Source organism: Paenibacillus sp. FSL E2-0178 (assembly GCF_038593005.1).
GTDB lineage: Bacteria > Bacillota > Bacilli > Paenibacillales > Paenibacillaceae > Paenibacillus_AQ > Paenibacillus_AQ phytohabitans.
Genome location: NZ_CP151953.1, coordinates 1384116 through 1441396, shown reverse-complemented (window position 1 = coordinate 1441396; position 57281 = coordinate 1384116). Strand labels below are relative to the sequence as shown.

Below are 57281 nucleotides of genomic sequence, written 5' to 3'. Positions count from 1 at the left end.
ATCGCTTACCGTAAATCCCGTATCCAGCTCGGATCTGATTGCTTCTCCGGTCAGCTGGTCGCCGGGGAATCCGGCTGGCGGGAATACGGTGAGCTTCTCAGTCGCTATTAAGAATCAGGGAACGGCAGCCTCGGCAAGTGGTGCACATAACATCACACTGACCTTGACTGATGCGACCACCGGTGCGGTAATCAAAACGCTGACCGGTGCTTATAACGGTGTCATTGCCAGCGGCAGCACTACAGCTCCGGTTACTCTTGGAACCTGGACCGCAGTGAACGGGAAATATAATGTAAAAACAGAAATTGCCGCAGACGCTAATGAACTGGCAGTGAAACGGGCCAACAACATCCAGAATCAGTCGCTGTACATTGGACGCGGGGCCAATATGCCTTACGATATGTATGAAGCGGAGGACGGGGTTGTCGGGGGTGGAGCAGTCAAGCTGAATCCGAACCGCAATATTGGCGATCTTGCCGGTGAAGCCTCGGGCAGAAGAGCAGTCACGTTGAATACTACAGGCAGCTATGTTGAGTTCACCACCAAAGCCAGCACCAACACGCTCGTTACCCGGTTCTCGATTCCGGACTCGGCAAGCGGTGACGGAACAACCGCTACACTTAATATCTATGTGAACGGCGTATTCAACAAAGCCATAACGCTGAACTCCAAATACGCCTGGCTGTATGGCTCAGAGATCAGCCCGGGCAATTCGCCAAGCGCCGGTTCGCCGCGCCACATCTATGATGAAGCGAATATTATGTTCGACAGCACCATTCCGGCGGGCAGCACAATCAGACTTCAGAAGGACGCAGCCAACACTTCACAGTATGCGATTGACTTCGTCAGCCTGGAGCAGGTAGCGCCGATCGCTAATCCGGACCCGGCCAAATATACGGTTCCGCTCGGCTTCACGCACCAGGACGTGCAGAATGCGATTGATAAGGTCCGTATGGATACAACCGGCAACCTTACCGGTGTATATCTTCCAGCCGGATCGTATGAAACCTCGAACAAGTTCCAGGTCTACGGCAAAGCGATTAAAATTGTCGGAGCCGGACCCTGGTATACGCGGTTCTATGCGCCGGTTAACCAGTCCAATACGGATGTTGGCTTCAGGGCTACCGATTCAGCGAATGGATCAACCTTCTCAGGGTTTGCCTATTTCGGCAACTATACCTCACGGATAGACGGTCCCGGCAAAGTGTTCGACTTCTCCAATGTAGCGAACATTACGATCGACAACATCTGGACCGAACATCAGGTATGTATGTACTGGGGGGCGAATACCGACTACATGGTGATCCGAAACTCCCGTATCCGCAACACCTTCGCCGACGGCATCAATATGACCAACGGCAGCACGAACAACCTCGTGTCCAACAATGAAGCCCGGGCGACCGGAGATGACAGCTTCGCGCTGTTCTCGGCAATCGATTCCGGCGGCTCGGACATGAAGGACAATGTATATGAGAACCTGACCTCAATCCTGACCTGGCGTGCAGCCGGTGTAGCCGTTTACGGCGGTTATGCCAACACCTTCCGCAACATCTATATTGCGGATACACTCTGCTATTCGGGGATTACGATCAGCTCACTGGACTTCGGGTATGCCATGAACGGCTTCGGCGCATCGCCGACGACGAATTTCCAGAATATTTCGGTCGTCCGGGCGGGCGGACATTTCTGGGGCTCACAGACCTTCCCGGCCATCTGGGTATTCTCCGCCTCCAAGGTGTTCCAGGGCATCCGCGTCAGCGATGTGGATATCATTGATCCGACCTATCACGGGATTATGTTCCAGACCAACTATGTCGGCAATTCGCCGCAATTCCCTGTAGCGGACACGATTTTTACAAATGTTACGATTTCCGGCGCGCAGAAGAGCGGCGATGCCTTCGACGCCAAATCCGGAGTCGGCATCTGGGCCAACGAATCGGCAGAAGCCGGCCAAGGCCCGGCGGTAGGCAACGTTGTCTTCAACAACTTGAAGATCCTGAACACTGTAACGCCTATTAAAAATACCACGTCAACGTTTACGATTACGGTGAATCCGTAGGGCTGAAATTGTATAGCTGATTATTGTATGGCTGAATATTGCTCAGCTGCATTATGCTAAGTTGCATGATATTCAGCGTGCTGCAAAAAACCGCCTCCCGTGTGTCCGGGGGGCGGTTTTTCCCGTTGAAACGGATAACTGTCCTCCTATGGACAGCATAATCTGTTCATCTTGGAACCGGGTCTAGGACTGTTTGTACAAACAGTCACCTAACTGCGGAAATCCTGCATATTTTACAACATTTCAGGCTCTATATCACCTAAAATAAGGAAATATTGTATGTTATACAACAATTAAGGAGTTATATTGCTTATCCGAGGAAAAATATTGTATTTTGTACAACAATCCGTAATTTGGCTCGCTCATCTGCTGAAAATCCTGCATAAAGTACAACAATTCCGGTTGTGTCTCACATTACCGGTGTTATCCCTGCTAGTTAGTCCTGTGTCCGCGGTTGCAGCCCCCGCCGCCACGCACCCCCGCCGCCACACATTCCGCAATCCACCCCCGCCGCCACGCACCCCCGCCGCCACACATTCCGCAATCCACACACCCCGCAAACCACGCTACGCCGCCACACCCTCCACAATCCACACCCCCCGCAGTCACACCTCTCGCATCCCCTGCGCCACGTACCACACATTCCCCCGCAGATCGCCGTTCAGCACTAAGTACACTCATACAAGCCCTCTGGCTCGACTATTCAAGCGGGCATAGGCGGTTCAGCATTCTGTCCGTGGATATTAACAGGGTTTCTGGTTTAAGAGTAGCCCCTCTGAAGCCGCCAAATCGACAAGTGCCACCCGGTAGCGATACAATGGATGTTACATCGGGCATGAAGATTAAGACAGGAATAGGGGAGGTATATATATGACTAAGCTGGTAGTCAATAATATTACAGAGCTGATCGGAGGTACGCCGGTTGTACGCTTGAACCGCATTACCGGGCCGGAGGATGCGGAGCTGTACGTGAAGCTGGAAATGTTCAATCCCAGCGGCAGCGTTAAGGACCGGGCCGCATATAATCTGATCCTGCAGGCGGAGCTGGACGGGCGGCTGCAGCCCGGCGGGACGATCATCGAGCCGACGAGCGGCAATACCGGCATCGGCCTGGCGATGAATGCGGCGGCGAAAGGGTATAAGGCAATCCTGATCATGCCGGATAATATGACGAAGGAACGGATCAATATCCTGAAGGCCTACGGAGCGGAGGTTGTGCTGACACCTGCGGCAGAGCGGATGCCGGGCGCAATTGCCAAGGCAGTAGAGCTGGGCAAAGAGATTGCCGGGAGCTTCATTCCGCAGCAGTTCGAGAATCAGGCGAATCCGGACATTCACCGCATTACCACCGCTCCGGAAATTCTGGAGCAGATGGAAGGCAGGCTGGACGTATTCGTAGCTACGTCCGGAACTGGCGGCACGATTACCGGCACAGGAGAAGCGCTGCGTGAGCAGCTGCCGGAGCTCCGCGTGGTTGTCGTGGAGCCGCAAGGGTCACCGGTGCTCTCCGGCGGCAAGCCCGGACCGCATAAGCTGGTGGGCACCAGCCCGGGATTCGTGCCGGCGATTCTGAATACCGGCATTTATAATGAGATTGTGCAGGTATCCGATGAAGATGCACTGGATATGGTAAGGAGGTTGGCCAGTACCGAAGGGATCCTGATTGGTCCTTCCGGCGGAGCCGCAGTATGGACAGCCTTGCAGGAAGCCCGGCGTCTGGGGCATGGCAAGCGCGTGTTGTGCATTGCTCCCGATACTGGTGAACGCTACCTTAGTATGGGTATATTCGAATAACTCCACTGGAGGGGACCCTATGAATCGCGTGAAGAGAAGTTCCCGGCACCGGTTGAAAGCAGCCGGATTGATTATTCTTACGGCAGCAGTAGTCTTCGCCTTGTCCGGGTGTTCAAGGACAGACGGTAATGACAATGCAGGCGGTGCAGAATCTCCGGCCATGCCATCACCTGTGGCGCAGAGTCCGTCGCCTGTCCCGCAGCAGACCGCTGTCCCGCAAACGGCGGACCCTACTGCAGCCGCCGAAGGTGACGAGTCGCCTACCCTGGCGGCATTCCTTGATCCCGCCAAGCTGCAGCCTGTCTTCGGCTTCGCCGACGAGACCGGGAGTCATATTCTTGTGACCTCGCAGGAAGACGGGAGCGGGGAGCAGATGGAATCCCTGAATACCGCTATCGGCAACGGAGGCCAGGTACTGGCTGTGAAGTTCGGGAAGCGGCAAGCGGGGAGTGAGAACAGCAATGGACGGGAGCTGGCGAATAATTTCGCTAATCTGGCCGGATTTGTCTATACGGTAGAGGGTGGCGCTGCGAAACCGGATGAAACCTATTATCTGGCTGATTCCGCCCTCTTCCCGCCGGCTGCCTTGCTGGAGCTTCAACCGGCTGACCCGGCTGCTCTGCAGCTTGCCGCCGGAGATCCCGTGCGCAAGAGCATAGCTGCCGTTAAGCACCGGGAGATTCAGTCTGCCTGGAAGCTGGCTGATCTGGCCCTGAATAGGGAGCTGTATCTGGTCCAGTTCACAAGACAGGATAAGGATATGCTGTTCAGTATTGTCCTGAATGAAGACGGTAAGCTCAGCTTCATGGATTATCCTGCGGTTATTGATAACGATGAATATTCGGTCTGGCGTGTCGATGACGGCGGGGAGATGCGGCCGGAGATGTTCTCGTTATTGTTTGCTGCACAGTCGGCAGACGGATTATTGCTTGGCCTGAACTGGTGGGGAGCGGAGGGTGTGAACTCCTTTTTCCTGCTGCAGCAAGGCAATGCCTTCAAAGAACTGGAGATCCAGTACGGCCGGTACACTTCTCCGATATAAGGCGGGATATAAATCCTTAACGATGACAAAGGCTCCCCGTCACCTTTTGGTGACAGAGGAGCCTTTGCCGGTTATAACAGGAGGATTAGACTTCGTATCATAGATGATCCTTCTATTATCCGCTGGTGCGGGGTCGTCCTTATTGGCGGCACCGCTTTTTCCGCTTGGCTTAAATGCCTTGATCACTGGCCGGAACAGGATATACCCCAGCAGCCCGCCGAAGGTATTCAGAATGAGATCGTCCACATCAAAGGTTCCGATGTAGAATACCGCCTGCGAACATTCAAGCACTGCACTTAACGCCAAAGAACGCAGCAGGACACCAGTGAAAGAGCCGCCGCCTTTCCCGTTCGGGGACAGTAGCACAAGGAATATGCCATAAGGGATAAACAAGGCGATATTTCCCGCGAAATTAACCAGGGTAGTAGCTGTCAGATGATGATACGTATTGGTCAGGGTAGCGAGTGGAACAAAGTTTCCTGTATGCAGGCTGCCGGCAATGTTATCCGGGCTCTTCTGCAGCTGCTGCCAGAGAAAGCTGAAGTTAATCGAACCAAACTTGAATAAGATGATTTTGAATAGTACATAGATGTATACGGCGAAAAGTGCCTGCAACCCGTATATTCTCAGTTTGTGTGCCGGATTCATTCCGCATCACCGCCTTCTCTAGGTTATATTGTTATATGGCTTGGCTCTTATGGATATACCGTCATAATAACGCCGTCGATATTATTGCCCGAGAACTCCACATGTCGGCCTTCAGGGGTAGGAACCGGAGTATTTCCAGAGACCGCTATATAGGAAATCTGATATTCTGTATTGTTAACGGTAGCGGTAATCGTCTCCTGCTGCTTCAGATAATCCAGGTATTCTTCCAGAGTGAAATGCTTATCCCGCATAATGACGCTGTGCGGCAGGCCGACATAACGGAAATGCCAAGGCTCATACTGGATGCCGGTAATATCCCTCTTATCTTCAGGATAGCGCAGGATAAATCCGTAATCCCAGGCGTTGTCACGAAGCCATTGCCCTTCCGGAGCCTGGCTCATCGCCATCTGCGAGGAGCCGATATCAAGTGACAAGCCCAGATTATGCTCGCTATGGCCGGGTGGAAGGGAATATTCGGCTCCCTTCTCCTCATAGAGCTGCTTCTGCTCCGGGTTGTTCCGGTATCCGCTGCTGATCAGGAAATTCTGGACACCCTGCCCGGCTGCAGCTCCTATCATAATCGAGAATTGCTCCGCTACCTGTTCGGAGAGCATCGTCTTGTTGTCCAGCAGGCCATAGCCCTCGGTCAGCTCCTGATGCTCAGACAGATTCACAATATCTTTACTGACTCCCGCTTTATGTACAGGGTATTCTTTGTTGACGAGCAGCAGATTGCCCTGATGAACCCTGCTTTTAGGGATAACCGTCAGATTCTTGGAGCCGTGGTCCGTAAGGACTTGAACGATTGGGATGTCCTGTCCGGGGACAACAGCTTCTCTGCCTTGGTACAGCCCTTCATACCCAAGCAGACCGGCAAGAACAACCCAAAAAACCCACTTCTTCATTTCATCTTCCTCCTTGGACTCTATGTCCATAAGAATAGGGGAGTGAATTTAAAAAGAAGTGGGGTAAAGATAAAGTTTTTCTTAAATCTCTACTTGAGCAGACCCGGCAGCCGCACCTCAAAGAGAGTGCGGATCGTGTCACTCTGGACAGAGATCGTGCCGTGGTGCTGCTCGACGATATTTTTGGCAATGAACAGGCCCAGTCCGGTACTGCCTTCCTGATGGGTCCGCGCCCGGTCGCCGGTATAGAACATATCGAAGAGAAAGGGCAGCTCCTCCCCGGGGATGCTATCCCCATAGTTGATCACCTGGACGAGCGCGTTCTCCCCCTCCGGGTTGCAGCGGATATCGACATACTGGCCGTCTTTGCCATAACGCACGGCATTGGTCAGCAGGTTCTCAAACACCCGGGCCAGCAGCTCCCCGTCCCCGGATATTCTCATCTGCGGAGCCAGCGCAAGGCGGGCAGTCAGCCCGTTGTTCTCCAGCACAGGATACAGCTCTTCGTTCAGCTGGACGAGCAGCTCGCTTAGATCAAGCGGAAGCTTCTGGACAGTCAGCATGCCGTAATTCATCCGGGTAATCTCAAATAGCTCATCAATCAGCTTCTCAAGCCGCTGCGATTTGGTGTAGGCAATCGATGTATAATGCTTAACCTGATCGGCGCTTAACTGCCCGTCTTTCAGCACCAGATCCAGATATCCCAGCACGGAGGTCAGCGGTGTTCGCAGATCATGGGCCAGATTGAGCACTAGCTTGTCCTTGCTGTTCTCGGCGAAATCCCCGCGTTCTACCGCCTGCTGCAGCTTATCCTTGGCCAGATTCAAATCGGCGGCAATATCCTCGAATTCATCGCTGGAAGTAATGCTGATGCGGCTCTTGAAATCCCCGTTCGCCAGAAGGCGGATATGGTGGGAGATCTCTTTGAAATAACGGGCATACGGCTTGGTGAACAGGAAGAAGAACAGCAGAGCCAGCGGGATGAAGAAGATCAGGAAGAAATTGAGGTCGCCGAAATTGGCGATCATCCAGCGGAAGCGGGCCAGCGGGTCCTCCAGCTTAACCTGTGAGGTATAGTACATTTGCAGAACTTTATAGAGGGCAAAAGTAATGGCGCCGGAACAGATCATGCTCAGAACGAGCAGTGAGATCATTTTGAAGCGGAAGCTGCGGAACAGATTAGCCATTGAATGTGTACCCTACCCCCCAGATCGTTTTGATCCACGTGTTTTTGGTCTGTTCTTCGCCAAGCTTCTTCCGCAGGGTGCGGATATGAACCATGACTGTGTTCCCGCCTTCATAATAAGCTTCGCCCCAGACCTGCCGGAAGAGATGCTCTGCACTGAACACCTTCTTGGGATAGCTGGCCAGCAGATAGAGGATATCGAACTCCTTCGGCGTCAGCTCAACCGATTGTCCGTATAGCGTGACTGACCGGCGGTCCGGATCAATGATCAGACCTCCCGTTTCCAGCACTGCCTTGTGCTCCGTAACCGGCTGATTCAGCTGCGTGGACCGGCGAAGCTGCGCATTCACTCTGGCGACCAGCTCCATAGGGTTGAACGGCTTGGTCATATAATCGTCGGCGCCGATGACAAGTCCGGTGATTTTATCCAGATCCGAAGTCTTCGCGCTCAAAAAAATAATCGGCAGCCCGTGCTTCTCCCGGATCTGCCGGGTCACCTCATACCCGTCCATGCCGGGCATCATAATATCCAATACGGCCAGGTCAATATGCTGGGATTGGACCGCCTGCACAGCCGCTATGCCGCTTGTAACCTTGATGGGGTGATAGCCCTCTTTTTCCAGATGCAGTCCGATCAGCTCGGCAATTTCCGCATCATCATCGGCGATAAGAATCGTAATACGTTTCATTTCAATGTCTCTCCTGTATAGTCAGCATGAAAGAATACTTGATTGTGCTTTGTTCCTAGTGTACCCTATCGGATATGGTTTCGCGACCTGCTATTATTGTAAGTATGGAGTCCGGACGAGATAAGATTATTTTTAAAATACTTATATTTGTAACATTTATTGCCGGGCATAGCCCGAAAGAGTCATGCCGGGGAAGGCCCGGTAATGATAAAGTTATCTTCAGTATTAGGGAGGCGACAGCGACGTATACCCGAATTAAAGTGCTCATCCTGCTCATTCCAACACTTATGGTCGGCATCTGGGAGTTTGTGCGGCATCAGTTCCTGATGCAGTACATCTCCATGGACATGGGAAACTATTTAACGCCGGTGCTTGTCTTTCTGTTCAGTATTATTCTGCTCCTGCCGCTCTTCCGGATGCTTGAACGGAGCCAGCGGGAGCTGGAACGGGAGCGGGCGGCAACTACGGCGATGGAAGCGCGTGAGCTGCTGGCCAAGGAGCTGCATGACGGGATGGCACAGTCGCTGTTTCTGCTCTCCGTGCGGATTGACCGCCTGGAACAGAACCGCAAAGACGGTGAGATCAGTGCAGAGAGTGTAGACCAGATCAAGAAAACAGTTCACGAAGTCAACCGTTATGTGCGTCAGGCCATTGCCAATCTGAAGGTGCCGGTCAGCGGCAAAGAGAGCTTCTCCCTGGAGCGGTCCATTCAAGAGCAGCTTGCCGGAATAGCCGGGGAAGTGATGATTGAGGTGTCGCTGGACTGGCATCTGGACGAGCAGGCGCTAACGTCAGTCGAACAGGCTGAGCTGTTGTCCTGCATCCGCGAGGCCATTATTAACGTGCGCAAGCATACGCGCGCAGGTAAGGTGTCCGTCTCCGGACAAGGCGATAGGCTGAATTGGAACGTGGCTGTTACCGATAACGGTGCCGGATTTGTGCATGCGGATCCTTTTGCGGTGAGCGGGAGCTATGGTCTGCAGATTATGAGAGAACGGGCACGCAGCATGGGCTGGAAGCTTAACTTACAATCCGGTTCTGCCGGAACAGTGGTAGAGATTGCGAAAGGGGGGACGACGGATGGAACGCTGCCGGGTGCTGATCGTAGATGACCATGCGCATGCGCGTGAAGCCATGAGTGAAATTGTGGCGCTGGATGAACGGTTCGAAGTGATCGGTGCTGTTGCGAGCGGGGCGGAGGCGATCGTCTGGACGGGGCAATGGATGCCGGACCTGATTCTGATTGACATCGAGATGCCGGGAATGGACGGCCTGGAGACTACCCGGCGCATTAAGCTGGAATATCCGTATGTGAAGATTGTCATCGTCACCGTATCGGATGAAATCTCCTATCTGTTCGAAGCGCTCAAGCAGGGGGCTCAGGGGTATCTCCTGAAGAATCTGGCTCCGTCTACCTGGATTGAGTATTTGCTGGCAATCGTAAGTGAGGAGGTTCCGCTGAGCCGGGAGCTGGCTTTTCAGATTCTGAAAGAGTTCGCCGTGACCTCCGTCAAGGAGGAGCGGGAGGCATTAACGGCGCGGGAGAAGGAAATACTGGGCTGTGTATCTTCCGGGTCAACGAATAAGGAGATTGCGGCCACGCTCGGGATCTCTGAGCACACCGTCAAGAATCACCTCAAGAACATTCTCCAGAAGCTCCAGCTTCAGAACCGCACTCAACTCACCCGGTATGCCATGGAGCAGGGACTGGCTTCACGGGAGCGGGATTTTCCGGGGAAAAGATAGAGCTTACAGAATGATAATGGGATTACATATGAGAGAAGGGGAGATCGAATTGAACAGACTTTTTCGCAAAATAGCAGCCCTGGCCGTACCAGCGGCCGCAGCACTAATGGTATTCGCAGCCGTAGCCAGTGCGCATGTAACCGTCAGCCCTGCACAATCGAGTGCAGGTGCCTGGGAGACTTACACGCTCAAAGTACCATCTGAGAAAGATATAGCTACGGTGCAGGTAGATCTGCGCATTCCGGCAGGAGCTGCATTCAAGCAATATGAGGCTGCTCCCGGCTGGGACGTAACGGTGGATGGCGACAAGGTCAGCTGGATCGCGAACGGAGACGGCATTCAGGCCGGACAGTTCCAGCGCTTCTACTTCACCGTCCAGAACCCGGCCGCCGCAGGCGATATCGCCTGGAATGCCTATCAGCATTATGCCGATGGCAGTGTGGTGCAATGGTCCGGCGAAGAAGGCTCGGAATCCCCGCATTCCATCACGGCGATCGCCGAAGCCTCCGGCGGAGGCACTCACTCCCACGGCTCCATGGACATGGCGGATAACGGAACCATGACCATGGACGAGCATGAAGCGATTATGGAGGAAGAGGGTAACAGCTCCAGCGTGTCACCGATGCTGTACATTGCGCTCGGCATCTCGTTGTTGTCCTTCCTGCTGGCGGCGATTGCTTTGCTGCGGGGGAAGAAGGAGTAGGGCTGGGGCATAAGTGGCAACCGTCCTTTGTAGTAATATAATAACCCCGTGCAGGAAGGTGAGCTCCATCATCCAGCGCGGGGTTATTTGTACACTAAATCTGATCATACCCGGAATAATATAGGATTGGGCACAATCAACGGATAACAACTTTCATTAAGGGAGCAACCCCTTAGCTTGCAGTATAGAAAGTTTGGCTTCAGGAATCGCCCGTTGCAGTTCTCCGTTATACAGTTCAATACCTTCCCAGTGCACAAACACGAAAAAATCATCAGTAACCGGCACTTGACCGGTTAAATCCTGTTCATTGAAAGAATAAGCAATTTCCTGCCAGAAATCTTGTCGTTCCTTTTCGCAGTATAAACCCCCGCCTTTAAGATTCCAATATACATAAAGCGTCCGCAGCTTCTCAAGCAGCCCTTCATTCTCAATTCCGGTAAACCAAGTCGGCTGCATTTGAGTATCATTCCAGAGAGTATACTCACATTTCTTGTCTTCAAGCAGTTTCGCCCTTCTCTGCTCAAGTCCGGAATAATATTCCGGATCACTTCCTCCGCTGAATTCATCATTACTCAGATAAAGTCCAAAATAGCAGAGCCTATCATGACTGAATTTTTGGGCGGATTCTTTTAAAAGATTAATAGACTCCGTTACGGCTTCAGTAATCAATGCTGTTCTCAAAGTCAGTGCTTGAGATTCGTTCATATTGTTATACAGCATCTGATTCATTCCGTTGTAGATTTGATATAGCTCACCGGATTCATCGTACTTCAAATAAGTATTAGCGATATGCTGGTAATGATCTTTTCCTACGTATTTAGGATTGCGTATTTCAATAAGCCTTTCTTCTTCATAAATATATTCTTCGATGGTATACCTGTCTTTTGTACTCTCCAGATCAAGACCAGGCATCACATCGTATTCTACTGAATGTTCGGGCTTGCCAGCCTTACCGTAAAAAATCTTGATTGAATCTATCTTCTCTCTGACATACAGCCGTGTAATGATATGATCCGGGTGATAAGAAGTATATCCGACTCCATCAATTAAAAAATCGCAATACGTCACTCTAAGTCTGTTTTCATGATCAAATCCATAATATACTCCAGTGTCCTCTTCAGTAATCTCTCCCCGGCAGTCAGTATTGCGTTCAAACCAATAAGGTGCCAGATCATATCTTTTATCTGTAACAAACTCTGTCCGAACCACACTATCCTCTGCCTCTTTTTTGTAACGTTCATAATGTTCCTGTGCATCCACACAAATATTTAGATAATATTGCGCATCAATCATTTCTGTCAGCCCCTTCTTATCGTAAAATACATCTACTTCGGTAAAACAGTGTAGTCTACAGTTTATCTGCCAATGTATCCCAGGTAAGCTCAAGAATTCCGGTCATATGATCAGGCTCATCAGATACGTAGGTAACCACGGCATTCTTATCCGGAAGCACACCAACATATTGTCCATATGATCCGTCCAGGTGGTATGAATTAGGGTAAGAATTCATCCATAGCTGCTATCCATAGCCCTGCTGATAGTCTGCGGTTGCAAAGTCAGGAGTGAAATCGTCTGTCTTCATCTGGACGGAAGTCGCTTGTTCTACATAACTTGAAGGAAAGAGCTGTTGTCCGTTCCAAGCCCCTTTGTTCAGAAACAGCTGTTCGAATCTGGATAAATGCTCTGCAGTTCAGTGTAATCCTGAAAACTTGGGGGAATCCCAATGGGCATTTGTCCCACTTCAGAAATTCCGTTTCGTGAGTACAGGTATGTAAGTATTCCGGAAAAAATCTACCATAAGGTCATCAAGTTTACAATATCCCTTATAAACGGCAATCCCCACAGCCATGGAAGTAAAAGTTTTGCTTGCAGAATATAATAAGTGAGGCTGGTCCGCCTCAAAATCATGTCTGGCTATTAGCTCGTCGTTCTGCCTGATCACCACGTTCAAAATATGCCGGTTCTGTTCATTCGCAGATACTAATTCGTCTAATATAATATTACAGTGTTCATGGTTCCGCTTCCGTAAGCCACAAAGTTAAGATTATTTGGATTTTGCTTAGTCTTACTATAGCTGGATATGTATTATACTGTAAGTGACGTTGGTATGAAGTTTCTAATATCGAAATCAATTGGAGGAGTGTTTATCTCAATTTAGAAATAAATCTCGTAGACCGTGCTTAGGAGGTGGATATATGGCTGCGAACTTCAATGTAATCACTTTTACCAAAAGCATAATTGATTTAAGTTGGCTATTCGAAGCCGTTCAAGAAAGAGGGTATAACGCTAATATTAATCAGATTGAATCTATCGGAAATTGGGAGTTCAACGACTTAATAAACCACCCGCATGATGTTGAGATAGCGGAAGTCCTCGCGCTTCTTGAGAAAGGCCGAATTATATTAATATTTGGTGAAGTCCAGTCCAATAAGTTTGTGATGATGTTAAGTAAGACCGGAACCACCTATGAAGCAGGACTGTCTCTAGATACAAAATACATAGATTACTTAGACAGAGATACGCTTAATGATGTTACTCGTCCTATCTATGATGAAATTTCGAACCTATTGTTATCTTCTGAAATGGTGAATAATTTACTTGTTTCTGCATTAGGCGTCGAGGTGGTTGTGGACTACGATGAGGATTTTCATAAGATGCATCTTGATAGTCATAATGTGGCGAGATGGGTTTTTGGCACCGAAGAGGGTGCAGGTGAGCGTGATCTTATGGGTTACACGCGGGTAGCTGCTGGTATTTGGGATAGAGAGGGTTAAGTTCTACAGATACGAGATATGAGAATAGCTAATTACGATGACTAGAAGTTCTTCAGGCGGAGATGAGCGAAGTGAGATTCAAGCTATTGATTATTGTGCCGATTGTCATTTTATTAATATCATGTAGTGCTGAAACTAATGTTCATTCTTATAAAAAAGGGGACAACAGGGAGACTGTTCCTGCATTAAGCTACAAAGTTGAAAGTGATAGTTATGCTCAAAACAATATTAACATTACATATCCAAAATCTGGTTGATTTACCGAATGATACAAAGGAAGAAGTTATAAATGACCTGATACGGGTAGAGGCGCTTGGTGTTCTTGAATCTTATTCATTAGATTTGGATAGTCACAATACTTTGGAAATAGACTATCAGATTACATATAAAAGTGATAAGTTCCTAAGCATTCAATATATTGGTTCAGCTCTTAATAAGGGAGGAGCATATCCGTTAAATGTTTTTTATACAACAAATATAGATGTGGATAAAGAAATTAAAGTTAAATTAACCGACTTACTGGAGATCGATGAGGCATTCGTACAAGAATTAAAAAATGGAATCTACAGAAGCTATGATGACAATTTGAATTTGCGAGAGGAAGGAGTTATGAGGGATTATTGGAGCGGGATTAAAGACCAGGAGTTACTTAATGATTTAAAATATACAGATGAAGCGGACGGGGCAAATAATTCAGTGATATTTAGTTATCTCACTCAAGATTCACTGGGGATAAGTCTTTCAGTTCCTCATGCGTTGGGAGACCATCTTGAAATGGAGATCGGTTATGAGAAATTGAGCGAAAATATAAAGGGTGATAATAGCCCGTGGGACTAGTGAAGGAGTATTTATTTTACAAATAAAACCTATAAGTACTACGCCATTTTGCTGAAGATGGAATCACTGTAACTTTCGCTGACTTGCCGGGCTTCAATTGTAATATAGTTGCAAGCACATGCTGAATATTTAAGTAGGAGGTTCATTATGAAAATAGTCAACATAACATTTCCAACTTATCTTTCAAGTATAGAAAACATAGAAAACGACAATATTGATGTCTTCGTAGAGCTAGAGGATGGTGTTACATACACTATGGTTGTGGCTACACCCCAAAATTATTATTGGTATATGGACAAGGAAGGGCTTGATTATGTGCCACCGTCTCCCCCAGATATTATTGTAAGAAGCCTAACGGAAGATAATATCCGGAAAGCTATTGAGGCTTTTGCAGCGGATGATGCTTATTGGATGAAACTTTATTTTCTATCAGGTAAAAGAACAGGTGTTTTTGACATGGATAGAATGAATAAGATGTTGGCAGAAATTAAGAGAATAAATGATGAGATTTTAAATGTTGAATAAGGCGAGGTGAAATGATTTAGAAAACATTTTTCAGGGGAGTAGTGATGATAAGGGCAATTTGTTAGAGTTAGTTTTTAGCACAGTTTATCCGGAATCAATGGGTCTTTAAGAACCAATAAAATGATCTCTATAGAGATTATGGGAAATTATCGGATTTTAAAAGGAGTTCCTTATTTTGAAGATGAATGGTAGTTGTTCTTTCATAATACGTAATGAAACTATAGATTTTGATGACATTACTAGAAGGTTAGCAATTAGACCAACTTCAATCCAGAAGAAGGGGCAGGCCATCAGAAAAGGAGCAGTGAGTCAGGCTCCCTTTGATATTTGGCGATATGAAGTGATAATCTCTGAACATGTTGAACCGGAAGAAGCATTTGAGCTTTTACTGAATGATTTAACTTCAAACTTTAAAGAAATTAATGAGTTAACAGGTCTATATAAAGATGTTGGAATTGATTGTTACTTGAGATCGGATTATGGCCAAATGGGCTTGCAGCTTACGACGGAAATGATGAAGAAAATATCGATTTTAGGATTAGGGCTTAATATACATATTCTTTCCTTTGGTGGGGTTGAAGAGGATGACTAGTGCGAATAGTATTAGTGTGTTTTATTTAGAGGATACGGAACTTGCAGAATTTGAGGCTTCTAACAAAGGTTATCGAAATGATGTTTATGTTATGATATTGAACGATTTATTTAATATAAAGGTTTATGATATCGTGCGTCTTAAACAGGATTTTGAATTGGAGTCAGAGAGTTACGGGTATTACTCAGTCGAACCTAATTTGATTATAGTAAAGGAAGTAACTAAAGAAGCTATAGAATTTGTTGTGAAGAAGTTATATGAGCAGAAGTATTTGGAGTCTATTAAGACTGTTGATGATGATAAGCTTATAGAATATTTTCAATAATGAAACACTCAGAACTACAGGTGGTAATTGCTGCTTATGGTTTCTTTTTTATATATCTAAGTTACCCCTATTAATAGTTCGTGGGAGGAAGTTATGAAAGTTGAAACGTATTTAAAGAAACCCGATTTAATATTGCCCGGCAACTTTATGGATGAACCCAACAAATATTTTATTCATATGGACAATGAAATTGAAATTGAAAAGTACATCCACAAATTTGATCTTAGATATCTGGATGGTGCTATTGTGATCGAATGGAACTACAAAATCGTTCTGGATTATAACTTGTGGGACTCGGTAAATTGTTTGTGGGACTATTTAATGAATGCGTTAGAAGAATATTTGCAAATGGGAAAAGGGGACTTTCTTTTTCCTGATCAGCCCATAAAATTTGAAATGATAAAAGTGAATTCTTATTATATGGAATTGAAAGTTGGAGATGGGAAATACGGACACTTCAAACTTCCCAGTGAAGAATTTATTCATGCTCTATTAAATGGGGCAGAACATTTTTATAGAAGATACAAAGAGTATTTCAATAGTCATAATAATGCGTTTTATCATTCGAAAATAGCTGAAATTAGAAGAAGTTTATATTAAGAATAAAAAATACGCTTAAGATACGGGAAAGGATAGGGGATTCATGTCAATCTCAGCCTCTATAAATATAAGTTTAAGCAATCATAGTTGTGAAAGCTTATCGCTACCGGATTTGTTTCAGAATTTTGAAAATGAAGGTTGGACATATGTAAAAAGTAATGGGGGGATTACTATACTGCCTTTGGGTGATGATGACGATTATAATTGGACATCTATTGTACTTAATAGAGACAGCTTCTTCGATATCTTGAAAAAAAAGCAGGATCAAAAAGAGATTATTGGAATTGAGTTAATGCGGGTAGATTCTGATGTTGGATGTGAGTTACTTATCTTTAATACAAATCAAATGATGTTTAGTTTATCAATAGCAAGAAAGAAAATTAATGCAAAAGATGATATAGATATTACTGATTTTAGTTGGTATTTGGAACGTATTTTGCCGGTTTTAAAGAATTTACAAGTGGAACAAATAAGCTGTGAACAATTTTAGTAAGGTGTTTTTATTATGGTTCTGATTGAGGTGCTTAGAGGCGATAATTATACGATTTCATATAAATTAATTCAATATGAAGGGCTGATATAATATCTTTAAGATGGAGTTAACATTTGAGAAGCCGTTGGAAAGTATACCTGAAACAGAATACTTAATATCTGATTTAGAACTTGATGATGAAGTGGCTATTCTAATGTGTATATGCAAAGCATTTGAAATTTCACAATCTGTAGCTTTCGTTGTTGGTGGTTTTGGGCAAGATAATTGGCCTGTTGATTGTAGAACGGATCTATGTACTGTTATTGAACAAGTTCCTGATATATTAGGGAAAACAAGAGCGGGTATATACTCCTTTGAATTAGATTTCTACGAACAGGGAATTGAAAGACGGCTCCTATTCAAGGAGGATACAAATCTTGTTAAGGTCACTTGCATTAGTCGTACTAAATGGGAACCTCATCCAAGTTCAATGGTTATGGAAAAGGCCGTAGTTTCCAAAATATTCGAAAAGATTTATAGTGATTTTTGGCATTTAAGCGCTGTGTTGTGTGAAGGGATACATAAGAAATTTTCACGTACTTGCAGTTAGCCCTGATACTTTTATTTATGCACCATCCTATTACGTTATTGAATTTTATCATAATGGTGATATATATTTTGTTAACGGGAAACGGTAGTTTCATTCGAGAGAGTATTAATAAAATAAATGCAGAAAAAGAAACTGGCCTGGACGGTTAACGTCCGGGCCAGTTTAATTAAGCAGAATTATGAGAGATTAGAGTCTATAGCCGCTTCCGCTTATAAAAGCTAACAAATACCGCGGCCAGTAAAAGCAAAACAATCGCTATGCCGGTAGTAACAGCTTCGCTGGTACTACCTTGCTGCTGCGGTGTATTGCCTTGGCCGCCGAAGTCGCCGCCCATGCCGCCACCGCCGAAACCGCCGCCGCCCATGCCGCCGGCGAAGCCCATACCACCGCCACCCGGGGCGTAGCCGCCCTCTGGCATGGCTGGACTGCCCATAGCGCCCGGCTCACCGCCGGGAACGCCTTGGCCAGTCTGCCCACCTTGCGCCGCTTGGCCCTGCGGCGCACCGCCATTGCCGCCTTGCGGCTGCTGCCCGGCGGCCGCACCGGCACTGCCCTGCGCCGCGCCACCCGCCGCCGCGCCCGCTTGCCCTTGCGCCGCGCCACCCGCCGCCGCGCCCGCCTGCCCCTGCGCCGCTGTGCCAGCCGCTGCGCCAGTCTGCCCTTGCGCCGCGCCGCCAGCCGTCGCGCCCGCCTGCCCCTGCGCCGCGCCGCCAGCCGCGCCGGCCTGCCCTTGCGCGGCTGCGCCCGCCGCCGCGCCCGCCTGCCCTTGCGCCGCTGCGCCAGCCGCCGCGCCATCACCCTGCGCCGCCAGCCCGCCAGGCGCAGCACCAAACCCGCCGCCGCCGCGCCCGCCGCCAGCGCCGCCCATACCAGCGCCGCCGAATCCGCCACCACTGCCGTTACCGTCATTAGTAGCGGGAATCGTGCCGTCGAGCTGCTGCGAGACGGTGCCCGCCATGGTCGACATGAACGTCTTCACGGACTCGAGGCCGCTCTCATACTGCTCAAAGGTATAGAAGGCAGAAGGGTCGGCCTTCACGTAACTTGCGATCATGGTATCCAGCTCGCTGATCCGGGCCTGGAAGGTCTCATCCTTCAGGTAGCCGCTCAGCATGCTGCGGACGATCTCGTGATATTTCGCTAAGTAAGTCTCATTCGCCAGCAGCTTCGCTACCAGCGGCCGCTCGGCGAGGGTGCCCTGAGTAGGCTCGTCAATCAGCACATCAGAGCCGCCCATGCCGCCGAAGGCCATGTTGTAGTCCCACGGCAGGATGGAGAAGATGCCGTCGTCTTCATACAGGTAGTAATTCTGCTTATTGCTGCCGAGATAACTGTCCATATTGCCGGTCACGGCGTTCAGGGCAATATAGCCGAGAGCGTCATCGACATCGATGTATTTTTCATAGTCGGTGCCGTTGTTCAGCTCATCCAGCATATCGACGAGAATGTCATCGTTTGATTTCTTCGATTTCATCTCAAGGCCAGTGTAGAGTGAAGCGTCATCCCCGAGCCAGGTCAGATCGCTGCCCTGTCCGGTCATCTGGCCTTTGTAGAGGGCTCCGTAGGCGTTGCCGAAATGGCGTTCCAGATAGGCATCGCCGATCTGCTCTACCGCCAGATAGAAGCCCTTAAGCTCCCCGTTGACATAGATATTGACGAACGAGTATTTTGGCACGGGCAGTCCCATGCTCTCCGCGAGCTCATAGGTCAGGAATTCCCGCATGTATGAGGCGTCGCTGTAGTTGTTGTTGAGATTGATTTTGGTAATCCCGAACAGGTTCTGATTCACATATTCGTCAAAAGACAGCTTGAAGCTGTACCGGTCCGAATCGCTCATCTGCACCACACTGCGCAGACTTAAGTTTCCTTTGGTCCGCACCCCGACATTGTCCATTTGGATGCCGTTATATTCGACGGAGGCGGTTTTGTATTCCTCGGCGCTGGCATTGTCCAGCATATCCTGGAAATCATCCGGGTCCAGCGTGATTTTGACATCTACAACCTTGTCCTTCGGAAAAACCTCTGTACCCTGACTCTGTTCCTCGCTTGATACCGCCTTGTTCTGCGTGTCCGTCATTGTGCTGCTGTTATCCGCAGAAGGATTTGAAATCTGACAACCAGCTATAGCGGTAACCAGCAGCAGGCAACTAAGAATGAGCAGAATCTGCTTACCTCGTGCTATCATCTTGGGCACCGCCTTTCATGAATATAGATCTACCAGCCTTCAGCAGGCCCGTGATCATGAGACATAGTCGCCGCTATAGCTGATCAGCAGGGCATTCTTGACACCGGTAAGGCTGGAGACCGTGTTCACGAATCCGCCTTCCTTGTCGTCTAGCCGCAGCTCAAGCGTAAGCTCAATATTGCCGGCCGTTACCGTTTTTTGCTTCATATTATACCGTTTCACCGATTTGTTCAGATGGCTGTGAATTTCGCGCTCACTGTCGTCGCCGTCGCAGTTAATCACCAGCAGGTACGGAGTTTCGATAGAAGAACGTTTAATGAACAGGAACAGGATCAGGCCGATGATGATGGAGCCGATAATAGCCAGTGTGAAGAAGCCCGCGCCCGTTACGATTCCGGCAACAGCTGCCCAGAACAGGAAGATCAGGTCGGTTGGATCTTTGATAGGCGTTCTGAAACGGACGATAGACAGCGCACCGACCATACCGAGTGACAGCACGAGGTTCGAGTTGATCGCGATAATGACGGTTGCCGTGATCATCGTCATGCCCATCAGGGAGACGTTGAAGCTTTTGGAGTAGAGGACACCGCTGAAGACCCGTTTGTACAGAATGTAAATGAAGAATCCGATCAGAAAAGCCACGCCGAGCGTAATCAGTATTTTGGAAATGCGGATGTCGGAAACGAAGTTGTCGGTCACCGAGCTTTTGATCATATCGGAAAAGGTAGTTGCGGTGTCGTTCGCTCCCTGTGCTGCGGCTGCAGCCAGACTTGCTGTGATGCTCATATCAATAATCCTCCCAAGTGTTGGTTTTTAGAAATTTCCGGCAAATGACGTATTTAGAAGCGGACTGCCGGTTCAGGCCTTCAAGCTGCAGGGCAATCCGGATATAATCGGGCAGGTATTCATCGAATTTGACCTCGAAAATAATTAAGCTCCCGTCAAGCGCCCGGATCGGCTGCAGCTCCTTGCTGAATATATCCACCGCATGCAGTCCCGTACGAAGCTCTTTGTCAAAAGTAATCCGCACGTTGCCGTTATGGCATACATAAGGCTCGCGGACATAATCGACGATCACCTTCGGGCGCAGCAGGTTATGGCGCATCTGGTTGTAGAGCTCCATAAACAGCGGCTTATCCGGTACATTCAGCACCTCATAGTTGCCGGCCATAATCTCATCGTAAATGTCCCGCGTCAGCGGTTCTTTGATTTTGGCGATATAATCGTCCATCTTGATTTTTTTCTCAAAATGAATGACATCATCCTGCACATTGTAGATCCGTATGCGGTATTTGGCACGTTCACGCAGGCCTCCGAGCTTGTCGGACAACGCTGTATTGTTCATATCATCGAAATACAGGCTGCGGATATGGTATTCCCCGCTCTCGTCAGCATTCTGGTCTGTATCCATTAGGCTCTGGAGCCGCTGCCGGATGATAAGATATTGATGATAGCTAATGAAGAATTTCAGCTCGTGCCGGAATTGCAGCTTCTTGTTCATCTCACACCTCATTTCTCTCTCTAAATTCTTGCGTGATCTGGCCGCTGACCCTATTCTAAGGGACCGACCTTATGATTTTCTTAAATTGAACTGAACGTCAGCTGAATGTTTTTACACTGCGTTTACAAATGTCACGAAATGTCAGGTTATTCCGGGGACGGGAATTTGACTTCCTGATGCCACTGGGGCTACCCTAGAATACAGAAACAGAACAGATCGAGCGGCGGGCTCAGAGAGATTGCAAGAATTGAAGCTGCAGGCGGAGGGAGCACATGAAAGACTTGAAAACATTCATTATCATCGGAATTATAGTCGTTGTATTGATCGTGCTGGCGCTTGGCGTGGAGCGGTTCAAATCGGAGCGGACCGCAGGGGGAGGATCTGAATTCTCGGGTGTACTCTATGATCTGGTCAGCACGTTTAAGGGTGATGCGGCCACCAGCCGCGCCTTTACCTGGTACACCGGGGACCCCGGAGCAGACGGCTGGCTTGAGGCAGTGAAAGGCGGGTCGGCTGATTTTAACGGAGATGGGATCATTAGGGTTCAGGCGGCCAACACTGTGATCAAGACGGATCAGGGTACAGCAGGCGTGCACAAAGCCGAGATTACCGGACTGGAGCCGGGAACTCGTTACACTTACCGGGTTGGCAGCGGAGAGGAAGAGGAGTGGAGCCCCGCATACGGGTTCAGCACTGCGGAAGCGGACAGCGGTCAGGTGACCTTTATCAATGTTACGGATTCCCAGGGAGTAACAGATGCGGATTTCGCAATTTGGGGCAACACCCTGGAACAGGCATTCAAGACCTTCCCGGCAGCAGAGTTTATTGTGCATAATGGTGATTTTACTGAAGATCCGGAAGATAGTGCGGCATGGAACAGCTTTTTTGGCTATGTTCAGAACAGGGTGGCCAGTGTGCCCCTCATGCCGGTGACCGGTAACCATGACGAGATTGATGAAGAGGCGGCGTTGTTTACCTCACATTTCAATCTGCCGGATAACGGGGCCAAGGGTTCGATCGCCGGTACCTCCTATTCCTTCGATTACGGCCCGGTTCATGTGACTGTGCTGAATACAGAGAGTAATCTGAAGAAGCAGGCTGACTGGCTGAAGAAGGACCTTGCAGGTACGGATAAGCCGTGGACAATCGTAGCGATGCACCGTCCGGCGTATGGCGGGAACATGTACAGTAAGGTGGAGGACTGGACGGAGATTTTTGACAAATATAACGTGGATCTTGTGCTGCAGGGGCATAATCATGAGTATTCCCGTTCTTATCCGCTGCGCGCCGGTGAAATCGTGCCTGAGAGTGATGGTGGCAATGTTACAACAGGCGGAACGGTCTATGTGGTGACCAACGCCTCCGGGGCCAAATTCAACGAGAAGAAGGAAGACCAGTTCTACCATAAGGTTCATTTCCAGAATAATAAGCCGATGTTCGCCGGAATCACGGTTAGCGGGGATACCCTGACCTATCAGGCGTATGATACCTCTGGCAACAAGCTGGATGAGTTTGTTCTGAAGCATTAGAAATAGGGGTTCTTTTGGATGGCATTCCATTAGAGCCTTTTATTGTTAAAATAGTAATAAAAAGTGTGAAAATGGTACGATGATTGCTGACAGTTTTCTTATGGATTCGACCGTTTTCCCTCACTGTACAGGTTGTCAGCGCTCTATAATGAAAGCGTTATCAAAGAAAGAACCTGGGAGGTTAGAACCGTGATTCGAAAACGTATCCGAAGAATGGGAATGGTTGTCCTGCTGGCTGCAATGCCCTGCTCATTGTTTACCGTTTCTCCCGCAGTAACTCATGCCGCAGCAAGTGAAGCCTACAACTGGAACAGCGTGGTTACCGGTGCAGGCGGAGGGTTTGTTCCGGGCATTATTTTTAACCAGACTGAGCCGAATCTGATCTATGCGCGGACGGATATCGGCGGTGCCTACCGCTGGAATCAGGCATCCGGCAGCTGGACATCGATCAGTGATTCTGTCGGCTGGGTGGACTGGAACAAGAATGGCGTAGATGCGCTGGCAACCGATCCGGTGAATCCGGACAAGGTGTATATGGCTACCGGCACCTACACGAACTCGTGGGACGATAATGGACAAATCATGCGCTCCAGCGACCGGGGAAATACGTGGCAGACAACGCCGCTGCCGTTCAAGGTTGGCGGTAATATGCCCGGACGTTCGGCAGGGGAACGGCTAGTTATTGACCCGAATAAGAACAGCATCCTGTTCTTCGGGGCGCGTAGCGGGAACGGCCTGTGGAAGAGCACCGACTCCGGGGTCACCTGGTCCAAGGTCAGCTCCTTCCCTAATGTGGGGACGTATATTCAGAATCCGACGCTTGATTACGGCAATGACCTGGTGGGCTTATCCTGGATTACTTTTGATAAAAGCACAGGCACCTCCGGGAATGCCACCCAGACGATTTATGTGGGAGTAGCGGATACGGCAAGCAGCGTCTACCGCAGCACGGACGGGGGAGCAACCTGGTCTGCTCTGCCCGGCCAGCCTGTAGGTTATCTGCCGCATCATGGTGTTCTGTCTTCTACAGGTGATCTGTACATTACGTACAGCAATGGCGTTGGACCGTACGACGGCAGTAAAGGCGAGGTCTGGAAATGGAACAAAACAAGCGGGGTGTGGACGAATATCAGTCCGTCTACGGGAACCGATAACTGGTACGGATTTGGCGGACTTGCCGTAGATGCGCAGCATCCTGACACCGTGATGGTCTCCAGTCTGAATGCCTGGTGGCCGGATGAAGTCATCTTCCGCAGCACTAACGGCGGGGCAACCTGGAGCCGGATTTGGGATTGGGGTAATTATCCGGAACGGACCTATAAGTTCGCAATGGATATCACAGCTGCCCCATGGCTTGACCATGGAGTAACGTCAACCTCCCTTGATCCTTCGCCCAAGCTGGGCTGGATGATGGGGGATCTGGAGATTGATCCGTTCAACTCCAACCGGATGATGTACGGTACGGGTGCTACTATCTATGGTTCAAACAATTTAGGCGCTTGGGATACCGGCGGGAAAGTCAATATTTCCGTGATGGCGAAGGGAGTGGAAGAGACTGCAGTGCTGGGGCTGATCAGCCCTCCAGCAGGAGCACACCTGATTACTGCACTCGGGGATGTGTCCGGCTTCCGGTATGATGATGTCACTGCAGCTCCGGTGAAGTTCCAGACAAGTCCTTCCTGGGCAACCACAACCGGCATCGATTATGCTGAGTTAAGCCCAGCCTATGTAGTACGTGTTGGCGGTGCGGACAAGGAGAAGTCCCCAAGCATGAAGTCAATCGGGATCTCCAATGACGGCGGCACGAGCTGGTATATGCCGAATGCAGAGCCCTCGAACGGGACTAAGACGACTGCCGGGCAAGGCCAGGTAGCTGTATCCGCCAGCGGCAACTCTATTCTGTGGAGTACCTCAGATATTGGCGTGTATTATTCCAAGTCGACCGGCAATTCCTGGACAGCCAGCAGTGGTGTGCCTGCAGGTGCCAAGATTGCTTCTGACCGGGTGAATGCGAATAAGTTCTATGCCTTCTATGCGGGAACCTTCTACGTCAGTACGGATGGCGGAGCAACGTTCACGGCTACGGGAGCAACAGGCTTCCCGACCAATAATGTCGGCAATCTTCAGCCGAATCAGGCCCAGATCAGCATCAAAGCCATGCCGGGCATCGAAGGCGATATCTGGTTCGCCGGCGGCAATACGGTTGAGAACAAATATGGCTTATGGCACTCTGTCAATTCAGGCGCAAGCTTCACCAAGCTGGCCAATGTTGATGAGGCTGACCTCATCGGGTTCGGCAAGGCAGCGCCGGGCCAGAGCTACATGGCACTCTATACAGTAGCTCAGATCGATGGTGTAAGAGGGGTCTTCCGCTCCGATAATGCCGGGGCCAGCTGGCTACGGATCAATGACAATGCCCATCAGTATGCCAAAATCAACATGGCCATCACTGGAGATCCGCGCATCTACGGACGCGTATATCTGGGAACCAATGGCCGGGGTACCTTATACGCTGATCCGGTGAACCCGCCGGCGGCAGGCTCAACGATTACGCCGATCAGTGCCAGCTTCGATAAGAAGACGGCGAATCAGGCGGATATCGCCGTGACGATGACGCTGAACGGGAACACGCTAACCTCGATTAAGAACGGCGCGGCAACGTTGACTGCCGGAACGGATTATAGTGTGAGCGGCGCGGTTGTCACGATCAAGAAAGCATATCTGGCGACGCAGGCCGTGGGCACGACAACGCTGAGCTTCAATTTCAGCGCCGGAGCGGCGCAGACCTTGGCTGTTGCGGTAGTGGATACAACAACGCCGGCCAGCAATTCTGCGATCACGCCGGTAAGCGCCAGCTTCGACAAGAAGACGGCGAATCAGGCGGATATCGCCGTGACGATTACGCTGAACGGGAACACGTTAAGCAGCATTAAGAACGGCGCGGCAACGTTGACCGCCGGAACAGATTACACTGTGAGCGGTTCGGCAGTCACGATCAGCAAGGCGTATCTGGCAGCACAGGCGGTGGGTACGACAACGCTGAGCTTCAATTTCAGCGCCGGAGCGGCGCAGACCTTGGCTGTTGCGGTAGTGGACACGACAACGCCGGCCAGCAATTCTGCGATCACGCCGGTCAGTGCCAGCTTCGATAAGAAGACGGCGAATCAGGCGGATATCGCCGTGACGCTGACGCTGAACGGGAACACGTTAACCTCGATTAAGAACGGTGCGGCATCGTTGACTGCCGGGACGGATTATAGTGTGAGCGGTTCGGCAGTGACGATCAGCAAGGCGTATCTGGCCGCGCAGGCGGTGGGTACGACAACGCTGAGCTTCAATTTCAGCGCCGGAGCGGCGCAGACCTTGGCTGTTGCGGTAGTGGACACAACAGCACCGGCGGCCGGCGGCCTGAAAGTTCAGATGTATAACAGCAGTACAGCGGCTGCGGCCAATACGCTGAGCCCGAAGATTAAGCTGATGAATACCGGCACGGCTGCTGTTTCACTGGCCGATGTGAAGATCAGATATTATTACACCATTGACGGTGAGCAGACCCAGAGCTTCTTCTGTGACTGGTCACAGGTGGGAAGCGCGAATGTGACCGGGACGTTTGTGAAGCTTCCGGCTGCCAAGACCGGAGCGGATTATTACCTGGAGCTTGGATTTACAAGCGCAGCAGGTTCCCTTGCGGCCGGAGAGAGCATAGATATTCAGCTGCGGGCGTCCAAGTCGGATTGGAGCAATTACACCCAGACCGGAGATTATTCCTTTAATGCAGCGGGTACGGCTTATGCGGATTGGGCCAATATTCCGGCCTATATCTCCGGCAGCCTGGTATGGGGGAATGAACCATCTTGATTAGGAGTTCAAGTGAGTAGAGTAGCAGAGTCTTGAACAGCTTCGAACAGACAGCCCCCTTCCGCAATAGTGCGGAGAGGGGGCTGCTTGCTGTTTGTAGAATGAATCTGCCAGCGCTATAGCGGCTATAAAGTCTGCCCGCTGTCGACGGTGATAATCTGCCCGGTCATGGCTTCCTGAGCGAGCGCGGAGCAGATGAAACGGGCGATATCTTCCGGCGCGGCAATGCTCTGCAGCAGCAGGTTCGGTGTGAGCTTGTGCATCTGCGCTTCCCGGCCCGCCCACCAGCGTGTCGCTACGGCTCCCGGGGCAACGCAGTTGACCCGGATGTCAGGGGCGAGAGCCTTGGCCAGCGACCGGGTCAGACCGTGAACAGCCGCTTTGGACACCGCGTAAGGAAGTGACGAACCGGCACCCGTATTTCCGGCAATACTGCCGAGATTGACGATGGCCCCTTGCCCGCTTGATTTCATATACGGGGCGGCTGCCCGGGCACAGAAGAACATACCTTTGACATTTACGCCGTATAATTCATCCCACACCTCGGAGGTGACTGCCTCCAGATCATCCATAGGAATATGCTGTGTGATACTGGCATTATTCACCAGCAGATTTACAGTGCCATAGGTCTGTACTACTTGTTCTACCATTGCCCGTACCTCGGCATCTGCGGACACATCAGCTTGTACAGCAATGGCCTGCCCGCCCTGCTCTATGATCATGTCAACCGTTTCCCGGGCTTCCGCTTCCGAACGGGAAAAATTCACGGCAACCTTTACACCTTGCCCGGCAAGCTGAAGGCTGGTTGCCCGCCCGATACCTGTTCCTCCGCCTGTCACTATCGCGACTTTACCCTTCAGATCCATCCTTATCCGCTCCCGACTTCTTATTGTTATTGAATATCCTGAGTACAATTGTATTCAGTTTGCCTGGTTTTGTATAATTGAATGAAATGAAGGAATGATTCAATAATATTGAACTATATCGAGCGCACTAGAGCAATCTCAACAGCAGATGGTCAATGGACTCTGTAATGAAACACCCTCAAGCTCAGGTAGGCTGAATGCTATTCGCCATTCCCGCGGAAAACGGGAGTCTTACTGGAAAGAGGTTAGCGCAAATGGATTTCAAAACTTTAAAAACCTTTCAGGCCATTGTGAGCACAGGAAGCTTTAACCGTGCAGCCGAAGAGCTTAGCTATGCCCAGTCTACGGTAACTATGCAGATCCAGAAGCTTGAGGCTCAGCTGGGCGTTCAGCTCCTGGAGCGCGGCAAACAGCAGGTGATCCTGACGGAGGCCGGGAGGCTGTTCCATGAGCAGAGCCTGCAGATTGTGAAAGACATGGAGCGGCTGCAGAGCAGTCTGGCTGATCTGCAGTCGGGCGGAGCAGGGAGTGTCCGGATCGGTGCAACCGATCCGACTGCGAGTTATCGGCTGCCGCAGCTTTTGCGCATATTCATGGAACAGTTTCCCCGGATCATACTTTCAGTAGAGATTGCCGGAACAGCGGCTCTCAACGGGCGGCTCCTCCGGGGAGAACTCGACATGATTCTGTGTTCAGCCCCGCAGCTTGGGACGGAGCTGTATTTCGAGCCGCTTTTCACCGAGGAGTTCGTGTTGCTGCTGCCCGAAGGTCATCCTCTGGAGACGGAGAAGGAGATTACTGCGGACCTGCTTCGTGGACACCGTCTGCTCATTACGGCTGCGGACTGCCCTTACCGCAAGAAGCTGGAGAGTATTTTGCAGGAAGCAGCCGGTCCCCCGCTGAACACCATGGAAATCGGCAGTATGTCCGCCTTGAAATTCTATGTGGAGAACGGTATTGGGATGGCTTTTGTACCTGAGATTACCTTACAGACTCTTCCGCCTGGTACAGTGGTCAGGAGACTATCAGGGCCGGGAGTTGATATGAGCTGCGGAATCGCCTGCAGAATAGCTGATTACCCGCTGAGGGGGGCGAACTTACAAGTCTATCAATTCCTGAAGCGGGAATTGGGGATACCTGTGCATATGTAGAATAGAGCTAATAAGAGCTGATAAGAACGGTTTGAGACAACTATACTTTATTTCCATATCCGGCTGTTCATGACGAAACTCATGGGCGGCCGGTTTTTTTTGTGTAAGGATTGAATTTATTGTACTCAAAGGGAACCTTTATCCCGCAACGGACCAATATAGAGTGAAAACCAAGACAGAAAGGAGAGAGACGGATGACTGAGGAAGAGCTGCATGGCTGTCTGCAAAGGCTGAAAGAAGGAGACAAGGATGCTTTCACTGCGCTGCATGACAGCATCAGGCACCAGGTGTACGGGACAGTCTGTCTGCTTGTTGACCGGCAAGGCGATGTGGCTGATGTAGTGAATGAAATCTACATTGAATTGTTCCGTAGTCTGCCGCAGTATGACAGGAATCGGCCCTTTGGGGCATGGCTGAACGGAATGATTGTACGGCAATGCAGCAACTGGAGCCGGAGAAGCTGGCGCAGGCTGCGCATCCAGATCCGCAGCAGGGAGAATGCGTCAGAGTTGTTGCTGCCGGGGGCGGATACACCGCTCCTTGAGCAGGAACAGCGGGGAGAGCTGCTTCAGCTGGTGGCTGGGCTTCCCCCTAAACTGCGCAGTGTTGTTGTCCTTCGCTACTATGGGGAATGCAGCTTTGAGGAGATAGCCTCTGCCCTGGAGATACCGCTGGGTACCGCTAAATCCAGGCATCACAAGGCAATGCGCAAGCTGCGGCAGCATGCCGTATTCATAGAGGAAGATGAGATGAAGGGGGACTATACATGCCTGTCGAAAGTCAATTGAAACGGGAGTTTGCCAGCTTTAAGCAGAATACAGTAATGCCGGAACAGCTGGAGACACAGATTTCCGCAAGCTTTGATCAGTACTTCAAATTCCAAAACGAACGGAAAACCAAAAGACATATGCGCGGCACTGCAAGGATAGCGGTTGTTCTCTGCGGCCTGATGCTGTTCGGAGGCGTGGTTTATGGTGCGGAAAGGTTATGGGCCGTTACATATGGTTCTACTGGAATAAAGGTGATCGTTCATTCGGACTATACTGAATCCGATGAACATGGTGAGCACGTGAAGCTGCTTGTTGAAGACATTCAGACTAAACTGGCTGTGAATGAATCCGCGTTCCTGTATGTGTCACTGCCCAATGGGGGATATGACCTGCTTAAGGTGAACTGTCCGCAGCTGTTCTCCGATATAGAGAGCTGGAAGGAGGTCATCGAGCCAATTACCGGAAAGCTGGCTGTGCCAAGCAGTCTGCCGGAAGGATATTATTTTGCCGAAGCGAGGTCTGACAGTCAGCTTGGGATTATGGACGAATCCTGGGTAAAGAAATACACCAATGTCCTCTCGAAAAGGGTCAAGCCCGGTGAGGATTATGCCTGGATCAAGAGCTTCAACACTCCTAATAGAATAGCTAAGACTGTAAGCCCGCAGCTCATATATGAGGGTCCAAGAGGGAAAAGTGATGCAATTGTGGTTAAGTATACGCCTAGCGGACTGGAAGCGCAGCTCACAGCAAATTTTGCAGCGGCTACTACGGTTGAGGAGATGAAGGTTGGAGCTTTAGATGCTTTATATATTGTGAATAAAGAAGCTTATGGGAACCAAAACAACTATTATGCTTATATCCAGTGGATCGAGCTAGGGGAGAATAACGAATGGAACATTTTGCATGAAGTAAGCACAGAATCACCGGATGTATCCAAAGAGACTCTGCTTAAAGTTGCCGAAGGGCTGCGCTAAAGCGGCCTATGCCAAGTTCAGCTGCATGCTTGTCCCGCTATAACTAAAATAAATCCCCCTATAACACATATAAACCTCTATTATTGATAGCTTCATCAACAATAGAGGTTTATATTATAACCACTATACCCATGTTCTTCTCAGACTCCTTATCCTATCCTTTGTACTCAGCCGGGTAGAAATCGTCCGAGGCGGCAGTCAATTTGCCTATCCTGCCCGTTAAATCTTCTCTAATTCATCCGCTGACCACGATAGGATTGATTGTGGGCTTTTGAGCTTTAAGAAGCTCATACCATTTCGTGTAGGGATGGATTGAAAGCTGTAACGCCAGGATCAAAGATATAGTCTCAAGCTCAGGGAGTACAGCTGCTTAAGAGGACTGCCGGAGATTCTGCCCCCGCATGCGTTCTTACCGCAGTGTATGGTTCCTTGAGTTGATACCTGTATTATACCGCGATAGGCAGTAGCCGTAAAAAGGCGAATACTTTAAATTTGCGGTTATTTTTCACTGTAAGATCATGTAAGCGCTATTATTCTTCCTTATCCTTAGTTTTTTAGGAGGATTCCGAACAATAGTTATTCACTCTAAACTTGATCCAACGTAACCCAGTCGCTGCAAGGAGGGCTAAATACTCTAACGGAATCTCAGTCCGAATGTCCTGCGAATTCGCCATTTCTTCGCAAATAACGGAATCTCAGTCCTCCTCACCAGCTGATGCGTTCATGAGCCCGTGATGCTCCAGCCAATCTCCCGCTAATCTCCAGCCAAGCTCAGGTGAGGAAAAGTGCAATTGCTAAGCTTCTTAGCTCAGCATGTTTTGTCCGCAAGTAGCTTCACAATCTATATTTGATTCACCTGCAGGGCAAATTTGTGTCTGGAACAGTGCTGTCTTATAAAATGGACGGCAAAAGCGATGCCGTTTGCTGTATAATTTACTGATTGTTATGTTGCGGTTCAGGTATTCGGGCACTTGAAGGAGGAAGAGGGATGAGTTTGTTTGGAGTGAGGCTTGACGGAACCCGCAGCGGGTTAATCAAGTCTTTTCTGGAGGATAATTATGTATGTGCGGGAGATCCCGTTATTGGAAATCTGGAGTCCAGCGGGAGAGAGGATATCCGCAGCAGGCTGGCTGCATCCGGAGCTTATCAGGGGCGGGAGCTGGAAGAAGCTCTCAGCAGTTTAGACACCTTCGTCAACATGATGCAGGACGGGGATTATGTGCTGATTGCGGATGAGGAATGGGTATACCTTGGCGATTTGGGTGATTATTTCTATGATGCCCGGCAGGAGAGTGTGGAGGGCGGAACTGCGCACCGGCGCGGAGTAACCTGGCTGAAGAGTCTGCCCCGTACAGCTGTGAATTCTGCAGTACAAGCACTGCTTGCTTCGGATCAGGAAGTTACCCGCTATTCAGGGGTGCTGCCTGCAGCAAGATTGGATTTGTGGCTTGCAGATTCTTCGGATGTGGATGTGGAGACTGCTCACTCCCCGGCCCGTGTGGATGAAGCCACAATAGCTGAGGCGCTGGCTGTTCTGAAGGCTGCCCTGCACAGTCCCGATGCGGAACGGCGGGAACGCGCGGCAGCGGCTATATTGCATTATGCCAAATGAACATCAGACTAAAGCTTTATCTTATAAAATCACAGCAAAAAGGTCTTCCGGTTAAGCTACCGGAAGACCTTTTTGCTGTCAACTATTAAACAGGGACTTCGCTGGACCGGGGGTAGGCTCAGATAAATTCAACGAACTCATTAACCGGCTTGCGGTAGCCGCGCGGTCTAATTTTGTGCTTGTTGTCTTTGCCGATCGTAATCAGCATTACCGGAACGAAGTTGTCGCTGAGCCCGAGGGTAGCTTTCACCGCCTCCGGATCAAAACCGATCATCGGGCAGGTATCCCAGCCCTTATCCTTGGCAATCAGCATGAACTGCATAGCTGACAAGGAAGCATTGCGGATTGCCTCATCCCGCTGGAAAGCGTCTTTTCCGGTGTAAGAATCATTAATAGACTGAATGGTGCGGTCGTAATCCTCTTCGCTCATGGCTCCCAGCATTTTAAGTCCGCTATAGATTTCTGGAGCCTGCTGGTAGGCATTTTTGTCACCCAGCACAACGATGACAGCCGAGGCGGTGTGGATTTTGTATTGGCCGTAAGCACCTTTACGGATTTCTTCCTTCACAGTGTCATCGCTGATGACTTTGTAGTGGGCGTGCTGCAGGTTGAAGGCCGATGGAGCCAGGCGGGCCAGTGAGAACATCTCCTCAAGCTCATTCTGTGGGATTTTCACCCCTTCAACGAAATTCATAGCCGATCTGCGGGACTGAACCAATTCTGAAAAAGTACTCATAAATAACGACCTCCATTGTGATATGTATGTTGGTTAGTAATAATAAATAGCTGATATTAATAAATAAACTTACAATAAGTTACTTGCTTAAAATATCACGACCACAAGCATACGTCAATGATTAAACAACATTAAATTGTGAATTTTAGTTCAAATAGTCGATAAATTTTGAAAAAGCGAGAAAAGAAGTGATATTAATCACAAAATAAGGCTATAAAGCCAAAAACATTGTGACATTTATTACAACCGGAATGTTATAATAGTCACATAGTTTCAGTGGATGAACACTTTTAAGCAGCTATGCCATTGTAAAGGAGACTTCGATATGTCAGAAACCATTACCCAAACCCCTTTGGAACAAGAAATACCCGCAGCAGGCCTTCCCCAAGAGGATTTGCTGAATCAGCTTCTGAAGCCGGAAGTTCAGGAATCCCTGATTCTTCTGGTGGAGCAGCTGCCGCAGATTACCCAACTGGTGAATGTATTAACCAAATCGGTCGATTTTGTACAATCGGTTGCAACGGATGAAGTTTTGAAAAATGATACGGTAGGCGCAATCAAGGAGATGGCAGGTCCTGTGGTAGGCTCTGTCAAGAATCTGGCGGCTACAGTTATTGAAGCGAAAGACCGCGCGGATGCAAGCAGTGAAACCATCAGCCTGTTTGGCATGATGAAAATGATCAAGGACCCGCAGGTACAGAACGTGCTCCGTTTCATGAATGCATACCTGCAGGTCAGCGGCGAACGCCAATCCGGTAAATAATTATTGTTCAATTCTTAATCGTAAGGACGGAGGAAATATGATGTCAAAACACATAGTTATTCTAGGTGCAGGTTACGGCGGCTTATTGAGTGCGCTAACCGTGCGCAAATATATGAGCAAAGCTGAAGCCAGAGTTACAGTGGTTAATCAGTATCCAACACACCAGATCATTACCGAACTACACCGCCTTGCAGCAGGAAGTGCTTCGGAACAGGCGGTTGCCATGCCGCTAGCGAAGCTGTTCGCCGGTAAGGATATCGATCTGAAGATTGCCAAGGTTAATTCGTTCTCGGTGGAGAACAAGCAGATCATCCTCTCGGATGGAGTAATGCTGACTTATGATGCTCTCGTTGTCGGTCTGGGCAGCACGACGGCTTATTTCGGCATTCCGGGACTTGAACAGTACAGCATGGTGCTGAAATCGGCGGCGGATGCACTGCGGATTCACGGACATATTGAAGACCGGATTCGTGAATATGCCAAAAGCGGCAACGCGGCCGATGCAACCATCCTGATCGGCGGGGGCGGCTTGACAGGTGTTGAGCTTGTAGGTGAAATTGCCGATGTACTGCCCAAGCTGACTAAGAAATATGGAGTGAATCCGGCTGAGATCCAGCTGCTGCTCGTAGAAGCCGGACCGAAGATTCTTCCGGTTCTGCCGGATCATCTGATTGAGCGCGCGACAACCAGCCTCGAGAAACGGGGAGTTCAGTTCCTGACAGGTCTTCCTGTTACTAATGTAGCAGGCAATATCATTGATCTGAAGGACGGCCGCCAGATTGTGGCGAATACCTTCGTCTGGACCGGCGGCGTGCAGGGCAACCCGCTGATCGGCGAGTCCGGGCTTGAAGTGAACCGCGGCCGCGCAACCGTGAATGAGTTCCTGCAATCCACTTCACACCAGAATGTATTTGTAGCCGGTGACAGTGCGGTTGTGTTCGCACCGGATGGCCGTCCGTATCCGCCAACGGCACAAATTGCCTGGCAGATGGGTGAACTGATCGGCTATAACCTTTACGCTTACCTGAATGATAAAGCCTCCGAGACCTTCAGTCCGGTGAATTCCGGGACACTTGCCAGTCTTGGACGCAGAGACGGAGTAGCGATTGTCGGCGGCAATTCCACACCGCTGAAGGGTCTGCCGGCAACGCTGATGAAGGAAGCAAGCAACGTCCGGTATTTGACCCATATTCACGGATTGTTCAGTCTGGCCTATTAATTCTCTCCTAACCATCTATACCTAATGCAGGCCGCTTCCATGCGGCAGATCATCCCCTTTAACCGCCAGCAGGCAGTTGAAGGGGATTTTTCATGAATTCAGACTGTGAAAGGAGAGCTGTGTGAAATTACATAGTAAATTACTGGAAGGCCCTTTATCCTGAATGAGGCATACATCCTTTATATGAACTTTTTGCGCAGCACTAGGAGGAGAAGATGATTCAGAACGGGTTTATCTGCAATTGGATGGAGGTTCAAACGGACGGGCAGGGCCGCGGATTGTATTATAAATATTCTGCATACCGTGCGCCTGCTGTCATCTTTATTTCCGGATTAGGGGATGGTTGCGATTCCTGGAGCGGTGTCCAGGAGAATATTGCGCAGCATGCCTCAACCCTCGCTTATGACAGAGCCGGTACCGGGAACAGCCCGCGAGTGCCGGGACCGCGCTCCTGCCAGGATCTGGTGGAGGAGCTGTACCGGCTGCTTGCACTGCTGGATATTAAAGCCCCTTATATTCTGGTCGGTCATTCCTTTGGCGGTCTGGTAGCCAGACTCTTCGCTTGCTGCTATCCTGAGCGGACAGCAGGAATCGTACTGATAGATGCTGCAGGCGAATATAAGGAGCTTACTTATGAGCGGGTGCTGCCCCGTCAGCATATCGCTGCGAACCGGGCGTACCTGCTGAACCCTTCGCTCAATAGGGAGCAGATCGATAAGATGCACAGCTATAAGCAGATCTCTGCTGCCCGGGGTTCCATGCCAAGCCAGGTTCCGCTGTCGGTGATAACCAGGGGGCTTGCGGATGAGGATGGATCAGACTGGCCGGCACACGCGATACTGGAGATTGAGCAGAAGAGCCAGGCGGAGTTCCTGGAATTATCTATGGCCAGCAGGCAGGTGATCGCTGGAAGCAGCGGTCATTATATCCATCATGACCAGCCCGGTCTGGTCATTGAAGAAATCATGGGGATGATACAAGCTCATTCCAACGAGCTTAATCACTGATATCAGCGTCTTCACAAGAACCTTTCACAGTACTGGAGATTATCAGCAATCAACCGAGAAGCCGCAGAAGGCAACCTGAATACTGCCCTGCATGAAGCGCTTAGAGACGTGAACAGATTTACTCCGTAAATATGTAATGAAAACGTATTCGCAGGAAAATCTATTTGTTATAATGTTGATGTTTATACCATTACAGATGTTTTCATAGGAGGATTTCAGGCATGCCATTTCAAAAGAACGATATCATCCTGTTCCAGGGTGATAGTATCACGGATTGCGGCCGTAATTACGCAGACGCTTCATCGCTGGGTGTAGGTTACGCGCTGATGGCGGGCGCTCGTCTTGGGCTGCAGTATCCTGAGAAGAACCTTACCTTCATCAACCGCGGCATCAGCGGCAACCGCGCCGTGGATCTGCAGGAGCGCTGGGACCGGGATTGTCTGGAGCTGAAGCCGACCTGGGTATCCATTTATATTGGAGTGAACGATACCTGGCGCTGGTTCGATTCCGGGCAGGAGACGACAGCGGCTGAGTTCGAGGCTTCCTACCGTGATCTGATTGAACGCACCAAGCAGAGCCTGGATGCCAAGCTGGTACTGGTTGAGCCGTTCGTACTGCCGGTGCCGGAAGACCGTAAGGGCTGGCGTAAGGATCTGGACCCGAAAATTCATGTGGTCCGTGAGCTGGCCCGTGAATATGGCGCTGTATTGGTGCCACTGGATGGACTGTTCGCCGCTGCTTCGGTTAAGGCCGAGCCTGCCTTCTGGGCCGGGGATGGCGTACATCCTTCACCTGCCGGCCATGCGCTGATTGCAGAGGCCTGGATGAAGGCTGTAGGGGCTATAAGCTAAAGCAGAGTAAAGCGGGAAATTCCCTACATATTGAATTTGCTGCACTGACCGGTTCCTGCGTATCAAGCGGACCGGTTTTTGGCATACACCGGGGCGGATAGGTTGCCTTCTGAACGGAAGCGGGAGATCCGTGAATTTCACTCTGCTTAAGAAGGCTGTTATACTTGTATCATACATAAGGATGTGGAGGTGGAACCCATAAGGCGGTTACTGCTGATTCTGCCTGTTTTTCTGGTTGTTCTATTAAGCGGCTGCCAGAATGCTTTCGGCTACATTAACTCAAGATGGATTTCTGAAATTGATTTGACCTATAACTCTGTAGAGAGCCAAGCGGAGACGGCTCCCTTTGAGTCCAGGATTTTCAAAGACGGCGAGTTCATTAAGACGATGGCTTCTGCCATGAATACAAGCAAGCGTATTGCGGGAGAGCTGGATTACGATGCGGATTTCAGCATGAAGCTGGTCTACGGAGATGGTTATACAGAAGACTTTATTCTGGGCTTGGGCCAGGAAGAAGGGAGTAGCGGACTGCTGCTATCTGCTGAGCGGAACGGGACGGGCTATACAGTCTCTGCCAAGAATGCCGATAAGCTGCGCAAGCTGATCTTCAGCGGCGGAAGTCCAGCAGCGGCGAAGTCCGAAGCGGAGGAGGCATCGGTGGTAACTCAAGGTCCGGTAACGGTCTCACGCAATGATTTATACCCGGTCACAGGAAACAAGGAATTCCTGAATCTCCAGCTGCTGAAGGGCAGCTACAGCGAGGATTGGTCCATCGCTTCCCCGCTGGCTGGACGGAGCTGGAGCGGTCAATTCCGGCTGGCCATTACGGATGAACAGGGCGCAGCACTGGGCACGTTCGCGCTGAGCCGGCATTTCACCGAAGAATTGAGCTTCGGCGATTTGTTCCAGATTCAGTTCGCTGATTATAACGGGGACGGTAATCCCGATTTTACGGTTGGCCAATATAGTTCTTCGAACGGATCATTGTTCAAGCTGTTTACAGTGAAGCCGGATCATTCGATCCAGGAACTGCAGATTAAAGGAGCGGCTTCCGGGCTGTTCATCAGCAGTCCTGACCGGTATTCGGTTAAGCTGGACGTGATCGAAGGCGGTTTCCGGGCGGATCATTATGACAACGCTCTTGGCAGGCAGGTTGAGACTTCATACCGCTGGGACGGTGCCGCTTTCCAGGAAGTAGCCGGAGAATCAACAGATAAGAGAGGAATGTGAACAGGATGACGAGCGAGACACTGCAGGATTTGCAAGGACTGAAGGCAGCCGGTAAAGTGGTGGGCCACACCATCGCCGAGATGAAGAAAAGTGTAGTTCCCGGAATGACGACTGCAGAGCTGGACGAAGTGGGCGCGAGGATTCTGAACCATTTTGGCGCGAAATCTGCCCCTAAGGTAACCTATAACTTTCCCGGAACCACCTGCATCAGCGTCAATGAAGAGGTGGCACACGGAATCCCGGGTCAACGGGTAATCCAGGCCGGTGATTTAATCAATATTGATGTTTCGGCCGAGTTGAACGGGTACTACGGGGACGCCGGGGTATCTTTTCAACTGCCTCCTTATAATGAGAAGCTGGTCCATCTCTGCCGGAGTACGGAGGAAACCATGATGAGCGTGATTAATCACCTCAGAGCGGGAATGAAGGTGAATGAGATTGGCCGGGTCATGGAGTCGGAGGCGCACAAGCGCGGCTACAAGGTTGTGCGTAATCTCTGCAGCCACGGCATCGGCAAATCGTTGCATGAGAAGCCCTACGAGATCCTGCCGTTCTATAATCCGCGGGTAACGACTGTGCTGAAGGAAGGTCAGGTCATCACGATAGAGCCATTCCTGTCTACGGGTGCGGATTTTGTAGAGCAGCAGTCGGATGGATGGACGCTCAGTGTGGCGGACAACAGCCGTGTTGCCCAGTATGAACATACGATTGTGGTCACCAAAGGCAAACCGATTATTCTGACAAGCGCCTAAGAGCTTAGCACCTAAGAACGAACAGATACGGTCTGCCCTCATAAGGGTGGACTTTCTTTGTTATTCCGAACCTAGAAATAGAGGGACAATGAAAATGGATAATGTATCGCAAGTCAGCAACGCTTTTATGACATTTATGAAGGAAGCACCAGAGCAGCATCGAGCCTGGGTGGAAGCGGTGCAGAAGCTGGATGCAGCAAGTGCGCTTGATGCCCTAACAGAAGAAATTGCCTATATCTCTGTACTCGCGGCGGTCAGGCTGGAAAGCGGGCTGGCCTTTCATGTCAAGCATGCCAAATCACTCGGCGCTACCCGTGAGGAGATTATCAGCGCAGTCCTGCTGCCTCTTCCGGCTGTAGGCAATGTTGTCATTCAGGCCTTACCCGTTGCTTTGCAGGCTTACGACAGCGAGTAATACTTGCAGAACGACGGATATTGAAGGAGCGGGTAGCGTGAAAATTGCTTTTATTCTGTTTGACGGCATTACGTTTCTGGATTTCGCGGGTTTTTATGATGTAATCTACAGGCTGCGCCAGTTCCCTGCAGGGGAAGGGCTGGAATGGGATATCTGCGGTCCGGCCGGGGAAATCACAGATGAAATGGGGCTTACGGTCAAAACCGGTAAAGTGCTGCCGGATTTATCAGTATATGATCTGGTATTTGTACCCGGCGGGTTCGGGACGAGGGCATTACGTCATGACGAGAGCTTTATCTCCTGGCTTCAGGGAGCAAGCGGGGTTCCATATCTGGTTTCGGTATGCACCGGTGCCCTGCTGCTGGGTGCTGCCGGATTGCTGGAGGGACGCAGGGCCACAACACATGCATCGGCTTATGAGCTGCTTAAGCCGTATTGCCGGGAAGTGGTTCAGGCCCGGATTGTGCAGGACGGGAATGTTATTACCGGAGGCGGAGTCTCAACCTCAATTGATCTGGGATTATATCTGGTATCCTTATTTGCCGGCCGGGAGGCTATGGCTGCCGTGAAGCAGCAGATTGACTATCCGTATGATGCACAAGGCATTGTAATGTATTCCAATGAGTAAAACATCGAAACCGGAGGGATGAAGGTGAATAGTTAGCCGGGAGCGGCGATACGCAGATGATCCGGATCGTGAAGAGCAATCTGGGGAAGAAACGGCTGAGTCAGAAGTACCCCGAGGAGGTCACGGAGCTCCTTGCAGGATTGACAATTGTCTAGAATGTAACTATTATTGTTACATCTGCCGGGAGACATTCTGGTCAGTATGAAGGAGAGATTCCCATGAACATCAGCACCCGGTTTGCGGTCGCTATTCATATTCTAACTTTAATAGACAGCAACAAAGACGGTAAAAGCACCTCGGAGTGGATCGCCGGCAGCGTCAATACGAATCCGGTTGTCATCCGCCGCCTTACAGGCATGCTGAACAAGGCGGGTCTGGTGGAGGTCCGCCCCGGGGTAGCCGGTGCGAAGCTTACCCGAAGTAGCGCGGATATCACGCTTCTGCAGATTTACAAGGCGGTCAATGCAGTGGAAGAGGATTCACTCTTCTCTGTCCACGAGCATCCTAACCCGGAGTGCCCGGTCGGCAAGAACATCGCCGGGGCAATTATTCCCGTGTTCTCACTTGCGCAGAAAGCGATGGAGAATGTGCTGCAGGAGGTTACACTGGATCAGATCGTACATCAAATTCCTGTTACGTGAGGCAGAGGAGGAAGGTGCTATGCGAAACTCTATGCCAAAGCGAAAAGGCGCTGCTTTTTATATAACGGTGTTGCTCGGGCTCGGATTATTGTATCTGCTCATTTTTCCTTCTCCTACCCCTGAGCTCGCTGTAAGCAAGAGCCTGCTGATCCGTGATCCGGCGGCTGCATTGGCGGGCAGGGTTACAGAAGGACGGATTAAGGATGATCCAAGGTACGGTAATCTGTACTACGCTCAACAAACAGAGCGAAGCTACATCTATGTGAAGAAAAGCAGGCTGGGCTGGCATGTAACCTCAAGCGGCACCGGCCCGTGATGTAAGATTTTGTAGACTGCCACAGAAACTTAAGGAAACTTTCAGCAGAGATTTATGTACTTTTAAGGTTCGGGGAGTATATTAAAGATCTCCACCCCCCAGTGGATACATTTATGCTAGACCCCGCCGTGCCTCGGCAGGGTCTATCTCTTTGTTTAGGACTTATAAATTCATCAAACCTTTATGTGATTTTCATCAGGCGTTAAGCTTCAGCCTGTATATTAATCACATGACCCCCTTATAATAGACTTTGGCCCTGCCGGTTCCCGGCAGGGCCCCTTTTTTTGCGGCTACACAAATCGCTGCTGCTGTCTTTACACATTATTCCAGATGGTTTAGACTGACACCATGTGTGGCTTACTGGAATAAGGGGGAAGAGCATTGATATGATGGTATTTTTGGCACTGATTATATGGTTCCTATCGTTGCTGGTCTTTATGCTGATTATCCGCAAGGCCATTGATGGATCTAGGGCTACCTACAAACTGGACGAATTGATTCAGGAAATCCGGCTGCTCCGCAAGGAGATCAAGGAGAACAAGCATATTATAGACAAGCGGCTGTAGCGGACGGTGCTGCCGGCAACTCATCTCTAAGGAGTGATTACTTGATGATTCTGTTCCACAGCGGGGACCTGAACGTCCGTAGGCTGGAAATTGAAGATGCGCCCCTGCTGGTACGGTGGCTCTCCGATCCCGCAGTGCTGGAGTATTACGAAGGCCGGGACCGTCCGCATGATCAGACGCTGGTGCAGGCACGTTTCTATAAGGATGAAGAGGATGGGGTAAACCGCGGGATTGTGCAGTTCAAAGACCGGCCCATAGGTTATATCCAGTACTATCCTGTCGGCAGGGAAGAGAAAGAAGAGTATGGTTACGCGGATTATACAGGCAGGATCTACGGGATGGATCAGTTCATCGGCGAGCCGCAGATGTGGAATCGGGGCATCGGATCGCTGTTGGTAGGCGAAATGGTGAAGTATCTGCTTGAAGCGGAGCAGGCCGACCTCATTGTTATGGACCCGCAATGCCGGAACCACAGGGCGCTTAGAGTGTACGAGAAGAATGGTTTTGTACGCGGCAAGCTTTTGCCGGAGCACGAGTGGCATGAAGGTGAATGGAGGGACTGCTGGCTCATATCCTATAATTCTAAATCTTAATTGTACATATAAATAAGGGGATGTTGTATATGAAGAACCGATTCACAATTCTGGGAGCCGCACTGATTCTGGGCCTTTCGTTTGTGGCGGGTTGCCTGCTTATCAGCAAAGAACGGACAACCGGCTTGGAGCAGGCAGCTGTGAGCCAGAGCACGGTCCACCCGCTTCTGACGCTTGCCGAGACGGCGGAGCTTCTGCGGATCAGTGAAGATCAGGTGATCAATATAATCAAGGCGGAGAATGCGATTTTGAGCAATAACGGGCCTTTCGAAGGAATGAAGCTGCCTTATATCAAGGTGGATGATAAGTTCCTGTTCAGCGTTTTGGAAATACAGAACTGGGTTCAGCAGGCGACACTTGAAAAAAGGGTATATATGGGCACGAAGATTACCAATAGATGAGACTCGGGGAGTAAAGGAGCGCCAAATGAAATTTTATACATATTCATGGTATGAAGAAATGCAGGTGCGCGGCTTTATGGTGTTCCCTGAGACGGAGCAGGATTGGCTGGAGGATGTTGCGTGGCATGCTGCGGAGGGGCTCAGCTATAAGGAGAGGACGAGGGATTTCCTGGAATACCTCAAAACGGATTTGCTAAAGTACCTTCCGGAGTACTTCCATCCCTCCATTCATGACGGAACGATTAATTCTACTTATCCTGAACCTGAGTTCAAAGAACAGGCGCAGCAGTGGCGTAGTGAATACGAAGCCAGGATGAAGGTGCTGGATGATGAATACTATAGAAGGTATCTGTCTATTAAGGACAGCTTACCTGTACATGCTGTTCAGTTAGTCGAGAAATCTCTCCATGATTCCAGGTTGATTTCGTATGCTGTGACGTCGGAGGAGGTTGTGGAGATCATTCTGGACTGCAGCGGAGCCATGCATTATCAGTGTGATATCAGACTAACCTTTACCGGGGTGACCGGGTTGGAGCTGCCTGAACGCCTGAACAGAATGGTCTGGTTGTATACCGAGATCTATGCGGTGGAACAAGGGTTTGAATTACGGGTTCTGCTGGATTCGCCGCTGAGTGAGCTTAGAATTACTGCACAGGATGTATCATTTGAAATGCTTAGTGAACCCAAATACAACGAATGACTGCTTCGGAGCCTGGCCAATTGGCCGGGCTTTTTTATAGGAAGTTATGATATTCGTCAGTTGTAGATATGAAGTCCTCTGATTCCGCCGGAAGTCGGCTGCATGGGGGATTTAATGGATATATCCCTTTGATCTCACCGGATAGTAATTTAACTATTGGATTACCGCCTGATTCGCCCCTCCGGACGATTTTGAAAAGTAATTGACAAACATATAGAGTGCTACTATACTAAAGTTAGTTAATGTGTAACGGAAACAGTTACAAGCTTGAATGATGCTTCTATAAACAGTCAAGACTAAGCAGCACTGAGCACGAACGGCACCGGAGGGTTTAGCTTTTTATATGATCCATATGCTTTTATTCAGGAGGGGTTTATATGACGACAACAGCAGCACTGCCGCAAGAACTGGAAATTGGACTTGTACAGATTAGAGTAAGCAATTTGGAGCGTTCGCTCACCTTTTATCAGAATGTAATCGGACTGAAGATCCTGCACCAGCAGGGGCGTGAAGTGGAAATGACTGCGGATGGTGTGCATGTGCTGCTGGTGCTGCGGGAGATTGAACAGGCTCAGATTCTGCGCCGGAATTCGGCTGCCGGGCTGTATCACTTCGCGATTCTGCTGCCAGACCGTCCGAGTCTCGGGCTGGTGCTGCGTAATCTGATTGATGCGGGCATTGAGATCGGCCAGGGCGATCATCTGGTCAGTGAAGCATTGTATCTTCAGGACCCGGACAATAACGGCATTGAGATATACCGCGACCGGCCGCGAGACACCTGGAAGTATGAGCCTACTGGCAATGTGGTGATGACTACAGACCCGGTTGATGTGGACGGCTTGCTGGCGGCTTCCGAAGGGCTGAACTGGACCGGACTGCCTGCGGGCACGGTCATCGGGCATGTGCACTTTCATGTAGGCGATTTGGCGGAGGCCAAGAAATTCTATGTGGATGCGCTTGGTTTTGCAATCACGGCTCATTACGGGGACGCTGCACTATTCATCTCGGCGGGCGGATATCATCACCATATGGGGCTTAATGTCTGGGCGGGACAAGGAGCTAAAGCGGCTCCGGCCAATGCGGCGGGCATCGATTATTTCACTCTGCTGCTTCCGGGCAGCGGGGATGTATCTGAAGTGGCGGAACGTGTGAAGCAAGCGGGGTACCGTGTAGAAGTAGAAGGCGGCGTCATAACCTTGAGAGACCCGTGGAATATTGGAATCCGGCTGCTTGTCAAAGGCTGAGAGGAATGAAAACTTGTCCATCTTCGCTCATTCCCCTATAATATGTGGAAATAAATGAGCGAAGGGATGAATCTTTTGCACAATTTCAAAATGGCTTATGTTGTCCTCTGTCACAAGAGCCCTCAGCAGATTAATTTGCTGATCGATCGTTTAACGGATGAGCATGTGGAGTTTTTCCTGCATGTGGATAAGAAAAGCGGCATCGAAGAGCAAATTATCCATCGCGAAGATATTCATTTCGTAGAGCAGCCGGTAGACGTACAGTGGGGCCATTACGGCCAGATTGAATGCATCCTGAAGTGCTTCGAACTGATCCGGGCAAGCGGGAATTATAACTATGTTCATATCATCAGCGGACAGGATTTGCCTCTTGCCTCCAATAAGGTGATTGCTGATTTCTTCAAAGAGCATGAAGGGCAGGAGTTCGTCAAGCATCTGCAGCTTCCGAATGAGGCGGAAATGTGGGGCTGCCTGTACCGGGTGTCTGTGTATTATCCGCGGTTCCTGGTCTCCCGGGCCAAAGCTGTCTCAGAGATCCGCAACCGTTATATCAATCTGGTGATGTCGGTACCCTGGCTTAAGCGCAGCCTGAAGGATCTGCCGGAGGCGCTGTATAAGGGCTCGAACTGGATGTCACTTACCGGGGGATGCATGCAGTATATCCTCGAATTCATCGCGGAGCATCCCGGATACGTCCGGTTGTTCCGGAATTCGTTCTGCGGCGATGAGATTTTCTTCCATTCAATTATTTTGAACAGTAAATATAAGGATAATGTAATCAATGAGATCAAACGCTATACCGATTGGGACACCGGACCGGAATTCCCCAGAACGCTGCGGGCCGGGGATTACGAACGGATTCGCGAGCAAGGTGCAGGCTGCTTCTGGGGCCGGAAGTTCGATCTGGATGTCGACAAGGAGATCATCAGCGATATTCTGCGGCTGGCTTGAGGCTCTAACTATCTTAGGAGGCATATATCATGAAAATAGCAGTCATTGGAGCAGGCGGCAAAGCAGGCAGTGAGATTGTGAAGGAAGCGCTGGACAGGGGACATGAGGTTACCGCTATAGTGCGGAACCCTGCGAAGGTAACGGACAGCAGAGCATCGGTGCTGGAAAAGGATATCCTATCCTTGACGGCTGAAGATTTGCGGAGTTATGATGCCGTCATAAATGCGTTCGGAGCGCCGTTTGGACAGGAGCATCTGCATGTGGAGGCCGGAAATGTTCTGATTGAGGCTCTTAAGAATGTGCCGGATACCCGGTTGATTGTCGTCGGCGGTGCAGGAAGCTTGTACGTGGATGAAGCCCGGACGGTGAAGGTTGTGGACACACCGGGGTTCCCGGATTTTGTGAAGCCGACAGCCCTGAACCAAGGTAAGAATCTGGAGATTCTTCAAACCACGGAGGGACTCCTCTGGACGTTCGTCAGTCCGTCAGCTAATTTTGCCGTCGGGGAGAGAACAGGTGCATATGTGAAGGGCAAGGATCATCTGCTCGTTAATTCCAAAGGCGAGAGCTACGTAAGTTATGCCGACTATGCGATTGCGATTGTAGATGAGCTTGAACAGCCGCAGCATATCGGCGAACGGTTCACGGTGGTGTCAGAATCCTGATCCCGGAGCAGCTGCTTCTGCAGTGAGGCAGCCGGATGGATGCTGGAAAGAGAATATAGCGGGAGGCACAAGCGGAAATTCCGGTGTGTCTTCCGTTTATTGGCGTTTATGCAGTTGCTGCAAATATAGGATATAATATTTTGAAAAAAGATATTCGGGAGATGATGGGGCTTGGAGACTTTTCTTGCTGTGCTGCTGATGCTCGGGCTAATCGCGGTATCGAATATCGTGAACCGTTTCATTCCGTTTGTGCCGGTTCCTCTGATTCAGATCGGACTCGGGATCGTTGCCGCACTTGTGCCGACCGGAATACATATGTCTTTTGAGCCTGAACTGTTTTTTGTGTTATTCATTGCCCCCCTGCTGTTCAATGACGGGAGACGGACACCGCGTGATGAGCTGTGGAACCTTAGAGCACCGATCTTGCTGCTGGCGCTGGGGCTTGTATTTGTAACGGTTTTTGTTGCAGGGTATGCCATTAACTGGATGATTCCTTCAATTCCGCTGGCGGCTTCCTTCGCGCTGGCGGCGATTCTGTCCCCTACGGATGCTGTAGCGGTCGGTGCGCTGGCCGGAAGGGTGCATCTGCCCAAGAGCATTCACCGGATTCTTGAAGGTGAATCGCTGATGAATGATGCCTCCGGCCTGGTTGCCTTCAAATTTGCGATCGCGGCCATGGTTACGGGAGTTTTCTCGCTTCCTAAGGCATCGCTCAGCTTTGTAATGATTGCCGCAGGCGGTCTGCTGCTGGGTGCGGCGCTCTCCTTTCTGCTGATCCGCCTAAGTGTATTCATCCGCAGATTCGGTATGGAGGATGTGACGATCCATGTGCTGCTGCAGATTCTTACGCCGTTTATCATTTATCTGATCAGTGAAGAGATTGGCGTATCCGGCATCCTAGCTGTTGTGGCCGGTGGTGTAATGTACGCCATTGAGAAGGACCGGGCCGTATCGCCGCAGTATAAGCTGCAGCTTGTATCAGCCAGTACCTGGTCGGTGCTGCTGCTGGTGTTGAACGGACTGGTATTCCTGATCCTCGGAGTGTCCGTACCGGATGTAGTGGAGGTCATCTACCGTGATCAGACGCTGAACAACTTCATGGTTGCAGGTTATGTGATGGCGATTACCGCGCTGCTCATTGTGCTGCGGTTCCTATGGGTCTATGCCTATTCCCTATGGGAGAGCCGGTTCCGCCGGGTAGAGAAGGCGCCGCTTAAGTCACAGGTCATTACTTCAATCTCCGGCGTGCGCGGAGCGGTTACGCTTGCCGGTGCCTTCTCCATTCCGCTCGTGCTCGGGGACGGTATCACGCCGTTCCCTGAACGGGATCTGATTATTGCGCTGGCCGCAGGTGTCATTCTGATGTCGCTGGTCATTGCCAGTATCTTCCTTCCGCTGCTGGCCGACAAAGAGGAGACCGTGGTGCAGACGATTGGCTACGGAAATACAGAACTGGCAGCCAGGAATGTAGTGATCGACGCCGGGATGTCGATGCTGCGCAGCCTGGTTACGGAGAGCCCGGAGCGGGCGACGCAGCCTGTCTTACTGGAGTTCACAGACAAGATCGACCGGCTGTGCACGGCCAAGCCGGACAGTGACCCGGCCACGGAGCAGTTCCGGCGTCTGGGCGTTGAAGCCAGGCTGAGCGGCCTGGAGGCAGAGCGCACAGCACTGCGGCGGATGCTGGAGAACGGGGCGGTCCCCGCCCCTGTCGCCGTGAAGATGGAGGAACTGCTGGATCATACGGAATCACTGCTCTGCAGACGGCTGGATACGCAAATTAAGTTCACGGTAACTGAAATTCAGCGCCTGTTCTCCGGCCTGTTCTCGGGCCGCTTCAACGGGGAAGAGGGCCGGCGGGCGGTGCAGAATGCCGAAAGTGCCCGGACAGCGAAGATTGCGATGTGCCAGGCGGCCGTGTCGGCCGTCAGCGCCGGCATAAGCGACGAGAACCGGCTTGCCTCGCAGAAGGTCATCGACAAGTATGAGCGGCTGGAATCCCGGCTGGTGCAGGGCGAAGGCTGGAGCAAAGACGGTGTCGTCGATGACGAGAAGCTGGAGCTGAAGCTGCAGGCCATTCAGGAGCAGCGGAATACCGTGCAGGAGATGTATCAGAACGGGGCTATTAATCTCAAGATCGCGGGTAAGCTGCGGCGGTTCGTAGATCAGCTGGAAACATCCATTTGGGAGGATTAATGAATTATGGGGGAAATGCTTGCTAGCGGGTTGCACTTTGCAGAAATTACTGAGGAACATCTGGCCGGTGTGCTGGATATCTATAACTATTATGTACTTAACACTACCGTATCGTTTCATACCGAGCCGCAGACCTTGACGCAAATGCGCCAGTCTGTGCTGAACGGGGACCCGCGATTTAAGTCATACGTCCTTCTGCAGGACGGCGATCTGCAGGGCTACGTGCTGATTACCCGGCACAAGAACAAAGAAGCCTACGATACCTCCGGTGAAGTCAGCATTTACCTGAAGCCCGGCAGCGGAGGACAAGGGCTGGGCGGGCAATCGCTGCGGTTCATTGAAGAGCGGGCTAATGAGCTTGGGTTCCATGTACTGGTAGCTACCGTATGTGCAGACAATGAGCCCAGCCGCCGCCTGTTCGCGAAGCACGGCTACGAGCAGAGTGCTTTATTCAAGGAGATCGGCCGCAAGTTCGGCCGGTGGCTGGATATTGTCAGCTATCAGAAAATTATCGGCTAATCGTTGGCCGTTGCCAGAAGCCGCTAACTAAATTCCTGCACGAAAACCAACAATCTCTTCGTGATATCGAGAGTAATCAAGAATTGTTGTAGGAAATGCAGCATTTCCCCCTTATCTGAGCGGTTACGCGGGGCAATTATTGTATTTCATACAACAATCCTTAAAAATCGCCCAGTATCTATTAGGTACAAGTTGCAATACGTACAACAATTAGGCTTGTGTATGTAACCTCATAGGGAAGCAGACATCGGTGTGCCCCCATACAACGCAATAAGCCCGCTTGCCTTGCAGAGGATCAGGTCCCTGCAGGCAAGCGGGCTTTATGTACGTTAGGGCGCTTAGGGCGCACCGGTGGGCGTAACCCCGGGGAACAACTATCCGGATACGTGCTTCCTCCGGAACATCTGTCCCAGTACCTCGCTCAGCACAAGGCCGGCGGCGATGGCCCCTGACAGCAGCAGCGCCTGTACCGCAAACTGAATCCCCTGGTTGTTGTCATTCTCCACGAACTGGCGCATGGCATCATAAGCCAGACCGCCCGGAACCAGCGGGATAATTCCGCCGACGCTGAATATAATCACCGGCATTTTGAAGGAACGCGCAAAAAACTGGCTGATCACTCCGACAACCACGGTGGCTCCAAAGGTGGCAACAACGGTATCCCATCTGTCATCCAGCTGCAGATACAGCATCCAGCCGATCATTCCGGCAAATCCGCACTGAAGCAGTGCGCGCACCGGCGCATTAAACAGAACGCAGAAGGCTGAGGCAGCGATGAAACTGGTTATGAGTTGCAAAATCATGTAGGACTACCTCTTTCAAGTGGTAATTAGAAAAGGGACAACACGAGTCCGATGCCGGTTCCAATGGCAAAGGCGGTCAGGAAGGCGTCGGCTCCCTTAGACAGGCCGGAGACCAGATGGCCGGCCATAAGGTCACGGACGGCATTCGTGATGAGCAGCCCCGGTACAAGCGGCATTACGCAGCCGATGATGATCTTGTCCATCTCTTGTCCGATGCCAAGCCTGACGGAGAAGAAAGCCAGCAGGCCGATGATAAAGGAGGCGATGAACTCCGCGAAGAAACGGATCTGGACCAGGCGGTGCAGATAGGTGACGGCGGCGAAGCCGACCCCGGAGATCAGCAGCGACGGCAAGGCATCCCACAGGCTGCCCTTGAACATTACGGTGAAGCATGCGCCGGTCAGGGCGGCAGCTACAGTCTGCAGCCAGACCGGATAAGCATGCGCCGCGTCGTCGACAATACCCAGGCGCTCACGGGCTTCGGCGGCGGTAAGCTGGCGTTCGCTCAGCCGCCGCGAGATGTCATTGACCTCGGACACTTTTTGCAGATCGGTCGTCCGTTCAGCTATCCGGAACAGCTTCACCGGTTCGGTTCGGCTGGTGGTGAACATAATGACTGTCGGCGTAACGTAGCTATGCGCTCCAGGGAAGCCGAGCGATGCGGCCATGCGGCTCATGGTATCCTCCACGCGGTAGGTTTCGGCGCCGCTTTGCAGCATGATTTTGCCGGCCAGCAGGCACAGGTCTATAATATCATGCGCGGTAGTATTGCTATTGTTGCTTGTGCTATCCAACTTCGTCGATCCTCCCCGGGAATGTTATCTATTCGATTGTCGCCGCAATGTGTGAAAATTTCAACCTTTATTCCATATATTCTGACGAATAATAAAATTTTATCAAGAAGATAAAAGGAATATACATTTTTTAACACAGAAGCATAGAAGCTCTGGCAACCGGACAGCCTAAGGACGCGTTCTTTGCAGTCCAGTCTAGTCTTCCAGCGTACATAGACCGGTGGCAACACCGCCGGAGACAATAGTCAGTATGGAATGAAAAAAAGTCTCTTTGGAGATCAGTACACCGCCGGCGCCAATAATTACGAAATCCGTCAGGAAAATAATCACTCCGACATTGAGCGGAATGTAACGTTTCATGAACTTGGCCAGCAGATCTGTTCCGCCCGTACTGGCTTTGAACCGCAGCATCAGGCCGAGCCCGCTGCCCATCAGGAAGCCGCCGATAATAGCGCTGGAGATGGAACCGAGTTCGATATAATACAGAAAGTAATATTGCAGCGGCCCGAGCAGTTCGATCAGGAAGGATGAGGTCAGCAGCCCCAGAATGCTGTTATAGAAGATATCCCGCTCCCGGAACCAGGCCAGCAGGAAGATCGGAAGACTGCAGACAATGATGGCCAGTCCGATTTTGATGCCGGAGATGTAATTAATGATGAGGGCAATGCCGATAATTCCCCCATCGAGTATTTTATAGGGCACCAGAAAAAAGTTGGTTCCCGCTGCAATCAGCAGACTGGCCAGCAGAATAATGACATACTTGGGATATGAACGCATCTTCAGCATCTCCAGACTTAAGGCATGTCTTAATAAATATGCACCGGTCTGGAAAAAAATAGCTATAAAGCAAAAAATCCTGCTTGCGCAGGATTTGACGTGAATTGCTCAGGCATGAACCGGCTCTGGTTTCTTTAGCTGCAGCGGTGGCGGGATCAGCCAGCCTTTCTGCTTGTTCATTTTGAGCAGTGCCATGCCGAAGACGGCCATTTGCGCGTGAATCTTCATGAACATTGCGCCGATATCCTCGCGGATCGACATGCCCATGACCTGGCTGCAGACCACTAGACTTAGCGATACTGCCCCGGAGAGGGCCGCAGCAATCTCCTGGTCGGAGAACCTTGCGCCTGCCGGGATATCCTCGAGCTTGACGGAGGGACGGTCAGGCAGTGCAGGCGGAGGCACGAAGCCGTTCACTTTAAGGATTTTGTCACAGTCCTTAATTTCCTGCTGTGCCTGATCCATAAGATCATCGATAATCTTCTTCAGATCCTGGTCCCCGGCATGAAAGTGAAACGCCTGATAGGTAGACAAGGACAATTTGGCTGTTGCCGAGACCTGCCACAGGTTGAAGATCTCACCATAGTGAAGCGGTTCATCTTTAGGGTTGCCGTTTAGAACTCCCATATTTTACAGAACTCCTCTACAAATAGGTTATGAACGTAATTTAGGTTGTCCAGTGCAATCGGTGTTATTCAAGATTCAAGTGTACTAATTAAAGTTACAGTAAAGCAGGTGTAGTACGGTGGAATATATCTATAAGGTGCTGGAAAGTGACATGGAGCTGCTGGCTGCGGCACTATCGGAGGTTCAGGTGTCGGTGGTGCTGAAGGATGGTACAGAGGAACTGCTGGAACCGGGAGGACAGATCAGAGCTTACACAGCAAAATCTGTCCGGATCCGGGGATTGTCCTATTGCCGGGATCTACATGAATTCCGGATTCATACGTCAGAGCCTATCTAAACTCCCTGATTCCTGCGACTGAAGCGCTTCTGCTGCAGATTCAGCGGGAGTACCGTTTGCGGAAGCGCAGCGGAGAGATGCCAACCTTCCGGCTGAAGCGCCGGGAGAAGTAGGCGGTGCTCTCGAAGCCAGTGCGTTCTGCAATCCCGGAAATAGGGATTTCTGTCTTAAGCAGCAGCAGCTTGGCCTGCTCCAGGCGGTAATCCGTCAGATACTCCATGGGGGTTAGCCCATAGACACGTTTCATGCAGCGGGCCAGATAATTGTAGTGAAAATGCAGCGCATCCGCCAGGGATGCATTCGTGAGATCCTCCGTAAAATGATTGCGCAGGTAGGCTTCCGTCTGCTCAGCGATCTCTGCCGCCTGGCTGCCGGCAGTATCCTGCTGGGCCAGATCCATCATCCGCAGCATCTCCTCAAAGATGCGCTGCTGCTGCCATACGGAGCTGGAGCGCCGTCCCTGACTAAGCTGCAGCAATTGCTCTGCCTGCCCGCTCCGTGCGAAGGGGTCCGGGAGAGGTCCGAACTGGGGTATGCGGATCGTATAAGGATGAATCAGGAATTGCCGGAAATGCTTCTCCCGCTCTGCATATACAGGATCACCTTCCGCTTCGATCCACTCACCGACCGTGTGAAAATGAACCCACGTGAAGGAGGTGATCTCCTCGCAGGGTTTAACTGAATAATGATAACGGTCCGGCAGCAGAAGGAGGGTGTGCCCGGAGGTTACCGCCCACTCCTTATCATCCTCACCGATGAACAGGCAGCCTTGTTCTACAATAATAAGATCGAATTTCCCCATACGGCTGCGGTTTGGATGCTGCTCGCCGGGCAAATATACAGTATGGCCGCATTCGAGGAAATAGGGGAACGGCGGCGCTGACAGATGAATATAGGCAGGACTGGGTGGCATATCTGCTCCTTTCGCAAGCTCTTTTCTATTAGCTGGACCTCCGTGGAAGGTTCATAATCCAAGTGTGAAATAGTACAAAAACAGGGTTGCTTATGATTCTGTTTTTTATTCATTTTACCGTCTATAATTGCAAATAGCGAGGATGAAATGAAAAGGGGAGAAAACACATTGAGTAAATTTGCAGATATTCAGCAAGCCGCTGAGACAAGCCGGCAGGTAGCTATTCAGGATGAATTCTGGGGGCGTTATATCCGGCTGGTTCAGGATACCGTTATTCCGTACCAGTATGAGGCGCTGCATGACCGGGTGGCCGGAGCAGAACCCAGCCATGCCATTGCCAATTTTGAAATTGCTGCCGGCAGGAGGGAAGGCGAGTTCAATGGCTGGGTCTTTCAGGACAGTGATGTAGCTAAATGGCTGGAGGCAGTAGGGTATTCGCTTAGCATCAAGCGTGATCCTGAGCTGGAGCGTCAGGCGGATGAGATGATAGAGCTGGTCGGCGAAGCACAGCATGAAGACGGATACCTGAATACCTATTTTACACTCAAAGAGCCGGGCAAACGGTGGACGAACCTGCTGGACTGCCATGAGCTGTATTGTGCGGGACATTTCATTGAAGCGGCAGTGGCCTATTATGAAGCGACCGGCAAAGACCAGCTGCTGGGCATTGTGCGGCGGTTCGTTGACCATATTGAAACCGTCTTCGGACCGGAAGAGGGGAAGCTGAAGGGCTACGACGGTCACCAGGAAATTGAGCTGGCCCTTGTGAAGCTGTACCGGCTGACCGGTGAAGAGAAATATCTGAAGCTCAGCAGCTTTTTCATCGATCAGCGTGGACAGGAACCGAACTTCCTGCATCAGGAGTGGGAACAAAGAGGACGGGTTACGCACTGGACAGGTACGGCTACAAGCAGTGTGGATGTCAGTTATAATCAGGCCCATATCCCGGTCCGTGAGCAGAGCGTGGCCCTGGGACATTCCGTCCGTGCAGTCTATATGTATACAGCCATGGCCGATCTGGCCCGGCTTACCGGAGATGAAGCGCTGCGCGAAGCCTGCGTGCGCCTGTGGAACAATATGACGGAGAAACAGATGTATATCACTGGCGGAATCGGGTCAACACATCATGGTGAAGCGTTCACCTTTGATTATGATCTGCCGAATGATACGGTCTATGCGGAGACCTGCGCTTCGATCGGGCTGATCTTTTTTGCCAAGCGGATGCTGGAATTGACCCCGGACGCCCGGTATGCCGACGTGATGGAGCGGGCGCTCTATAATAATGTGCTCGGCTCCATGGCACAGGACGGCAAACACTATTTCTACGTGAATCCGCTTGAAGTATGGCCGCAGGCCTGCAGCTGTAATCCCGGCAAACATCATGTCAAAGCGGAGCGCCAGGGCTGGTTCGGCTGTGCCTGCTGTCCACCGAACGTGGCGCGCCTGCTGACCTCGCTGAATCAGTATATTTACACTGAGCATGGCGACACGCTTTATACTAACCTGTATATCGGCAGTGAGCTGAAGACCACACTGGGCGGCACAGAGGTAGCAATCAGCCAGCAGAGCCGTTTCCCGTGGGATGGAACCGTGACCCTGAAGGTTGATCCTGCCCAGGCAGGGAAGTTCGGTATTGCCTTACGTATTCCTTCCTGGAGCGGAAAAGTGGAGATCAGAGTGAATGGAGTGGCAATAGCCGAAGGTGCTGCAAGCCTGCAGCAGGGTTATGCGGTGATCCGCAGGGAATGGAAGGCTGGCGACGTGATTGAGCTGAAGCTTCCAATGGAAGCGCACCGCGTATACGCCCACCCGAATCTGCGTGCCGATGCCGGGAAGACTGCCATTCAGCGCGGACCGCTGGTCTATTGCCTGGAAGCGGCCGATAACAGTGAACCGCTAAGCTCGATTTCCTTGAGTGAAGCAGCGGCATTCACCGAGACGTATGATGAATTGCTGCTTGGCGGTGCTGTAGTGGTAGAAAGCGACGGCTTCCGCGTAGCACAGGCGGCCTGGACCGGAGGGCTGTACAGCAGAGAGAAGGCACCGCTGGAAGCGGTGAAGGTAACTGCAGTCCCTTACTATCTGTGGGGCAACCGCGGTAGCGGCGAGATGAAGGTGTGGATTCCGTAGTTAACTCTTTAGGATCGATGGCTACCGTATATAATGCTGAAGCCAACCCCCTCTCTGAGGCAGTAAGTGGACAAATGTATCTTAATTTCGCTATTTTAATTTCTCTGCGGCATTTAGTTGGATAAACGTCATTTAATTCCAGGCATTTTCCGCATTTAGAGCTGTGTTCCTGATATTAAGTGCTCTTTTTCCAATTGCTGTTTGACACGCCCTCTTTCGTTCTTTAGCAAGTGGAGAAAATCCATCTATTTACGGCTGCCGCGGCAGCCCGGCTTTCGCGAGTATTACATCAAGCCGCTTTAGCCATCGCTTTACCGCTTCTTCACCGTTATCGACTCTTTCCCGGTTTATAATTTCCTAAACAACAAGAAAGCCCCCGGCTGCACCGCTTAGGCGGAACAACCGGGGGCTATTTTCAATAATGCTAACTAACCCAATACAACTACAACCTGGTGAACCGCACCGTCGCCCACAGGAGCGATGATGTTGCCTTCAACAGCAGCGCCGTCGAGAGTCAGGCTGGCCACGCCTTTGGAGACATGGTTCGGGTTCTGGATCGAGATGACATAAGTGTCGCCGCGGAAGACGCGGGTAATCTCGAAGCTGTCCCACTCCGTAGGGATACAAGGATCAACCTTCAGACCGGCAAAGTCAGCCTGGATACCGAGGATGGACTGTGTAATCGCTACATAGTTCCATGCCGCTGTACCTGTCAGCCAGGAGTTTTTCGCTTCGCCGTGACGTACAGCATCTTTACCGGCAATCATCTGCGAGTACACGTAAGGTTCCATACGGTGAACTTCGCTGATGTCTTCCAGGTAAGCCGGAGCGATTTTTTTGTAAATATCAAAAGCTCTGTCGCCGTGTCCAAGAACCGTTTCAGCGATCATGATCCATGGGTTATTGTGGCAGAAAATACCGGCATTTTCTTTGTAGCCCGGAGGGTACGTAGAAATTTCACCCAGGTTCACGTAGTACTTGGAGTAAGGAGGCTGCTGCAATACGATACCATAGTCCGTATCCAGACGTTCCTGAACGGAAGTCAGCGCACGGGCTGCTTCGCCGTTCTCCACACCGATACCCGCCATTACACACATCCCCTGCGGCTCGATGAAGATCTGGCCTTCTTCGTTCTCCTTGCTGCCGATCTTGTCGCCGTAGTGGTCATAAGCGCGCAGGAACCAGTCGCCGTCGAAGCCGTGGGACAGGGTAATGGCACTCATGTTCTCGATCTTCGCAACCGCATCAGCAGCTACATCATCCAGTCCGCGCATGCGGCAGATTTCAGCATAGTCCGGTCCAACGAAGACGAACAGACCTGCAATGAACACGGATTCCGCAACGCCGCCTGCGATATTCTCAGTAGTCTGGAATGATTCGCCCGGCTCTGTGGAGAAGCAGTTCAGGTTCAGACAGTCATTCCAGTCCGCGCGTCCGATCAGCGGCAGGCCGTGAGGTCCGAGGTTATTCGTTACATGCTCGAAGCTCAGCTTCAAGTGCTCGAACAGGGTAGCGGTATGATCCGGATTGCTGTCAAAAGGAACCTGCTCATCAAGGATCGAGTAGTCGCCGGTTTCCTTGATATAGGCAGCTGTACCCGAAATCAGCCAAAGCGGATCATCATTGAAGCCGGAGCCGACTTCGTTGTTGCCCTTCTTGGTGAGCGGCTGGTACTGGTGATACGCGCTGCCGTCAGGGAACTGGGTAGCGGCGATATCAAGAATACGTTCTCTGGCACGCTCCGGAATCTGGTGGACGAAGCCGAGCAAGTCCTGGTTGGAGTCGCGGAAGCCCATACCGCGGCCGATGCCGGATTCGAAGTACGAAGCGGAACGGGACATGTTGAAGGTAACCATACACTGGTACGGATTCCAGATGTTAACCATCCGGTTCAGCTTGTCGTCACCGCTCTGGATCTGATATTTGGACAGCAGGTTATCCCAGTGTGCAGCCAGGGTAGCCAATGCAGCATCTACCTGGGCATCTGTAGCGAACTGATCGATTACAGCCTGTGCAGGTTTTTTGTTGATAACGTTCAGGGATTCCCATTTCTCATCTTCAGGGTTCTCGATATAGCCGAGTACGAAGATGAAGCTTTGCTCTTCACCTGGTTCCAGTGTGATTTCCAGTGCGTGGGAGCCGATTGGCGACCAGCCGCTGGCCACCGAGTTGGTAGCTTCACCGGCAGCAACTGCCTGCGGAGCGTCCAGACCATTGTACATACCCACGAAGGATTCGCGGTCAGTATCGAAGCCGGCGATTTCCTTGTTTACTGAATAGAAAGCGTAGTGGTTTCTGCGCTCACGGTATTCGGTTTTGTGATAGATGACGGAATCCTTCACTTCAACTTCACCGGTGCTGAGGTTACGCTGGAAGTTTGTCATATCATCGTTGGCATTCCACAGACAGAATTCGGCAAAAGAGAACAGCTTAACAGTTTTCTTCGCGTCGCCTGTGTTCTTAACGACAAGGCGGTGTACTTCAGCATTGTGGCCCATCGGTACAAAAGCAAGCTGATTAACGGAAATACCGTTACGTTCACCGGTGATGGAAG

Annotated in this window: 58 protein-coding genes (2 of these 58 cut by a window edge); 41 read left to right on the top strand and 17 right to left on the bottom strand. The window is 50.7% G+C overall.

Features of this window, described 5'->3' with window-relative positions; all coding sequences use genetic code 11:
- The 3 genes from MHI42_RS06810 to MHI42_RS06800 all read left to right on the top strand — a co-directional run.
- On the top strand, positions 1 to 2059 hold the 3' portion of the coding sequence (locus MHI42_RS06810) for a discoidin domain-containing protein (protein WP_342423249.1). 1883 nt of this gene lie to the left of the window's left edge; only the last 2059 of its 3942 coding nucleotides appear in the window; its start codon lies off the left edge, out of view; the stop codon is at positions 2057 to 2059.
- A gap of 870 nt (positions 2060 to 2929) precedes the next feature.
- Positions 2930 to 3853: a cysteine synthase A gene (cysK, locus tag MHI42_RS06805; RefSeq protein ID WP_171719773.1), complete on the top strand. Its 924-nt coding sequence runs from the start codon at positions 2930 to 2932 to the stop codon at positions 3851 to 3853.
- A 19-nt stretch (positions 3854 to 3872) separates the two neighbouring features.
- Entirely contained in the window at positions 3873 to 4895 is a 1023-nt protein-coding gene (locus MHI42_RS06800; RefSeq protein ID WP_171719774.1) for a hypothetical protein, read from the top strand.
- Between the two features lie 39 nt (positions 4896 to 4934).
- Here MHI42_RS06800 and MHI42_RS06795 read toward each other — a convergent pair whose 3' ends face one another.
- From MHI42_RS06795 to MHI42_RS06780, 4 genes are all read right to left on the bottom strand, one after another.
- Positions 4935 to 5543: a VanZ family protein gene (locus MHI42_RS06795; protein ID WP_342423248.1), complete on the bottom strand. Its 609-nt coding sequence runs from the start codon at positions 5541 to 5543 to the stop codon at positions 4935 to 4937.
- A gap of 47 nt (positions 5544 to 5590) precedes the next feature.
- The gene (locus MHI42_RS06790; protein ID WP_342423247.1) at positions 5591 to 6448 is read right to left on the bottom strand and encodes a M15 family metallopeptidase; all 858 of its coding nucleotides are present in this window, start codon (positions 6446 to 6448) and stop codon (positions 5591 to 5593) included.
- Positions 6449 to 6537: 89 nt separating this feature from the next.
- A complete protein-coding gene (locus MHI42_RS06785; protein WP_342423246.1) occupies positions 6538 to 7635 on the bottom strand; it encodes a HAMP domain-containing sensor histidine kinase in 1098 nt (365 codons plus the stop codon).
- A complete protein-coding gene (locus MHI42_RS06780; RefSeq protein WP_342423245.1) occupies positions 7628 to 8323 on the bottom strand; it encodes a response regulator transcription factor in 696 nt (231 codons plus the stop codon). The genes MHI42_RS06785 and MHI42_RS06780 overlap by 8 nt, the downstream gene beginning before the upstream one ends.
- Positions 8324 to 8583: 260 nt before the next feature.
- Here MHI42_RS06780 and MHI42_RS06775 point away from each other — a divergent pair, with 260 nt between their 5' ends.
- The 3 genes from MHI42_RS06775 to MHI42_RS06765 are packed head-to-tail and all read left to right on the top strand — an operon-like array spanning position 8584 to position 10772.
- A complete protein-coding gene (locus MHI42_RS06775) occupies positions 8584 to 9435 on the top strand; it encodes a histidine kinase (RefSeq protein WP_342423244.1) in 852 nt (283 codons plus the stop codon).
- Positions 9404 to 10069 (top strand): response regulator transcription factor, encoded by a 666-nt coding sequence (locus MHI42_RS06770; RefSeq protein WP_039297122.1) that lies wholly within the window; start codon positions 9404 to 9406, stop codon positions 10067 to 10069. Before MHI42_RS06775 ends, MHI42_RS06770 begins: the two co-directional genes overlap by 32 nt.
- A 49-nt stretch (positions 10070 to 10118) precedes the next feature.
- Positions 10119 to 10772, top strand: a complete 654-nt coding sequence (locus tag MHI42_RS06765; RefSeq protein WP_171719780.1) for a YcnI family protein — start codon at positions 10119 to 10121, stop codon at positions 10770 to 10772.
- 156 nt (positions 10773 to 10928) lie between these two features.
- Here MHI42_RS06765 and MHI42_RS06760 read toward each other — a convergent pair whose 3' ends face one another.
- Both MHI42_RS06760 and MHI42_RS06755 read right to left on the bottom strand, forming a co-directional pair.
- Complete coding sequence (locus MHI42_RS06760) at positions 10929 to 12065, bottom strand: hypothetical protein (RefSeq protein ID WP_042136204.1); 1137 nt, start codon at positions 12063 to 12065, stop codon at positions 10929 to 10931.
- Between the two features lie 55 nt (positions 12066 to 12120).
- Entirely contained in the window at positions 12121 to 12282 is a 162-nt protein-coding gene (locus tag MHI42_RS06755; RefSeq protein WP_231575354.1) for a hypothetical protein, read from the bottom strand.
- A gap of 685 nt (positions 12283 to 12967) precedes the next feature.
- Here MHI42_RS06755 and MHI42_RS06750 point away from each other — a divergent pair.
- From MHI42_RS06750 to MHI42_RS06715, 8 genes are all read left to right on the top strand, one after another.
- Positions 12968 to 13546 (top strand): hypothetical protein, encoded by a 579-nt coding sequence (locus tag MHI42_RS06750; RefSeq protein ID WP_042136205.1) that lies wholly within the window; start codon positions 12968 to 12970, stop codon positions 13544 to 13546.
- Positions 13547 to 13759: 213 nt separating this feature from the next.
- A complete protein-coding gene (locus tag MHI42_RS06745) occupies positions 13760 to 14383 on the top strand; it encodes a hypothetical protein (protein ID WP_342423243.1) in 624 nt (207 codons plus the stop codon).
- A gap of 147 nt (positions 14384 to 14530) precedes the next feature.
- Positions 14531 to 14908, top strand: coding sequence for a hypothetical protein (locus MHI42_RS06740; protein WP_042136207.1), 378 nt, complete (start codon positions 14531 to 14533; stop codon positions 14906 to 14908).
- A 181-nt stretch (positions 14909 to 15089) separates the two neighbouring features.
- Positions 15090 to 15500: a DUF4279 domain-containing protein gene (locus tag MHI42_RS06735; RefSeq protein ID WP_231575417.1), complete on the top strand. Its 411-nt coding sequence runs from the start codon at positions 15090 to 15092 to the stop codon at positions 15498 to 15500.
- Positions 15493 to 15825: a hypothetical protein gene (locus MHI42_RS06730; protein WP_042136209.1), complete on the top strand. Its 333-nt coding sequence runs from the start codon at positions 15493 to 15495 to the stop codon at positions 15823 to 15825. The genes MHI42_RS06735 and MHI42_RS06730 overlap by 8 nt, the downstream gene beginning before the upstream one ends.
- Before the next feature lie 93 nt (positions 15826 to 15918).
- Positions 15919 to 16425 carry a hypothetical protein gene (locus MHI42_RS06725; protein ID WP_052421821.1) on the top strand — a complete coding sequence of 169 codons (507 nt, stop codon included), beginning with the start codon at positions 15919 to 15921 and terminating at the stop codon, positions 16423 to 16425.
- A 43-nt stretch (positions 16426 to 16468) separates the two neighbouring features.
- A complete protein-coding gene (locus MHI42_RS06720) occupies positions 16469 to 16915 on the top strand; it encodes a hypothetical protein (protein WP_342423242.1) in 447 nt (148 codons plus the stop codon).
- Between the two features lie 103 nt (positions 16916 to 17018).
- A complete protein-coding gene (locus MHI42_RS06715) occupies positions 17019 to 17507 on the top strand; it encodes a hypothetical protein (protein WP_052421822.1) in 489 nt (162 codons plus the stop codon).
- Between the two features lie 193 nt (positions 17508 to 17700).
- Here the strand turns inward: MHI42_RS06715 and MHI42_RS06710 are convergent, their stop codons facing one another.
- From MHI42_RS06710 to MHI42_RS06700, 3 genes are read right to left on the bottom strand one after another with little or no spacing between them, the layout of a single operon-like run.
- The gene (locus MHI42_RS06710) at positions 17701 to 19692 is read right to left on the bottom strand and encodes a CotH kinase family protein (protein ID WP_342423241.1); all 1992 of its coding nucleotides are present in this window, start codon (positions 19690 to 19692) and stop codon (positions 17701 to 17703) included.
- Positions 19693 to 19746: 54 nt separating this feature from the next.
- On the bottom strand, positions 19747 to 20478 hold the full coding sequence (locus MHI42_RS06705; protein ID WP_342423240.1) for a DUF4956 domain-containing protein: 732 nt from the start codon (positions 20476 to 20478) through the stop codon (positions 19747 to 19749).
- A 1-nt stretch (position 20479) separates the two neighbouring features.
- A complete protein-coding gene (locus tag MHI42_RS06700; protein WP_342423239.1) occupies positions 20480 to 21193 on the bottom strand; it encodes a polyphosphate polymerase domain-containing protein in 714 nt (237 codons plus the stop codon).
- Positions 21194 to 21465: 272 nt separating this feature from the next.
- Between MHI42_RS06700 and MHI42_RS06695 the strand changes: the two genes are divergently transcribed.
- Together MHI42_RS06695 and MHI42_RS06690 are read left to right on the top strand one after the other, a co-directional pair.
- On the top strand, positions 21466 to 22722 hold the full coding sequence (locus MHI42_RS06695) for a metallophosphoesterase family protein (RefSeq protein WP_342423238.1): 1257 nt from the start codon (positions 21466 to 21468) through the stop codon (positions 22720 to 22722).
- Between the two features lie 240 nt (positions 22723 to 22962).
- Positions 22963 to 26580, top strand: a complete 3618-nt coding sequence (locus MHI42_RS06690) for a X2-like carbohydrate binding domain-containing protein (protein WP_342424692.1) — start codon at positions 22963 to 22965, stop codon at positions 26578 to 26580.
- 125 nt (positions 26581 to 26705) lie between these two features.
- Here the strand turns inward: MHI42_RS06690 and MHI42_RS06685 are convergent, their stop codons facing one another.
- The gene (locus tag MHI42_RS06685) at positions 26706 to 27446 is read right to left on the bottom strand and encodes an SDR family NAD(P)-dependent oxidoreductase (protein ID WP_342423237.1); all 741 of its coding nucleotides are present in this window, start codon (positions 27444 to 27446) and stop codon (positions 26706 to 26708) included.
- Positions 27447 to 27700: 254 nt separating this feature from the next.
- On the opposite strand from MHI42_RS06685, the gene MHI42_RS06680 reads away from it, so the two are divergent.
- From MHI42_RS06680 to MHI42_RS06665, 4 genes are all read left to right on the top strand, one after another.
- Positions 27701 to 28597 carry a LysR family transcriptional regulator gene (locus tag MHI42_RS06680; RefSeq protein WP_342423236.1) on the top strand — a complete coding sequence of 299 codons (897 nt, stop codon included), beginning with the start codon at positions 27701 to 27703 and terminating at the stop codon, positions 28595 to 28597.
- Between the two features lie 194 nt (positions 28598 to 28791).
- The gene (locus MHI42_RS06675) at positions 28792 to 29385 is read left to right on the top strand and encodes a sigma-70 family RNA polymerase sigma factor (RefSeq protein ID WP_342423235.1); all 594 of its coding nucleotides are present in this window, start codon (positions 28792 to 28794) and stop codon (positions 29383 to 29385) included.
- On the top strand, positions 29364 to 30341 hold the full coding sequence (locus tag MHI42_RS06670) for a hypothetical protein (RefSeq protein WP_342423234.1): 978 nt from the start codon (positions 29364 to 29366) through the stop codon (positions 30339 to 30341). The genes MHI42_RS06675 and MHI42_RS06670 overlap by 22 nt, the downstream gene beginning before the upstream one ends.
- A 988-nt stretch (positions 30342 to 31329) precedes the next feature.
- Positions 31330 to 31953, top strand: coding sequence for a hypothetical protein (locus tag MHI42_RS06665; protein ID WP_342423233.1), 624 nt, complete (start codon positions 31330 to 31332; stop codon positions 31951 to 31953).
- A gap of 118 nt (positions 31954 to 32071) precedes the next feature.
- On the opposite strand, the gene MHI42_RS06660 is transcribed toward MHI42_RS06665, so the two are convergent.
- The gene (locus MHI42_RS06660; protein WP_171716522.1) at positions 32072 to 32689 is read right to left on the bottom strand and encodes a nitroreductase family protein; all 618 of its coding nucleotides are present in this window, start codon (positions 32687 to 32689) and stop codon (positions 32072 to 32074) included.
- Between the two features lie 325 nt (positions 32690 to 33014).
- On the opposite strand from MHI42_RS06660, the gene MHI42_RS06655 reads away from it, so the two are divergent.
- The 19 genes from MHI42_RS06655 to MHI42_RS06565 all read left to right on the top strand — a co-directional run bounded on the left by MHI42_RS06655 (position 33015) and on the right by MHI42_RS06565 (position 48346).
- Positions 33015 to 33452 (top strand): DUF1641 domain-containing protein, encoded by a 438-nt coding sequence (locus tag MHI42_RS06655; protein ID WP_042136226.1) that lies wholly within the window; start codon positions 33015 to 33017, stop codon positions 33450 to 33452.
- Positions 33453 to 33492: 40 nt separating this feature from the next.
- Entirely contained in the window at positions 33493 to 34671 is a 1179-nt protein-coding gene (locus tag MHI42_RS06650; protein ID WP_342424691.1) for an NAD(P)/FAD-dependent oxidoreductase, read from the top strand.
- A 245-nt stretch (positions 34672 to 34916) separates the two neighbouring features.
- Entirely contained in the window at positions 34917 to 35678 is a 762-nt protein-coding gene (locus MHI42_RS06645; protein ID WP_342423232.1) for an alpha/beta hydrolase, read from the top strand.
- 221 nt (positions 35679 to 35899) lie between these two features.
- The gene (locus MHI42_RS06640) at positions 35900 to 36529 is read left to right on the top strand and encodes an SGNH/GDSL hydrolase family protein (RefSeq protein WP_042136230.1); all 630 of its coding nucleotides are present in this window, start codon (positions 35900 to 35902) and stop codon (positions 36527 to 36529) included.
- 189 nt (positions 36530 to 36718) lie between these two features.
- Positions 36719 to 37759 carry a hypothetical protein gene (locus tag MHI42_RS06635; protein ID WP_342423231.1) on the top strand — a complete coding sequence of 347 codons (1041 nt, stop codon included), beginning with the start codon at positions 36719 to 36721 and terminating at the stop codon, positions 37757 to 37759.
- A 5-nt stretch (positions 37760 to 37764) separates the two neighbouring features.
- Entirely contained in the window at positions 37765 to 38511 is a 747-nt protein-coding gene (map, locus tag MHI42_RS06630) for a type I methionyl aminopeptidase (RefSeq protein ID WP_039297084.1), read from the top strand.
- 94 nt (positions 38512 to 38605) lie between these two features.
- A complete protein-coding gene (locus tag MHI42_RS06625; RefSeq protein ID WP_171716519.1) occupies positions 38606 to 38926 on the top strand; it encodes a carboxymuconolactone decarboxylase family protein in 321 nt (106 codons plus the stop codon).
- 37 nt (positions 38927 to 38963) lie between these two features.
- Positions 38964 to 39554: a DJ-1/PfpI family protein gene (locus MHI42_RS06620; protein ID WP_342423230.1), complete on the top strand. Its 591-nt coding sequence runs from the start codon at positions 38964 to 38966 to the stop codon at positions 39552 to 39554.
- Positions 39555 to 39772: 218 nt separating this feature from the next.
- Positions 39773 to 40195 carry an Rrf2 family transcriptional regulator gene (locus MHI42_RS06615; RefSeq protein ID WP_171716517.1) on the top strand — a complete coding sequence of 141 codons (423 nt, stop codon included), beginning with the start codon at positions 39773 to 39775 and terminating at the stop codon, positions 40193 to 40195.
- A gap of 31 nt (positions 40196 to 40226) precedes the next feature.
- The gene (locus tag MHI42_RS06610) at positions 40227 to 40511 is read left to right on the top strand and encodes a hypothetical protein (protein WP_342423229.1); all 285 of its coding nucleotides are present in this window, start codon (positions 40227 to 40229) and stop codon (positions 40509 to 40511) included.
- 386 nt (positions 40512 to 40897) lie between these two features.
- Positions 40898 to 41077, top strand: a complete 180-nt coding sequence (locus tag MHI42_RS06605) for a hypothetical protein (RefSeq protein ID WP_042136244.1) — start codon at positions 40898 to 40900, stop codon at positions 41075 to 41077.
- A gap of 44 nt (positions 41078 to 41121) precedes the next feature.
- On the top strand, positions 41122 to 41670 hold the full coding sequence (locus MHI42_RS06600; protein WP_342424690.1) for a GNAT family N-acetyltransferase: 549 nt from the start codon (positions 41122 to 41124) through the stop codon (positions 41668 to 41670).
- A gap of 29 nt (positions 41671 to 41699) precedes the next feature.
- On the top strand, positions 41700 to 42071 hold the full coding sequence (locus MHI42_RS06595) for a hypothetical protein (protein WP_342423228.1): 372 nt from the start codon (positions 41700 to 41702) through the stop codon (positions 42069 to 42071).
- Between the two features lie 25 nt (positions 42072 to 42096).
- Positions 42097 to 42771, top strand: a complete 675-nt coding sequence (locus MHI42_RS06590) for a DUF4085 family protein (protein WP_342423227.1) — start codon at positions 42097 to 42099, stop codon at positions 42769 to 42771.
- Positions 42772 to 43148: 377 nt separating this feature from the next.
- Positions 43149 to 44015 carry a VOC family protein gene (locus MHI42_RS06585; RefSeq protein ID WP_342423226.1) on the top strand — a complete coding sequence of 289 codons (867 nt, stop codon included), beginning with the start codon at positions 43149 to 43151 and terminating at the stop codon, positions 44013 to 44015.
- 90 nt (positions 44016 to 44105) lie between these two features.
- Positions 44106 to 44966 carry a beta-1,6-N-acetylglucosaminyltransferase gene (locus tag MHI42_RS06580; RefSeq protein WP_342423225.1) on the top strand — a complete coding sequence of 287 codons (861 nt, stop codon included), beginning with the start codon at positions 44106 to 44108 and terminating at the stop codon, positions 44964 to 44966.
- Between the two features lie 29 nt (positions 44967 to 44995).
- Positions 44996 to 45631, top strand: coding sequence for an NAD(P)-dependent oxidoreductase (locus tag MHI42_RS06575; RefSeq protein ID WP_342423224.1), 636 nt, complete (start codon positions 44996 to 44998; stop codon positions 45629 to 45631).
- A gap of 171 nt (positions 45632 to 45802) precedes the next feature.
- Positions 45803 to 47827 (top strand): Na+/H+ antiporter, encoded by a 2025-nt coding sequence (locus MHI42_RS06570; RefSeq protein WP_342423223.1) that lies wholly within the window; start codon positions 45803 to 45805, stop codon positions 47825 to 47827.
- A gap of 6 nt (positions 47828 to 47833) precedes the next feature.
- Positions 47834 to 48346 carry an N-acetyltransferase family protein gene (locus tag MHI42_RS06565; protein ID WP_342423222.1) on the top strand — a complete coding sequence of 171 codons (513 nt, stop codon included), beginning with the start codon at positions 47834 to 47836 and terminating at the stop codon, positions 48344 to 48346.
- Positions 48347 to 48720: 374 nt separating this feature from the next.
- Here the strand turns inward: MHI42_RS06565 and MHI42_RS06560 are convergent, their stop codons facing one another.
- The 4 genes from MHI42_RS06560 to MHI42_RS06545 form a co-directional block, all read right to left on the bottom strand.
- Positions 48721 to 49149, bottom strand: coding sequence for a threonine/serine exporter family protein (locus MHI42_RS06560; protein ID WP_171716507.1), 429 nt, complete (start codon positions 49147 to 49149; stop codon positions 48721 to 48723).
- A 26-nt stretch (positions 49150 to 49175) separates the two neighbouring features.
- A complete protein-coding gene (locus MHI42_RS06555; RefSeq protein ID WP_042235553.1) occupies positions 49176 to 49943 on the bottom strand; it encodes a threonine/serine exporter family protein in 768 nt (255 codons plus the stop codon).
- A 195-nt stretch (positions 49944 to 50138) separates the two neighbouring features.
- On the bottom strand, positions 50139 to 50720 hold the full coding sequence (locus MHI42_RS06550) for a YitT family protein (protein ID WP_171716506.1): 582 nt from the start codon (positions 50718 to 50720) through the stop codon (positions 50139 to 50141).
- 108 nt (positions 50721 to 50828) lie between these two features.
- Positions 50829 to 51347, bottom strand: coding sequence for a DUF3231 family protein (locus tag MHI42_RS06545; protein ID WP_171716505.1), 519 nt, complete (start codon positions 51345 to 51347; stop codon positions 50829 to 50831).
- A 118-nt stretch (positions 51348 to 51465) separates the two neighbouring features.
- Here MHI42_RS06545 and MHI42_RS06540 point away from each other — a divergent pair, with 118 nt between their 5' ends.
- Complete coding sequence (locus MHI42_RS06540; protein ID WP_342423221.1) at positions 51466 to 51684, top strand: hypothetical protein; 219 nt, start codon at positions 51466 to 51468, stop codon at positions 51682 to 51684.
- Between the two features lie 40 nt (positions 51685 to 51724).
- Here the strand turns inward: MHI42_RS06540 and MHI42_RS06535 are convergent, their stop codons facing one another.
- Positions 51725 to 52597, bottom strand: a complete 873-nt coding sequence (locus tag MHI42_RS06535) for an AraC family transcriptional regulator (protein ID WP_171716503.1) — start codon at positions 52595 to 52597, stop codon at positions 51725 to 51727.
- Between the two features lie 147 nt (positions 52598 to 52744).
- Between MHI42_RS06535 and MHI42_RS06530 the strand changes: the two genes are divergently transcribed.
- The gene (locus tag MHI42_RS06530; RefSeq protein ID WP_342423220.1) at positions 52745 to 54727 is read left to right on the top strand and encodes a beta-L-arabinofuranosidase domain-containing protein; all 1983 of its coding nucleotides are present in this window, start codon (positions 52745 to 52747) and stop codon (positions 54725 to 54727) included.
- Positions 54728 to 55155: 428 nt separating this feature from the next.
- Here MHI42_RS06530 and MHI42_RS06525 read toward each other — a convergent pair whose 3' ends face one another.
- Positions 55156 to 57281, bottom strand: partial view of a glycosyl transferase gene (locus MHI42_RS06525; RefSeq protein ID WP_171716501.1) — the 3' portion only. The gene runs 310 nt beyond the window's last position; the window shows 2126 of its 2436 coding nt (coding positions 311–2436); its start codon lies off the right edge, out of view; the stop codon is at positions 55156 to 55158.

Excerpts from the sequence above, each read along its gene's own strand:
- cysK (WP_171719773.1), top strand. The coding sequence starts at position 2,930 with ATGACTAAGCTGGTAGTCAATAATATTACAGAGCTGATCGGAGGTACG.
- MHI42_RS06800 (WP_171719774.1), top strand. The coding sequence starts at position 3,873 with ATGAATCGCGTGAAGAGAAGTTCCCGGCACCGGTTGAAAGCAGCCGGA.
- MHI42_RS06795 (WP_342423248.1), bottom strand. The coding sequence starts at position 5,543 with ATGAATCCGGCACACAAACTGAGAATATACGGGTTGCAGGCACTTTTC.
- MHI42_RS06790 (WP_342423247.1), bottom strand. The coding sequence starts at position 6,448 with ATGAAGAAGTGGGTTTTTTGGGTTGTTCTTGCCGGTCTGCTTGGGTAT.
- MHI42_RS06785 (WP_342423246.1), bottom strand. The coding sequence starts at position 7,635 with ATGGCTAATCTGTTCCGCAGCTTCCGCTTCAAAATGATCTCACTGCTC.
- MHI42_RS06780 (WP_342423245.1), bottom strand. The coding sequence starts at position 8,323 with ATGAAACGTATTACGATTCTTATCGCCGATGATGATGCGGAAATTGCC.
- MHI42_RS06770 (WP_039297122.1), top strand. The coding sequence starts at position 9,404 with ATGGAACGCTGCCGGGTGCTGATCGTAGATGACCATGCGCATGCGCGT.
- MHI42_RS06760 (WP_042136204.1), bottom strand. The coding sequence starts at position 12,065 with ATGATTGATGCGCAATATTATCTAAATATTTGTGTGGATGCACAGGAA.
- MHI42_RS06755 (WP_231575354.1), bottom strand. The coding sequence starts at position 12,282 with ATGAATTCTTACCCTAATTCATACCACCTGGACGGATCATATGGACAA.
- MHI42_RS06750 (WP_042136205.1), top strand. The coding sequence starts at position 12,968 with ATGGCTGCGAACTTCAATGTAATCACTTTTACCAAAAGCATAATTGAT.
- MHI42_RS06745 (WP_342423243.1), top strand. The coding sequence starts at position 13,760 with ATGCTCAAAACAATATTAACATTACATATCCAAAATCTGGTTGATTTA.
- MHI42_RS06740 (WP_042136207.1), top strand. The coding sequence starts at position 14,531 with ATGAAAATAGTCAACATAACATTTCCAACTTATCTTTCAAGTATAGAA.
- MHI42_RS06735 (WP_231575417.1), top strand. The coding sequence starts at position 15,090 with ATGAATGGTAGTTGTTCTTTCATAATACGTAATGAAACTATAGATTTT.
- MHI42_RS06730 (WP_042136209.1), top strand. The coding sequence starts at position 15,493 with ATGACTAGTGCGAATAGTATTAGTGTGTTTTATTTAGAGGATACGGAA.
- MHI42_RS06725 (WP_052421821.1), top strand. The coding sequence starts at position 15,919 with ATGAAAGTTGAAACGTATTTAAAGAAACCCGATTTAATATTGCCCGGC.
- MHI42_RS06720 (WP_342423242.1), top strand. The coding sequence starts at position 16,469 with ATGTCAATCTCAGCCTCTATAAATATAAGTTTAAGCAATCATAGTTGT.
- MHI42_RS06715 (WP_052421822.1), top strand. The coding sequence starts at position 17,019 with ATGGAGTTAACATTTGAGAAGCCGTTGGAAAGTATACCTGAAACAGAA.
- MHI42_RS06710 (WP_342423241.1), bottom strand. The coding sequence starts at position 19,692 with ATGATAGCACGAGGTAAGCAGATTCTGCTCATTCTTAGTTGCCTGCTG.
- MHI42_RS06705 (WP_342423240.1), bottom strand. The coding sequence starts at position 20,478 with ATGAGCATCACAGCAAGTCTGGCTGCAGCCGCAGCACAGGGAGCGAAC.
- MHI42_RS06700 (WP_342423239.1), bottom strand. The coding sequence starts at position 21,193 with ATGAACAAGAAGCTGCAATTCCGGCACGAGCTGAAATTCTTCATTAGC.
- MHI42_RS06695 (WP_342423238.1), top strand. The coding sequence starts at position 21,466 with ATGAAAGACTTGAAAACATTCATTATCATCGGAATTATAGTCGTTGTA.
- MHI42_RS06690 (WP_342424692.1), top strand. The coding sequence starts at position 22,963 with ATGCCCTGCTCATTGTTTACCGTTTCTCCCGCAGTAACTCATGCCGCA.
- MHI42_RS06685 (WP_342423237.1), bottom strand. The coding sequence starts at position 27,446 with ATGGATCTGAAGGGTAAAGTCGCGATAGTGACAGGCGGAGGAACAGGT.
- MHI42_RS06680 (WP_342423236.1), top strand. The coding sequence starts at position 27,701 with ATGGATTTCAAAACTTTAAAAACCTTTCAGGCCATTGTGAGCACAGGA.
- MHI42_RS06675 (WP_342423235.1), top strand. The coding sequence starts at position 28,792 with ATGACTGAGGAAGAGCTGCATGGCTGTCTGCAAAGGCTGAAAGAAGGA.
- MHI42_RS06670 (WP_342423234.1), top strand. The coding sequence starts at position 29,364 with ATGCCTGTCGAAAGTCAATTGAAACGGGAGTTTGCCAGCTTTAAGCAG.
- MHI42_RS06665 (WP_342423233.1), top strand. The coding sequence starts at position 31,330 with ATGAGTTTGTTTGGAGTGAGGCTTGACGGAACCCGCAGCGGGTTAATC.
- MHI42_RS06660 (WP_171716522.1), bottom strand. The coding sequence starts at position 32,689 with ATGAGTACTTTTTCAGAATTGGTTCAGTCCCGCAGATCGGCTATGAAT.
- MHI42_RS06655 (WP_042136226.1), top strand. The coding sequence starts at position 33,015 with ATGTCAGAAACCATTACCCAAACCCCTTTGGAACAAGAAATACCCGCA.
- MHI42_RS06650 (WP_342424691.1), top strand. The coding sequence starts at position 33,493 with ATGTCAAAACACATAGTTATTCTAGGTGCAGGTTACGGCGGCTTATTG.
- MHI42_RS06645 (WP_342423232.1), top strand. The coding sequence starts at position 34,917 with ATGGAGGTTCAAACGGACGGGCAGGGCCGCGGATTGTATTATAAATAT.
- MHI42_RS06640 (WP_042136230.1), top strand. The coding sequence starts at position 35,900 with ATGCCATTTCAAAAGAACGATATCATCCTGTTCCAGGGTGATAGTATC.
- map (WP_039297084.1), top strand. The coding sequence starts at position 37,765 with ATGACGAGCGAGACACTGCAGGATTTGCAAGGACTGAAGGCAGCCGGT.
- MHI42_RS06625 (WP_171716519.1), top strand. The coding sequence starts at position 38,606 with ATGGATAATGTATCGCAAGTCAGCAACGCTTTTATGACATTTATGAAG.
- MHI42_RS06615 (WP_171716517.1), top strand. The coding sequence starts at position 39,773 with ATGAACATCAGCACCCGGTTTGCGGTCGCTATTCATATTCTAACTTTA.
- MHI42_RS06610 (WP_342423229.1), top strand. The coding sequence starts at position 40,227 with ATGCCAAAGCGAAAAGGCGCTGCTTTTTATATAACGGTGTTGCTCGGG.
- MHI42_RS06605 (WP_042136244.1), top strand. The coding sequence starts at position 40,898 with ATGATGGTATTTTTGGCACTGATTATATGGTTCCTATCGTTGCTGGTC.
- MHI42_RS06600 (WP_342424690.1), top strand. The coding sequence starts at position 41,122 with ATGATTCTGTTCCACAGCGGGGACCTGAACGTCCGTAGGCTGGAAATT.
- MHI42_RS06595 (WP_342423228.1), top strand. The coding sequence starts at position 41,700 with ATGAAGAACCGATTCACAATTCTGGGAGCCGCACTGATTCTGGGCCTT.
- MHI42_RS06590 (WP_342423227.1), top strand. The coding sequence starts at position 42,097 with ATGAAATTTTATACATATTCATGGTATGAAGAAATGCAGGTGCGCGGC.
- MHI42_RS06585 (WP_342423226.1), top strand. The coding sequence starts at position 43,149 with ATGACGACAACAGCAGCACTGCCGCAAGAACTGGAAATTGGACTTGTA.
- MHI42_RS06580 (WP_342423225.1), top strand. The coding sequence starts at position 44,106 with ATGGCTTATGTTGTCCTCTGTCACAAGAGCCCTCAGCAGATTAATTTG.
- MHI42_RS06575 (WP_342423224.1), top strand. The coding sequence starts at position 44,996 with ATGAAAATAGCAGTCATTGGAGCAGGCGGCAAAGCAGGCAGTGAGATT.
- MHI42_RS06565 (WP_342423222.1), top strand. The coding sequence starts at position 47,834 with ATGGGGGAAATGCTTGCTAGCGGGTTGCACTTTGCAGAAATTACTGAG.
- MHI42_RS06560 (WP_171716507.1), bottom strand. The coding sequence starts at position 49,149 with ATGATTTTGCAACTCATAACCAGTTTCATCGCTGCCTCAGCCTTCTGC.
- MHI42_RS06550 (WP_171716506.1), bottom strand. The coding sequence starts at position 50,720 with ATGCGTTCATATCCCAAGTATGTCATTATTCTGCTGGCCAGTCTGCTG.
- MHI42_RS06545 (WP_171716505.1), bottom strand. The coding sequence starts at position 51,347 with ATGGGAGTTCTAAACGGCAACCCTAAAGATGAACCGCTTCACTATGGT.
- MHI42_RS06535 (WP_171716503.1), bottom strand. The coding sequence starts at position 52,597 with ATGCCACCCAGTCCTGCCTATATTCATCTGTCAGCGCCGCCGTTCCCC.
- MHI42_RS06530 (WP_342423220.1), top strand. The coding sequence starts at position 52,745 with ATGAAAAGGGGAGAAAACACATTGAGTAAATTTGCAGATATTCAGCAA.